The sequence below is a fragment of the Clostridium sp. AF32-12BH genome, from assembly GCF_003477935.1.
Classification (GTDB): Bacteria; Bacillota; Clostridia; order Lachnospirales; family Lachnospiraceae; genus Brotaphodocola.
On the sequence record NZ_QUEH01000004.1, the window covers coordinates 57,672 to 115,342 of the forward strand.

Consider the following 57,671-nt stretch of genomic DNA (forward strand, 5'->3'; position numbering starts at 1 on the left):
TGGAATATTGAGAAAGACAAAATGAGGACAACAATTATGAGAAAACATGTGAGACTGACTCTTTGCTGCGCAGCAGCAGTACTTCTGGCAGCAGGATGCGGCAAGAAGTCCGATACCGCCGAGACAACCACTGCTGCAAGTGAGACCCAGGCAGAAATCACCGATAAGGGTGAAGTGACCAACCTTGGCCAGTATAAAGGGGTTGAGGTAACCAAAGAAGATACCACGGTGAGCGATGCAGAACTTGACCAGCGGATCGCAAACATTCTGCAGGCAAACCCGGAAGTAACGGAGATCACAGATCGCCCGGCCCAGGAAGGCGACACCGTCAATATCGATTACGTTGGCATGAAAGATGGCGTGGCTTTTGACGGAGGAACCGCAGAAGGCTATGAACTGGAACTGGGTTCCGGAGTGTTCATCCCTGGATTTGAGGATGGACTGATCGGCGCATCTACCGGAGAAGAGCGCAGTCTGAACCTGACTTTTCCGGAAAATTATGGCAATGCAGACCTTGCAGGACAGGCCGTTGTGTTTGATGTAACCGTAAACAAGATCGAAGAGAAGAAAAATGCGATTCTGGACGATGCATTCGTACAGCGTGTTTCTGATTTCTCTACGGTAGATGAATTCCGTGCAGACACCATGGCAACGCTGCAGGATGAAAAAGAGCAGGATGCAGAGCAGCAGATCAAAAACGATGCGTTCCAGGCAGCTGTGGATAATTCGGAGTACAGCCTGAATGAAGCAGCCGTTGAGCAGGAGTATAACAGCCAGGTCGACAGCTATGAGACTTCCTTTGCAAACTATGGAATGACCATTGCAAGTTATGCAGAAATGCTCGGACAGACAGAAGATGAGTTCAAGGAAACCTTAAGAAAAGCAGCAGAGACCGGCATCAAACAGCAGCTTCTGATCCAGGCAATTGCAGAAAAAGAGGGCCTCACGATCGAGGATGCTGACCGCGAAAATCTGGCAGAACAGTTTGGAACCGATGTAGAAACATTAAAGAATGCATACGGGGATGAGCTGGTTGATGAACTTGCCATGACATACAAGGTTGTAGATTTCATTGCTGATAACGCAGTAGTAAAATAAAGAAAATAAAAATACCAGAATATATAAGGGGGATATCCAGATGCAGCTCTTAAAAGACAGAATTCGCAAGGATGGGAAGATCAAAGCAGGAAACGTATTAAAGGTAGACAGTTTTTTGAATCATCAGATGGACACCGATCTTTTCGTGGAGATCGGTAAGGAGTTCAAGCGCAGATTCGCGGATTGTGAGATCAACAAGATCCTTACGATCGAGGCATCCGGAATCGGCATCGCCTGCGTGGTTGCACAGCAGTTTCATGTGCCGGTGGTATTCGCAAAGAAAACAAAGACCAAGAATATCGCTGGAGATGTTTACACCAGCAAGGTAGAATCCTATACCCATGGACGTGTTTACGATATCATTGTTTCCAAAGAATTTCTTGGAAAAGGCGATAAGGTTCTCCTGATCGATGATTTCCTTGCAAACGGAAAGGCCCTGGAGGGACTGGCTGCCCTGGTTGAGGCATCCGGCGCAGAGTTAGTAGGAGCGGGCATTGTCATTGAGAAAGGCTTTCAGGTAGGCGGAGATATCATCCGCTCCAAGGGCATTCGTCTGGAGTCCCTTGCGATCGTTGACAGTATGGATGAAAAAACGGGCACGATCGTGTTCCGTGGAGATGAAGCGTGAGTAAGAGAAAAGCGTTATTTTTTGACATTGATGGAACGTTACTCAGTGAAGTAACAAAAACGGTTCCAGAGAGTGCCAAGAAAGCCATTTCCATTGCCCGCTCACTGGGACATCTGGTTTTTATCAACACCGGGCGTTCCTACGGGGAAACGGAACAGATCCACAATATTGCCGAGGCAGATGGCTGGCTTTGCGGCTGCGGAACCTATGTGGAATCCGAAGGCAACATTCTCTTAAACCGGCTGATGCCAGCTGCCCAGGTCCGGCGCATTGCCAGACTTGCGGTAGATTCTGACGCGGATATCTTCCTGGAGGGACCGGGAACCTGTTATTACTGCAGCGCTTCCGGCCGTATGCCGTTTGGGCAGCAGCTCCGCAGTAATTTCGGAAAGCTGGTGGAGTGGATTGCGCCGGAAGCGGTAGATGAGGAAGTAAATAAGTTCTGTGTGCTGACCGACGGGCAGAGTGACCGGACCGGCTTTTTCCGGAACCTGGATCTGGATATTTCTGTGATCGACCGGGGAGACGGCTTTTATGAGTGTGTTCCGGAGGGCTTCAGCAAGGCAACTGCCATTGACGTGGTATTAAAGCATTACGGACTGACGCTTGAGGATGCTTATGTATTCGGCGACAGCACCAACGACATGGCCATGTTTGAGCATGTGCCGAATGCAGTGCTTATGGGAAAACATAGCCCGGAACTGGAGCCGTATGCCAGTTTTCTGACGAAAACCGTGGAGCAGGACGGCATCTGGTATGCCATGGAGAAGCTTGGATTACTACAGGAATAAAAGCCATGACTGTGCGGGAAATCCGCTGTTGTCTGCGCTGTGCGTGAGTGGCAACACAAAAAGTGAATGAGAAATCAGAGGAATTGTAAATGAATAACAACACATTGCGGATCGGAACAAGAAAGAGCCGGTTGGCAATGGTCCAGACGGAAATTGTGCGGGAAGTGATTCTGGCACATTTTCCATTTTTAGAGATCGAAATTGTGCCGATGAGCACGAAGGGAGATAAGATCCTGGACCGTTCGCTGACCAGTTTTGGAGGAAAAGGAGTATTTACCAAAGAGCTGGAGGAAGCCCTTCTGGAAGGAACGATTGACATGGCAGTTCACAGCGCCAAGGATATGCCGATGGAATTCCCGAAAGGTCTGGCTCTGGGGGCAGTCCTTTCACGGGAAGACGCTTCGGATGTGCTTGTGACCACAACAGGCACTCCGGCATGCAAACTGGCGCCTGGCAGTGTGATCGGAACCAGTTCCCTGCGCAGACAGATCCAGATCCGGCAGATGAATCCGCAGGTGCAGGTGAAACTGCTGCGCGGAAATGTCCAGACCCGGCTGGAAAAGTTAAAGGGCGGGCAGTATGACGGGATTTTGCTGGCGGCGGCCGGGTTAAGGCGGTTGGAAATTGATGGGAAAAAACTTTGCGAAGATAAAAAACAGCCGGACTCTACTGGCAATCTGTATTTCGAGTATCTGGACCGGGAGAAGTTCGTACCGGCAGTAGGTCAGGGAATCCTGGCGGTAGAAATCCGGGAGGGAGAGTTGTCTGAAATTATGCAGGCCATTCACTCTGCGGAGACGGAAGCGGAGCTGACGGCAGAGCGGGAATTTCTGACGATTCTTGGCGGCGGCTGCAATGCGCCATGCGGCGCGCATTGCCGGCTGGATGAGGAGACAAGGAAGCTTTCTATGGATGTGATGTACGCAAGAGACGGCGTGCACCCGGAGTACCGGAGCAGTGAGGTCCTGGTGCAGGAAGATCTTTTGAAAAGCGCGAAAAAACTGGCACATGATCTGGCAGTTCTGGTCCGCTGCAAACCGGTTTATCTGGTGGGTGCCGGTCCGGGAGATGCCGGACTTTTTACGGAGAAAGGACTGGACTGCGTGCGGAAAGCAGAGGTGATCGTGTACGACAACCTGATTTCCGGTTCCATCTTAAATGAAGCCCGTCTGGATGCAGAGTTGATCTACGCAGGCAAGCGCTCCGGCAGTCATCATATGAAACAGGAAGAAATTTCAAAACTTCTGGTGAAAAAGGCATTGGAAGGGAAGTTGGTTGTCCGGTTAAAAGGCGGGGATCCCTTTATTTTCGGGCGCGGCGGAGAGGAAGCGCTGGAATTATCCAAAATGGATATTCCGTTTGAAATTGTGCCGGGTGTTTCTTCCTCCTACAGTGTTCCGGCCTATGCCGGAATTCCGGTGACACACCGTGGTCTGGCTTCCTCTTTTCATGTCATCACCGGACATGAGGATATCAGCAAAGAAGAGTCCTCACTGGATTACCGGACTCTTGCAAAGGAAGAGGGAACCCTGGTGTTTTTGATGGGACTGAAAAATCTGGATCAGATCGCTGCAAATCTGATTGCGAATGGAAAAGACCCACACACACCGGTGGCAGTGCTGGAACGGGGAACCACAGCAGCGCAGAGAAGCGTCAAGGCAGATCTGGAACATATTGCAAAAGTGGTTGCGGAAGCCGGTTTGAAAACACCGGCCATTTCTGTGATCGGTGCCGTAGCGGAGTTAAAGGATACCTTGTCCTGGTTTGGACGGGGCGTACTGTCCGGAAAACGGATTCTGGCAACGGGAACCAGGACTTTTGTCCGGGAAATGGAAGAAGCAATCCGCCCGCTTGGTGCAGAACTGATCGCTTTGAGCCTGATTGAAACAAGACCGTTGTGGAACGAACAGATCGAGCTGGCACTTAGCCAGATTGGCACATATCATTGGATCGTGTTCACCAGTGGAAATGGAGTGGATATATTCTTTGAACGGTTAAGAAAACAGGGGGTAGATCTGCGCCGCCTTATGAACGTGAAGTTTGCAGTCATTGGGCGGAAAACTGCAGCTGCACTTTTGCGTCATGGTTTCCAGAGTGATTTTGTACCAGAGATTTTTTCTGGTGCGGACCTGGCTTCCGAGTGGATCCCAACGTTAAAACCGGATGAGAAGGTTGCCTTATTCCGGGCGGAACATGGTTCCGGGGTACTGCCGCAGGCATTGGCAGAGGCAGGAATTGTGTATGATGATATCGGCTGTTATGAGACCTGGACTGACCTGCGCCGTGCAGAAGAATTAAACCGTGTGATCCAGGAAGTGGATTATGTGACGGTAGCGAGCAGTTCGGCAGCACAGGCACTGGCAGCGATGCTGGAGCCGGAGGTAAAAGCAGAACTGACTGCAAAGCTCATTTCCATCGGTCCATCCGCGACAAAAACCATGAAAGAGCTGGGACTTTTGGTATATGCAGATGCGGTGGAGTACACGGCGGAAGGCATCGCTGCAGTGATTCAGGCAGACGTGGAGGGAATGCTGTAGACTGGTTGAAACAAAAACAGTGGCTGCGCGGCATGCATTTGCGCAACGTGGAAACAGTAACATGGAGAGAAGTATGGAACATGATACAGGATATTTCCCAATATTTGTAGATTTGCAGGGAAAGAACATATTAATTGTGGGAGCCGGGAAGATTGCAGCCCGGCGCGCCACGGTTTTGGTGGAATTTGGTGCGGATGTGACGGTGGTGGCGCCGGATTTTGCACTGGTACGTGATACAGAAACTACAGATGGCTGGACGGAACGCAATGAGCTGCCGGATAGATCGAATGAGCGTGAAAAAAATCACTGGGAGTGCAAAAGCGTTTCGGTTCCAACACTTGCGGAGAGAGGACTTCTGGTTTGGAAGCATCGCGTTTTTGAGACACAGGATCTGGACCAGGCATTTCTGGTTATCGCAGCTACCAATGATCCGGTCGTAAACGATGAAATTGTACGTCTTTGCCGGGAACGTGGCATCCCTGTGAATCATGCGGGGGATCAGAACCAGTGTGATTTCCAGTTTCCTGCCATTGTGCGAAAAAATCCGGTTGTGATTGGAGTCAATGCAGGTGGGAAGAATCATGGTCTGGTGAAGCGGGTGGCTGCCGGATTGCGGGAGTGGATGGAGAGGATACACTTCGAATCATTGTAAAAAGAAAGACCTTACATTTTCACAGTTGAATGTGTAAGGTCTTTTTTCTATCATACATATAGCTAAAAGCAATTGTCAGTGATGGTGCTGTCTGATTAGGATGCCTGCAAATAGGTTTCAGCAACTTTCTGAAAACGTAAAAACAGCGGATAGTACATATCGATAATATCTCTGAATTTCTCGGCAGCAAAGCTTCCGTCATAGTCATGTGCAAGCTGATTTCGAGTTTTCAGCATCTGCATCCAGGTGTCATCATCAATCAAATGATTTGTGAAAGCCTGTTGCAGAGTCTCTCTGGGAGAATCGGTGGCAAAATCCAGAATTCCCATATTTTTCACCAGAATGTCTTTCATGACTTTCCAGGCAATGTCAAAGGTAAGGCTAAAATTCAAAACCGTACCTTCTAATACAAAATCAGCAGATGGATCCGCATACTTGCTCTTCTCCAGATTTTTCAAGCTTTTGCAGAACGTGTTGTAGCGGTTAATAGATTTGTTTTCCATATTTTCTGATATCCTCCAATGAATATGCGTTTATCACATCACACCAACGATTCGCAGTGAACACCACACCAACAGCAATGCCATAACAGCGTTCATCAGTCTATAATATCGGGTGTAAAACCGCTTCAGCACATTACCGGCAAATGCCCAGATCAGGTTTCCGAGTGCGCCAAGGATCATCAGATAAACGGCAAAGAAAAAGAGTATGCAAATTCTGGACTCGTAAGGCAGGATGTAAGCGGAAAACATGGTAAGACCGTAGATGATGATCTTCACATTTACTAACTGCAGGACAAAGCCCATCAGCCAGGTCGGTTTTTTTTCCTGCACCTGGTCGGACGGTGGGCGCCGTTTCCAGGTCTGCCACGCCAGATAGAGGATATAGGCTGCGCCCAGATATTTCATAACGGGCTGGATGCCCGGAATCACCGTGCCGAGCGTGCTGCAGAACAGTCCGGAAAGGCACATCAGCGTGAGGGAACCGCTCCAGATGCCAGTCATAAAGCGCAGGTTGCCGGATACCCCGTATTTGCTTGCTGTGGAAAGCAGCAGGATATTGTTGGGACCGGGTGACCACACGGTAAGGATGGCGGAGATGGTCATCTCGATCAGGACGGACAGCGGCATGAGTGATTCCTCCTTTTTCTTGTGTTCGTATAATTTGCAATCTGTTCCATTGCTTTGTGTACTTGCTGCGTCGGCTGCAAAAATACAGATTGCTTATATTTTCTTAATTATTTAGAATATTTCTTTTCTTCATACTCTTTCAGCAATTTCAGCGCTTCCTTTGACATCGGATAGAGCACCGCAATATTAAACAGCGTCATCAGTCCGATCCCGACATCGCCCAGATCCCAGACAACCGTGTACTGCTCAAGGCCACCGATAAACAGCATGATGAGAGCCAGCACCTTGTAGGCAGTCTGATAACACCAGCGGTTTCCAAAGAGGTATGCCACGTTGGAACGGGCGTAGAAGAGAATGCCGATGAAGGTGGAGAAGCTGAACAAAGCCAGGGTCACTGCAATAAAAATGACACCGGCATATCCCAGGTGGTACTGCATGGCGGTCTGCAGGAGATCCATGCCGGTAAGGCCGCCTGTCAGCTCTTCCGGAACCAGCAGCATGATCATGGCAGTGCAGCTGCAGATTACAAGGGTGTCAATCAGAACGCCAAGCGACTGGGTCAGACCGGTACGGACCGGATCTTTGCTCTGGGCGGCGGCAGCCGCGCAGGGAGCGGAGCCGGAACCAGCTTCATTGGAAAACAGACCGCGCTTGACCCCGTTCATAAGAACAGCTCCGAAACCGCCGGATACCGCCTGACGCATGCCGAAGGCCTCTGAAAAGATACGGCTGAATACGGACGGAAGCTTTGGCAGATTGACCAGGATGATGAACAATGTAAGCAGGAAAAAACCAACCGCCATGATCGGAACCATAATATCCAGAACTTTTATGGTTGCGTTTTTCCGAAGCACAATGACTGCAGCCAGTAATACCAGAAGGATCGTGGTGACGATGGGCGGAATCCGGAATGCGTTGGCAAAAGCAGAGCTTACGGAATTGCTGATTACCTGGCTGATGCCGCACCAGCAGATCAGGCCGGAGATGGCAAACAGGGAGGCAGTCAGGGAATGTCTGAGGGTTTTTCCGGTTTTTGCTTCGACAAAATGGTGAATGTAGTAAGCCGGTCCTCCGTGATAGCCGCCGTAAAGAGGGTCCGGTTCTTTGTATTTTTGTGCCAGAGCAGCTTCTACAAAGGCAGTAGAAGCACCGAGAAGGGCAGTCACCCACATCCAGAATACGGCACCGGCACCACCCAGGGAAACTGCAGCTACGACGCCTACCAGATTTCCCATGCCAACACGGGTGGCAGTGGAGATGATGAGCGTCTGAAATGAGGACAGGCTGTCCGGCGTTTCTTTTTTCTCTTTCAGGGCTTTCATCATGTCAGAGAACAGGCGAACCGGAAGCAGCCGGGTACGGATGGTAAAGTAGACTCCGGCCGGGATGAGCAGCAGAAGCATCAGGGAGATGCCCACAGAGCTTCCCATGACCGGAAGGGTAAACAGATCACCCCACAAAAAGGCATAAACGGTTTCAATGAGCTTTGTAATCAATGGTAAAAATCCTTTCTGAATCATGTTTTGGCAGCTGCGCAGGGAGGCACAGCTGCTGCAATGGTTCTATTATATAATTTGTAGCGCAGTTTGTAAATCCGGAAGTCATTCTTGTTTTTTGCACAGCGGGTTGCTACAATATGGATAAAAGGAAACTGTTCAGCAGACCTGTGCCTTTGCTGCACGGATATGCGGATGAACCGTTACGATAAAAGCAGGATGTCAGGGGGGAGAAGATGGCAACGATCATCGATGTTGCAAAGCTTGCAGGAGTGTCACAGGGAACAGCGTCGAATGTTTTAAACGGTAAGGGAAATGTCAGCAGCGAAAAAATCCGTGCGGTGGAAGAAGCAGCGCGCAGGCTGGGCTATACGATAAATGAAAGGGCCAGGATTCTTCGCAAGGGAAGCGGAAATATCATCTGTGTGATCGTCCCTTCCATGGAAAACCGGAATTATCGGGATTTTTATTATTGCCTGAAAAATTATGCAGAGGTCCGGGGGTTTATTGTAGAGTTATTGGTTACAAATAATAATCGCAAATGCGAATATGATATGCTCCAGAGAGCTAAGGCAGTGATGGCATTTGGAGTTGCAGCAGTCACCTGCATGAATCAGGAAGAGTGCAGGGAAGCCTATGCCGGATTTGAAAACCTGTGTTTTGTCGAACGGCACGGGGCAGAACATTATCCGTATTTTGGATTTGATTATGAACTGGCAGGAAAACGGATTGCTGAAAAAGTGATCTCAGAGGATTTTCATCGCATTGCAGTCATCACAGATTCCATGCGCTTTTCCAATGAGCATGATTTCAGCAGAGGACTGTGCAGCCGGTTCCGTGGTGGAAAAGTAAAATATACACATATTACAACAGATAACCGCCGTGTTTCTCATTCCATGATCGATCTTTTGATGAAGGAAGAGGATTATGATGCTGTGGTGACAAGCAATATACGGTTTGCAGAAAAAATCCGGCATGTGGTGGAGAATTTTTCTCTTGAGCAGCCAATTCCGATTTTTACGCTATCTTCCGTGACGTCACTTCCGGAGCAGGATTACCGGAAATATGAACTGAATTACGGCCTGCTGGGGCGGGCTGTTGCAGAAACACTCATTGGAGAAAGCGGTGAGAAGCAGGCACAGCCGGAACAGCTTTTTGAAAATGATGGATTTCGCCTGTGGAATCAGATGGAGTGTGGCAGCAGGCCGGTAAAGCAGCTGCGCATCCTTACGATTGACAGCCCGGAGACTATGATCTTAAAGGGACTCGCAAGGCTTTATACAAAAGAAACCGGTACACAGATCCTGTTTGATGTCTATGCTTATGACGATATTTATGAACAGTTTCTAAAAGCAGAGAAAAAGGATGTCTATGATATTTTCCGCCTGGATGTTACCTGGCTGTCGTGGCTGGCGGAGCGCATTCTGGTGCCGCTGGACGAAATTGACGCAGACATTGGCTCCTGCTACCAGGAATATATTCCGTCTCTGATCAAAAAGTATTCTGTGGTGCACGGCAGAGCCTATGCGCTTCCGGTTACACCGAGCACGCAGCTTCTGTTTTACAGAAAGGATCTCTTTGAAAACACTGCCGTGCGGAGACTTTACAGCGAAACGTATCATTCAGAACTGAAGGTGCCGAAAAGCTTTACAGAGTACAATCAGATTGCAGAATTTTTTGCGGAAAATGAACATCTGGAGCAGAATTACTATTCAAATCTGACATTGGGAAATCTGGGTGTTACGGCAACGGAATTTCTGACAAGGCTGTTCAGCCATAAAAAGCATCTTTATGAAAAGGACGGAAGAGTGGTGATCAATGACCAGGCTGGAATTCAGGCCCTCGAGGAGCTGGTGACGGCAAAACGGTATTCTGACAAGAAGGTTGTCAGATGGTGGACGACCTCAGCAAAGGATTTTGCGGAGGGGAAGCTGGCCATGATGATCAATTTCAGTAACTATGCATCAGAAATTCTGGGATCAGGCTCCAGGGTTGTCGGTAATATCGGAGTGGCCATGGTGCCGGGACGCAATCCAATCTACGGCGGAGGCACGATTGGCATTTCGAAAAACAGCAGCTGCAAGCAGGATGCGCTTGCTTTTATAAAGTGGCTGACCAGCGACCCGGTGGCTTCTGGCATGGCAGCTCTGGGAAGTGTTTCTCCCAGCATCAAAACATACAGTAAATACCATTATCGATTATATGCCGATCTTTATGGAGGAAGACCATGCTTCAGAGAAAATCGAAAAAATGAAGATTCATTATGCCGGAGCAGAACTTGTGTTTAAGACAGAGCAGTCACCGATCGTGCAGGAAGCCTACCTGGAAGAACAGAAGAAGAAAGGTCGTGTTTTATGGGGCAACGCGATTTTGTATTCCAGCCGTGTGCCGCTGGCGGGAGGGCATTCCGATGATATTTCACTGTTGGAAAATCCGGCTCAGGGATGGGGATGGCTTGCTCAGAAGGGCTTTGATATTATCCAGACAGACTGGACCATGCATTGTGTCAATTATCTCAGGGAAAATAATTATCGGAAGTGATAAGGTATGAAGTTAAATTTTTTGGGCTGTGGTTCCTCGTTTAATCCGTTGGATGGAAACACCAGTGCATACTTTACGATCGGAAGAAAGCTGTACATTGTGGATGTTGGAGAAAGTGTTTTTCTGAAGCTGTATCAGAAAGATCTTCTGAGACAGTATGATGAAATCCTGATTTTGATCACGCATCTGCATGCAGATCATGTGGGAAGTCTGCCGTCGCTTATTTCATATGCATATTATGTGCTGGGAAAAACGGTGATGGTCATGCATCCTGATCCCGGGCTGTGGCAGCTTCTGGATCTGATGGGGATTGACCGCGCGGCCTATCACCGGCTGGAGTGCCATGCTCTGGAAGACGGTAAGTTAAACATCAATGCGGTTCCGGTCAGACATGCAGATGACATGCGCTGTTATGGCTATGTGATCGAGTGCGACGGGGAGAGCATATATTACAGTGGGGATTCTTATGAAATTCCGGAATCCATTCTTCAAAAATTCCGAAATAGAGAGATCATCCGGATTTATCAGGATACTGCGGAATTTTCTTCCGGCCATCGCTCGCATTGTCCATTAGAAGAACTGGAGCGCGATATTCCGGAAGATCTGAGGAAATATGTGTACTGTATGCATTTTACAACAGATTTCACGGAAAAATTAAAGACAATGGGATTTTGCCAGGTCATGCAGCCGGTGAAAATCTGAACAGGAAAATCCTCCGGACGTTCAAGTTCGGAGGATTTTCTTGTTTTTTTTCAGGATGACCCTTATAATGATTCTGAAATGTTGGAACAAACAGGAAAGAGAGATTTACGATATGAACAGCATGCAGATTCCTGCCCATGTGGAGCAGATCATTCATACGTTAAACAGCCACGGCTACGAGGCCTTTGCGGTAGGCGGCTGTGTGCGTGACACCCTGCTTGGACGCAAACCCGGTGACTGGGATATTACTACTTCTGCAAGGCCGGAGCAGGTAAAGGCATTGTTTCGCCGAACCATCGACACCGGCATTCAGCACGGCACAGTAACGATCATGATGGACCGCACCGGTTATGAGGTGACGACATATCGCATTGACGGTGAGTATGAGGATGGACGTCATCCAAAGCAGGTGGAATTTACTTCAGATCTTCTGGAAGACCTGCGCCGCAGGGATTTTACCATCAATGCCATGGCCTACAGTCATGCGACCGGGATCGTGGATGCCTTTGACGGTGTGGCAGATTTAAAAGCCCGCCGTATCCGCTGTGTGGGCAATGCCATGGAGCGCTTTACGGAGGATGCGCTGCGCATTTTACGTGCTATCCGTTTTTCCGCGCAGCTTGATTTTGAGATTGAGAAAGAAACCTTTGAAGCAATTTCCGTGATCGCACCGAATCTGGCAAAGGTGAGCAAGGAGCGCATCCAGATGGAGCTTACCAAGCTTCTCTGCTCTGAGCATCCGGAAAAGATCCGCGAAGTCTATGAGACCGGCATCAGTACTTATGTGTCACCGGCCTTTGCCGCGCTGGACTGGCAGAATGCCCGGGTATCTGCAGCGCTGCCGAAAGAAAAATATGTGCGCTGGGCAGCTTTTCTTCGCTGTGGAAACAGTCCGGAAAACGCAGTGCGGGTACTTCGGGATTTAAAGCTGGACAATGAAACGGTGTCCAGGGTAAAGACCCTGGTGACTTGGGCAGATGTAACCCCTGCGGCCGATGAAGCCGAGGTACGCCGTATGATGAGCTGCATGGAGCCGGAGGTCTGGGACAGCCTGATGGAGTTAAATGGCTATGGAATGGAAATTCGTGCTCTGGTTGCCCTGATCCGCGGACGGGGCGACTGCTTAAGCTTAAAAGAGCTTGCCGTAAAGGGCCAGGATCTCATTGCCGCCGGGGTGAAGCCGGGCAAAGAGATGGGGACCATGCTGCATGAGCTGTTGGAGCATGTGCTTGAGGTGCCGCAGGATAATGAGAAGGAGACGCTTCTGAAGCTTCTTGCAGATATGCACAGATAGGAAATTTATGGCAGAAATGTATAATCCCTGAAATCTTTTCATAGGTTGGAGAGTATCTTCCTGTTTGCTGGTGCATGAAGTGGAGGGGTGAGCGTGATCGACAGTTATCTGGAGGTTTTGAAGCAGTACGAAGGAGAAGTATTGAACGTCCGGCGCGGACGCGGAGCCTGGATCTGTGAGTATCCGGACGGTCTCCGGCTCTTAAAAGAGTACCGGGGGTCTCAAACGCGTCTGGAGTTTGAGGATGCAGTGCAGGAAGAACTTTCGCAGATGGAAATCTGCCGGATGGACCGTTATGTAAGAAATCTGGAAGGAAACCTGATGACGGCAGGTCCGGATGGAGTCCGGTATGTTTTAAAACACTGGTTTACCGAGCGGGAATGCAGCCTGCGGGAGCGGCGGGAAATCCTTTTTTGCGTCCGCCAGATTGCCCGGCTTCATAAAGGACTTCAGAAAATCCCCTGGCAGGAGGCATGGAGCCTGGGCTCTACGGTGCCGCCTGATCTTTCTGAGGAGATGGCGCGTCACAACCGGGAAATGAAACGGGTGCGGAATTTTATTCGGGGAAAACGAAAGAAAACAGAATTTGAATTACGTGTCATGCAAAGTTTCGATGAGTATTATCATCAGGCACTGCAGGCAGAACAAGGGCTGGAGCCGCTGGATCACGATCAGGCGGAAAACCGGCTCTTTTTGTGTCATGGTGATTTAGACCAGCACCACATTCTGCCGATGCAGGAAAACAGAATGGCGGCATTCATTGAATTCAGCCAGATGCATCTTGGGCAGCAGATGAGCGATCTGTACCGGTTTATGCGGAAAGTGATGGAGAAGCATGGATGGAATGCGTTTCTGGGAAATGCCATGCTTGAGGCTTATCATGAGGTACTGCCCATGACGGAAGAAGACCGGAACTATCTGTATTATCTGTTTTTATATCCAGAAAAATACTGGAAACAGCTGAATTACTATTACAATGCCAACAAAGCCTGGATTCCGGATAAAAATGTAGAAAAACTGAAAAATCTGGAGATGCAGCAGCATGCGAGAAAACACTTTCTGGAGAGTCTGTTTTGAAAATAAATAGAAAAATTATCAGAAATCTGTCGTCTTTTGTCGTTCATAAATTGACAATGAAGACAGGTTCAGCTTTCCTTTTTTTCTTTACTGAGGTATAATAAAAACAGTGGTAACTGTGAGGAGATTTGGCAGTTACAGCATGAAATTAAGAGGGAGCACAGGAGGAAAGTTTTTTATGAAGGATTACATGAAGATTTACCAGGAATGGCTGTCTAACCCGTATTTCGATGAGGATACCAAGGCAGAATTAAAGGCAATCGAGCATGATGAAAACGAGATCAAAGAGCGCTTCTATATGGATCTGGAGTTCGGCACTGCCGGTCTGCGCGGCATTATCGGCGCAGGAATCAACCGCATGAATATCTATGTGGTGCGCCGCGCGACCCAGGGCCTGGCAAACTATATCATCAAACAGGGCGGCAGCAAGAAAGGCGTTGCCATTGCCTACGATTCCAGACATATGTCCCCGGAATTTGCAGATGAAGCAGCACGTACCCTGGCAGCCAACGGCATCAAGGCTTATAAGTTTGAGTCTCTTCGTCCGACTCCGGAGCTGTCCTTTGCAGTGCGCGAGTTAGGCTGCATCGCTGGCATTAACGTAACGGCAAGCCACAACCCGCCGGAATACAATGGTTACAAAGTATACTGGGAAGATGGCGCACAGTTTACTCCGCCGCACGACAAAGGGGTAACCGAAGAGGTTCTTGCCATCGAGGATCTGTCCACCGTAAAGACCATGAGCGCAGAGGATGCCATGGCAGCAGGTCTCTATCAGGTGATCGGCAAGGAAATCGACGACAAATACATCGCACATGTCAAAGCACAGGTTGTAAACCAGGATGCGATCGACAAGATGCAGAAGGATATCACCATCGTTTACACCCCGCTTCACGGAACCGGCAACATCCCGGTGCGCAGAGTCTTAAAAGAGATTGGTTTCGAGAATGTTTATGTAGTACCGGAGCAGGAACTTCCGAACGGCGATTTCCCAACCGTAAGCTATCCGAACCCGGAGGCAGCAGAGGCATTTGCCCTGGGCTTAAAGCTGGCTGAGGAGAAGAACGCAGACCTCGTTCTTGCAACGGACCCGGATGCAGACCGTCTTGGCGTATATGTAAAAGACACCAAATCCGGTAAATATATTTCCCTTACCGGTAATATGTCCGGTTCCCTGCTGTGCGAGTACGTGCTGAGCCAGAAGGCTGCAAAGAACGCGATTCCGGCAGACGGCGAAGTCGTAAAATCCATCGTAAGCACGAACCTCATCGACGCAGTGGCTGCTTCCTACGGCTGCAAGCTGGTAGAGTGCCTGACCGGATTTAAGTGGATCGGCCAGCAGATCTTAAAAGAGGAGCGCACCGGCGTTGGCCATTATATGTTCGGTATGGAAGAGAGCTACGGCTGCCTGATTGGCACCTATGCCCGTGATAAAGACGCTGTATCCGCAACCGTTGCCCTTTGCGAGGCAGCTGCCTACTACAAGACCAAAAACATGACTCTGTGGGATGCCATGGTAGAAATGTATGAGAAATACGGCTACTACAAAGACGCCGTGAAATCCATTGGTTTATCCGGCATCGAAGGTCTGGCAAAGATCCAGTCCATTATGGAACACTTCCGTAACAACACGCCGGAAGGCTTTGGTGACTACAAGGTACTCTCTGCAAGAGATTACAAGAACGACACCATCCGCAACATGGCAACCGAAGAAGTAACACCGACCGGTCTGCCGTCCTCCAACGTGCTCTACTACGACATGAACGACAATGCATGGCTGTGCATCCGTCCGTCCGGCACCGAGCCGAAGATCAAGTTCTACTACGGAATCAAGGGAACTTCCTTAGAGGATGCAGATGCGAAGTCCGAGGCACTTGGAAAAGCGTTGATGGGGGAAGTGGACAAGCTGCTGTAATATAAACAATATCGCACAGTAAATCAAAGGGGCGAAAGTTTCCACAGCCGCCATACATGGCGGCTGTGGAAACTTTCGCCCCTCGTTCGTTACTGCACAATATTGTTTATATTGATATGCTTTTTCTGTAAATCTCACTGATTTTTGCAACATTGTAATTTGGACCATATTCTTTTGCGATGTTATATATTTTTTCAACCGTAGCGAGATCAATTTCCAGTATTTCAGATATTTGTTTCGGCATAATTCCTTGTTCAATTTTTTTAACGATCAAATCCGTCAGTATTGAAGCCTCTCCTTGAGCCTTACCGATTGCCTGCCCGCGTTCTAATCTTATCGATAAAATACTCATTCACAGCCTCCTGTAGATTTATTAAATTTTGTTATAAGTTAAGACGAGGTACTAAAGAAGTTTTCCAAATGTTCGGAATAGTATGCTTGAAGCATATCATTGATTAAATTTTTTTCCAAGTTGGATGATCGATGATTATTTAAGCGAATCAGCTGCAGATATCGATAGTAGTTCTTGGGTGGCAGGCACCAGCAAAGATCTTGACAAGTGGAGCAGGAAAGATATGAAGCAATTGGCATAAGTGTGATACCGAGCTGATTTTTAACCATTTCCATAATGGAATTTGTATTGTTAATGTTACAGAATACATGGAAGCCAGGACAGTAGTCATTGAGGATATCTATAGCAACTGCGCCATCGGAGGTTTCTGCCGGGGAAAGAATAAATGGTTCTGCGCGAAAATGAGAAATATCTGTTTGGGGCGGAAACTTTCCAACGGGGACAGCAAATTCTGGGTGTGCTTTTAAAATGGGATGATCTGGAGCTAAAAATAAAGCAAAAGGTTCTTTGCGGATTAGTTCTACATTACAGTCTGGCAGTGACAAAAGAGAATCTCTGGCTAAAATAATAAAATCCAGTTCCAAATGCTGCAGTAGATGCAACAGTGAAAAAGCACGACCTTCCGATACAGAGATATCTGTATTGGCATAGAGTTCTTTATGAGATGCGAGTACTTTAGAAAAAATATGAAATCCATAATTGCTGGCTAATCCAATACGGATTCGTTGTTGAAATTTTAAAGTTTGTAATTGTGCGTATAGTCGGTTACGTACGTTGAGCATTTCACCTGCAGTTTGTACATAAATTTGCCCTTCAGAAGTAATTTTTAGACGGTTCTTTTCGCGAGTAAAGAGACGGATGCCGAGTTCTTGCTCTAGATTACTGAGAAAAAGGCTTAAGGCTGGTTCGGAAATAGATAAAATTTTTGACGCTTCCGAAAGATTTTCATGTTTGGCAACTTCACAAATATATTCTAATTCTTTTAAAATCATAGGACATTGTGCACTTTTTATAATAAAAGTGAGAAAAAAACTTAATTTTATAACTATTAAAAATATTCTATAGTAAACTATAAGGAAAATCAATAGTAGTTATAAAATATATGTGTTCGACAAAAATGGAAAATATGTCTATAATTGAGAAAAACAAAGATATGATATTTCTATAAAACAAAAATATTCAAAACTAATGAGAATATTCTGAAAACAATGCAGAGCGAAAAGTTACAATATAGAATATCATATACATTTAAAAGGAGGAACTACTATGAAAAAAAGAAGACTATTGGCAGCGTTGATGACAGCAGCGATGACAATCAGCTTAGCAGCGTGCGGCGGTTCATCGACAACTTCAACAACAGCGGCTAATTCAACGGCAGAAACAACAGCAGCGGCTGCATCGGAGGAGACAAAGGCAGAAGCAGCCGGTGCAGTTGACTGGTCAGCAGTTGATGTTTGGGATTTGATTGATCAGCAGGAATTGAACTTTAAAATTGGCATCATGAGTAGTTCTGTTAGCCAGGGTGAAGAAAATTACCGTAGTGCGATTCGTCTGCAGGAGAAGTACGGAGAGGATAAGGTTCTGGTAGATACTTTCCCGGCTAATGCAGTTGCAGAGCAGGAAACTACAATTTCCAAGGTTATGGCGATGGCATCAGATCCAGATGTCAAAGCAATTGTATTTAATCAGGCACAGGATGGTACGATTGCAGCAATTAAAAAATTAAAAGAAGTGCGAGATGATGTTTTGACAGTTGCCTGCAATCCGAATGAAGATTATGATGAGATGGCAACAGTAGCAGACGTTGTCTTATGTAAAGATCAGCTTGGTTTTGCAGATCAGGTTGCAAACTTGGCTGTATCTATGGGCGCAAAGAATTTCGTGCACTATTCTTTCCCAAGACATATGTCTAATCAGAATATCGCAAAGAGATGTGAACGGATGAAAGAAATCTGTGAAGAGAATGGCATTAACTTCCTTGAAGTAACTGCTCCAGATCCACAGGGAGATTCTGGTACTGCAGGTACGCAGCAGTTTATCTTGGAAGATGTTCCGCGTCAGATTAAATCTCTTGGTGAAGATACTGTGTTCTTCTCTACCAATACTGCAATGCATGAGCCAATCATTAAATGCGTATTTGAGGGTCATGCGATGTACTGTGGACAGTCTGATCCAACTCCGTTTGATGGATTCCCGGCAGCTTTGAATATTGAGGTACCGGAAGACAAGAAAGGTGATAGTGATTATATGCTGTCAGCAATTCAGGAAAAGGTAAATGAAGCCAATGAAAACGGTCGTGTTTCCACTTGGCCGGTATCTCTGAATATGACTTATGTACAGGCTGGTACCATGTATGCAATGCTCTACTGCAGTGGTGTTGTTACTGAGACAAAGGGTGATGCTGCTCTTGAGGCACTTCAGGCATGTTACAGAACTTTATCTGGCGAAGGTGCAGAGGTAAATTATTGGGCAAATAACGATGGTAAAGAATACGATTATGTATTCCGTGTCCTTGGCGGACAGCATGTTTTTGAATAAAAACAAGAAAACAGATACAGGCGGCGGTCTTTAGGCGCCGCCTGTTTTTTCATACGAAAAACAATCGGAGGTGGAATACGTGGACAAAAATTATATTCTGAAGATGGATCACATTGAGAAAGAATATTATGGAAATAAAGTCCTAAAGGGTATCAGTTTTGATATAAAACCCGGAGAAATTATGGCACTGGTTGGGGAAAATGGCGCTGGAAAGTCAACATTAATGAATGTACTTTTTGGTATGGAACAGATCCATCGAACTGGTGGGTTTAAAGGTCAGGTGTTTTTTGATGGACGGGAAGTACATATTGCGTCGCCGAAGGAAGCCATGGAATTGGGAATTGGTATGGTTCATCAGGAATTTATGCTTCTTCCGGGATTTACAATAACAGAAAATATTAAATTGAACAGAGAAATTTTAAAACAGGGTTTACTTTCTAAAGTATTTGGAAAACGTTTGAGTAATTTAGATCGACCAGCTATGAAACAGGATGCAAGAAAGTCCTTGGATAAAATAGGGTTAGAAGTTTCGGAAGAACAGACAGTTTCTGGTCTACCTGTAGGTTACATGCAATTTGTAGAGATTGCGCGTGAAATCGATAAGACGAATATGAAGTTGATCGTTTTTGATGAACCTACAGCGGTACTTACAGAAATAGAGTCACAGAGATTGCTGGATACCATGAAAAAAATTGCATCTGAGGGAGTTGCAGTTATTTTTATCAGTCATAAGTTGGATGAAATTATTCAGGTTTCGGACAGAATTATGGTTATGCGTGATGGTGAACAGGTATGTACAGTTGAGAAGAAAGATACAGATGCGATTAAGTTAGCTGAGTTAATGGTTGGTCGTGGAATTGATGCTGGTTCTATTGCGGAAAAAAGAAATCTTAATAACCGGGAAATTATTATGTCGATTCGTAATCTGGAAGTAGATATGCCTGGAGAAACGGTGAAAGGCTTTGACCTGGATATTAGAAAAGGAGAAATTATCGGACTGGGCGGATTGGCTGGTCAGGGTAAAATTGGAATTTCAAACGGTATTTTGGGTTTATATCCATCGGATGGAAACATTACTTATGAAGGAAAAGCACTTCCATTAAATAATCCATTAGGGGTGTTAAAGAGAAAGATTGCATTTGTTTCAGAAGACAGAAGAAATGTGGGATTGATTTTGAGTGAATCAATTGAAGAGAATATTGCGATTGGTGCTCTTCGGGTGAATGGAAGATTCTTGAAAAAGTTTGGACCAATTACGCAGATTGATAAAAAAGCAGTAAAAGAAAATTCTGATCAAATGATTCAGGATTTTAAAATTAAATGTGTGAGTGGGAAGCAGCATGTGTCTGATTTGAGTGGTGGAAATCAGCAGAAAGTCTGTATGGCAAGAGCGTTGACTATGGAACCTGATCTTTTGTTTGTTTCAGAGCCGACCCGAGGAATTGATATTGGAGCAAAACAGCTGCTTTTGGATCATTTGGTAAAATTAAATCGAGAAAAGGGTGTTACCATTGTTATGACATCCAGTGAATTAAAAGAATTGCGTTCTGTATGTGACAGGATTGCAATTGTGACCGGTGGAAAGTTGGAAGGAATTCTTTATCCAGATTCTTCGGATGCAGAGTTTGGACTGATGATGTCAGGTACAAAAGTAGATACTTCTTCGGAGAAGGAGGAAAAGGAATGAATGCACGTATAAAGAAAGTTATAAATACATTGGGAATTCCCAGACTGATTATTATTGGTTTGTTGGTGGTTATTCTCATTGCAATGCCAATACTTGGTCTTCAGATTGAGATGCTTTATACCCAGGCATTTGGACGTATTGGAATGTATATGATATTGGTGCTTGCCATGGTTCCTGCGATTGAATCTGGTATAAAAATGAATATGGCTTTGCCGCTTGGAATTTTATGTGGTTTGGTTGGAAGCGTAATCAGTCTGGATGCAGGAGCAACTGGTTGGACTGGATTATTTTCTGCAATGATTATTTCGATTCCAATTGCAGCTGTGGTTGGTATTCTTTATGGCATGATCCTCAATAAGATTAAGGGATCTGAGATGATGATAGCAACGTATTCTGGCTATACGGCGGTGGCTGTTATGTGTATTGCCTGGATGGCATTCCCAATCAAGAATGCGGAAATACGGTGGCCACAGGGAAACGGTGTCCGTTCTATCGTTTCCTTAACCGGAAAATATGAAAAGATATTAGATCATTTTTTAGAAATACGGATTACAGATGAACTCGTATTTCCCACAGGCTTGTTTTTGTTTGTTGGTTTGATGTGTCTTCTTGTGTGGATTTTTATGCGGTCCAAACTTGGAATCATAATGAAAACGGCAGGGGCAAATCCTGCGTTTGCAAGTGCAACTGGAATTAATGTTGATAAAATGCGCATTCTTGGAATGATGCTTTCTACAATTTTAGGTGCTATTGGCATTATTGTGTATGCCCAAAGTTATGGATTTTTCCAGTATTATATGGCCCCACTGAATATGGCATTTATTGCGGTCGCTGCAATTTTGATTGGAGGAGCAACCGTGAATCGAGCAGGTATTTTTAACGTCATTCTTGGAACAATCCTTTATCAGTCTATTATGACGTTTACATTACCGATTGCCAATGTCATTATGCCAGAGGGATCTTTATCGGAGATTGTGAGAATTATTATTCAGAATGGCATCATTCTGTATGCACTTACGAAAGCAGGTGAATCTCGATGAAAGAACAGATGAAAAGAATTGTAAAAGAAAATATAGTAACGCTTGTATTCCTCGTACTTTGTGTGTGTGGTTTTATTGCCTCAGGTCAAACATTTAGCTATGTCCTTTCTGAGGTTGCAACAAGATTATTTCGAAATTTTGGTTTGGTTTTCTCTTTGATTATTCCGGTTATTGCAGGTATTGGACTGAATTTTGGTATTGTTCTTGGTGCAATGGCAGCGCAGGCAGGATACATATTTGTGACGCATTGGAGAATACAAGGACTGTTGGCAATTATTGTGGCAGTGCTAATCTGTACACCACTTTCCATTATTTTCGGATGGCTCCTTGGAAAGCTGTTTAACAAAACAAAAGGCCAGGAAATGATTACTGGTATGATTACAGGTTTTTTCGCAAATGGTCTTTATCAGATGTTTTTTTTAGTATTAATCGGAACTTTAATTCCTATGACGGATGATCGTATTATGATTTATACCGGTATTGGTATTAAAGATACGCTGAAATTGGAAGATTCTGTAGTGAATGCTTTGGATAATGTATTGAAACTGCGTTTAGATCAACTTTTCATTCCTATTGTGATAATAGCAATTGCTGTATTGGCATTTTGCATTATAAAGACTTACAGAGAAAAGCTTCCAAATTATAAGCAAAAGCTGTGGGAGTATGGTGTTTATGCATTGGCAGTATTGGCTCTTTGGATTGTTGGAACATGTAATAAACAGGTTGCTTTTGCTATGAAGTTTACTAGTGTTCCAGTAGTTCCTTTGATTTTAATGGTTCTGTTTGGATTGATAGTCAATGCCATTTTGAAAACAAAACTGGGACAGGATTTCCGTGCAATTGGAATGAATATGAAAGTAGCAGCAGCGTCGGGTATTGATGTAGATAAAACGAGAATTATTGCTATTATTCTATCAACTATCATGGCATCATGGGGGCAGATTATATTTCTTCAGAATATCGGTAACTTTACGACTTATTCCAGTCATGAGAAGGTTGGCTTGTTCGCAGTTGCTGCAATTCTGGTTGGTGGAGCATCCACAAAAAAAGCAACTGTGAAGCAGGGGATTATTGGAATTATCTTGTTCCATACATTATTCGTAATTGCGCCGCTTGCAGGAAAAGCATTGTTGAATGATGCTGCTTATGGAGAGTATTTCCGTGAGGCGATTTCCTATGGTGTTATTACGCTGTCTCTGGTACTTCATATTTCGGGAAGAGGAAAAAGAAAAACAGCAAAGGCATAGCATCAACATTGAAAGAAAAGATGTTTTCGGAAAGGAGCGCAGTATGTTTGATATTAAAAAAGAAGTAGATGAAATGTATGAACAGATGCGGGAATGGAGAGAAGATTTTCATCGTCATCCAGAATTGGGATACAATCTGGAACGAACAGCAGGAATTGTTGCATCTCATTTAAAAAATCTTGGACTAGAAGTAACAGAACATGTAGGAAAAATGGGCGTGGTTGCCTTACTGAAGGGCGGAAAACCGGGGAAAGTGCTTGCCATAAGAGCAGATATGGATGCTTTGCCCATCCAGGAGGCAACTGGTCTTTCTTATTCATCAGAAACACCGGGGATTATGCATGCATGTGGACATGATGGGCACACGGCAATGTTAATGGCGGCTGCATCTGTTTTAACAAAGCATAAAGATGAAATACATGGTACGATTAAATTTATTTTCCAACCGGCAGAAGAAGGCGGAAGAGGAGCCTATGCTATGGTAAGGGATGGAGTGTTAGAAAATCCGAGACCAGATGCTATTATGGCTGCACATATGATGTTTTGGGAAGCTGGTACCATTACAATTCGAAAAGGTTCTGCGTATCTGGCATCAGACAGCTTCCGGATTAAGGTACATGGACATGGAGGGCATGGTTGTAAGCCACATGAATGCACAGATACGATTTTGGCAGCTTGTAAGATTGTTACAGATATTCAGATGATTGTGGCGAGAAAAGTAAATCCGCAAGACGTTGCAACTGTAACTGTTGGCGCGATTCATGGTGGAAGTAAAGAGAACATTATTCCAGAATATGCAGAGCTGATCGGTACGGTAAGAACTCTGAAGCCAGAAGTGAGACAGCGAGTGATAGATGGACTTCACGAAGTATGTAAGGGGGTCTGTGATGCCGTTGGAACTACTTACGAAATGGAATATGAGGAAGTTTGTGAAACTGTAGATAATAATCCAGCGTTAATGGAACTATTTGAAGAGGCTATTAAAAAAGTGCTTGGCGCGGATAAAGTCCTGGAAGCAGATCAGTGCAGACCAGGATCAGAAGATTTTAGTGCATATTTGACAACAGGTATTCCAGGAGGCTATCTATGGGTAGGCGGAGCATATCCGGGAGAAAAGACGCCATCAAAAAATCATCAGCCAACCTATAACTGGGATGAAAATGCCATGAAGGCCGGAGCGGCAGCAGAGGTAGCTTCTGCATTGGCATTTCTTAACAGCATGGAGTAAGGAGTGCAACGTGAAAAAGAAAAATTATGTGATTCAGGATAGAAAACCTACTGTGTTGTATCATTATTTTGAAGATATTTCAAATATCCCCAGAGTCTCCTATCATGAAGCTGCGGCAGCTGCTTATGTAGTTCGTGTTGCAAAGGAACATGGTTTGTGGTATTACGAGGATGATATTCACAATGTACTGGTGAGACGCCCGGGAAGTAAGGGCTATGAGCATTTACCGTCTGTGCTTTTGGAAGGTCATTTGGATATTGTTGGAGAGAAAACGGAAGATTCCAAACATAACTTTGATACGGATCCGATTGAATTGATTGAAGAGGGAAATATTCTTCATGCAAACCATACGACCCTTGGGGCAGATAATGGTTGTGCTGTCGCGTTAATGCTGACATTGCTCACAGATGAAAAACTGATAGCGCCTCCACTGGAATGTTTGTTTACTGTACAGGAAGAAGTGGGATTACTTGGTGCAAAGCATTTTGATGCATCTCTTATTCAATCGCGGAAAGTAATTGGCTTGGATGCTGGCTCTGAAGGTGTCTTTCGCATGGGAACTTCAACAAAATTTGAAATGACTTCTTTTTATCCAACTCATCGTGAAGCTGTTCATGGCATAGCATATCACCTGGTAGTAGACGGTCTCAAGGGCGGAGATCAGGGAGCAGGGATTCCGCAGGAGCGAATCTGTGCTATTAAAATGACAGCACGTTTACTACATTATCTGAATAAAGTGATGGATGTACGTGTGGTATCTATGGATAAAGTTGGAAAAAGTATACCAGAAAGTTGTGACAGCCATATTGTGTTGGCAAATGGAGAAGAGTCCCTGATGTTTCGTATTATAGAAGAGCAGCAGAAACTTATCCGAATAGAACACGAAGATGCAGATCCAGATATCCGGGTCCGAATAGAACGAGAAGAACCGGTTGGAGATATGTTGAAGAAAGAAGAAAGTGATCGTCTGATTGAGGCAATCTATTTGATGCCTTATGGTGCAAGAAATAGAAAGCTTTGTCGCGTGGACGAAGTAAGCTGTTCTGTTATTATGAAGAAAATTTACACGGAATCGGATGGAATTCGCGTTTTTTCTGTTATTTCCACGGAGGAAATGGAAAACGGAGAAGCCCTGAATGAAGAAATGCAGACTTTTATGAAGCATTGGGGATTTGTTATAGAATACGTGAATCTGGACCGGGGGTGGCAATGGTCTAAAAAATCTGAGATTCGCGATGTGATGATTGAAACTTACAAAAAGCTTTTTGGAAAAGAACCCAAGGTAAACATCAGCCATGGAGGAAATGATTGTGTTGTATTAAAAGAAAAAATTCCGGAATTGGATATGGTGACGACGGCAGCTACTTATGTGGATTATCATACACCGAAAGAAAGATTGTATATGGATACATTCGAAAAGGTATATATGTTAATTCGAGAAACCTTGACAAATCTTACAAAAGCATAAATAAACGATAATAAATGCAGGCACAGAAACTTGTAGTTTACAGAAGTTTTTGTGCCTGTATTTGTTGCATAAAATTTCTTCAGAAAATTCGGATTAGTCATAATAGTGTATATAATTATTATAAACCATCTGCAGCAGTTGCTCTTCTTCGGAAGAGGCTGTGTGACCTTTTCGCTTCATGCAAAGCACATACCGATAATAGGCGTGAGGAGGCTGACAAACCAGAAGTCCTTTATCCCGTGGAATACAATAAGATGGGATTGCGGAAAGACAGATGCCATCCAGAACCATGTTGCATAGGGTTTGTGTGTTGTTCATTTCCCAGGTTATAGAGGCATTCATATTGTAATCTTTAAAAATTTTGTCAGCAATTTGATAATCACAGGTGTTTCGAGGAGTAAGGGCAAAAGTTTCATTGGCAAAAAGAGACATGTCAGCGACAGGAGGATCATCATAATTGGTGGAAGATGCAACATCGGCATGAGGATGTTTTGGTGGAATTAGGAGAAACACTTTTTCGCGTTTCCATACCTCTGTATGACAGCGCTCATCTTTCACAATTTCTGGTCTTCCAATGATAATTACATCTAGCTTGTCCTGATATAGTAGCTCCATGAGAGCAACAGCACGCCCTTCTGTGACATTTACAGTAAAGTTTGGAAACTGCCTGGTGAATTCAGAAATGGTCTGTGAAAAAACAGACATTACCATAAGAGAAGAAATGCCAATATTTAAAGTCTGTGATTTTTTATTGAGATTTAGTTTCTCATACAGTTTTTCTTCCATGTGAAGAAGTTCACGGGCAGTCTCGGCATATAATCTTCCGGCTGGCGTGATAGTTAGTTTGTTTTTGGAACGTTCAAAAAGAGAAAGACCCAATTCTTCTTCTAATTTCCGTAAAAACAAACTCAGTGTGGATTGGGAAACAAAGAGGCGTTTTGAGGCTTTCGTCAAGTTTTGTTCTTCTGCAATAGTGATAATATAGCGCAGTGATTTTAAATTCATATAAGAAACCCACTTTCTCAATAATAAGTTATCTTTGATAGATACGATGGAGTTGTTTGACCATCCACTCATAAAAAGCGCGGATCGTATACACCACCGTCTGGTCGATGAGGAACCCATATGCAAAGGAAGCAAGGATGACGAAAATGACGGTTCCTGCGAAAACCAGAGGCTGCTTCCAGGTGATGTCCAGGTTCAGGGTGTAGATGACGATATGGTAGAGTACCCACCAGTGCAGCAACAGGATCGTGAAACTGTGTTTTCCGAACATCATGACCAGGGAATCCCAGAAATGTTTTCGTTCCGGCTTTTTGTGCAGGGCGAGGGCGAAGATGCCGCAGGCCATGAAAATGGAAAGCGGAGCCATGTGGACATAGTAGTTGACATAAGTTTGCCAGTACACATAAGGGTTCACGGACAGGACCACTTTCAAAAAGGACAGCAGGGCAGCAAGCCAGATCCACCGGTCGTAGGTTCTTGTCTCCGGGCGGGATACCCAGTAGCCGATCATGGCGATGCCGATCCACTGGGCGAAAAAGGGCAGCAGGTCCGCGGTCATGGTGGTGTAGGTCCGAAGAAAGGAACACAGCAGGATGAGACCGGATAAAGCAGTAAGGGTGCGGTAGGTCATGGATTCAAACATGTAGCGGAGAAAGGGTACTGCTATATAGATGGAGATGGTCATGTAGACCAGCCACAAAAACGGGCAGTCTTCCTGGATGGAACCGGTCAGGATCCGGTAAAAGGCATCTTTGACGGTGGCTGCGCACACCGGATGCAGTCTTCCGTTCTGCCATATATAAAAGAAAAAGTAAATGACAGATGTGAGCACGACTTTGGAGAAGCGCCTTTGGTAGAAGGCTCCGATCCCTTCTTTGGTTCCGCGGCCAAACAGCAGGGCACCGGTCAGCATGAGAAAGCAGGTGTTGCCCAGATAGAAGCAGGTACGAAGGACGGCTGCAGTCTTCAAAAGAAGCGGTGGAACTTCCTGGATCAAGGCGGTAGTTTCTTCATTGACCTCCATGGAAAGCACCGGCAGGGCAATGTCGATGCAGTGGATCATGAGAACGGAGAAAACCGCAAACAGGCGGATATAGTCGAAACGGATGTCGTAGGCCGGGGTGGCGGCGGTAAAGCCGATGGCTGTGCTGACGGATGTTTTTCTGTCTCTCAGATGAAGAAACAGGGAAGAAAGCGCAAGAACCCAAAACGGGAGAACGTGGTTTGGACGGAGAATGCCGTAGGCTTTTTTGTCGCACCAGATCAGAAATACCAGGGCACAGACGGAGAGGATGCCCCAGAAGAGGCATCGGGTGAATTTGGTCTGGAGGCGGAATGTTTTTTGGTCAGTCATAGAAACTCCTTATCAGGCAGATGGGGTACGGAATCGTGTTACTATGCGATACAGCAAAGCCCGGGACAGCCGCGAAGCGGCCGTTCCGGGCTTTTTTAATGCTTATGAATGAATTACGAATGTGCAGCAGTCCAATTACTGATTTTGGAACTTTGCGAGGATGCGAGCAGTTTCTGCATTGATCATATCCTGGGTGACATTCGGATCGGACGGATCCCAAGTCTGCTCGAATGGAATCTCGTATGCGATCGTCGGGCGCTCAAACGGTCCAACAACGGAAGAGTTGTAAACCTGAACGGTGGTTCCCAGTGCACAGTGATCGTAAACCCACTTTGCATCGCCGCTGATCAGGCGGATACAGCCTGCGGAACGGGCGATTCCCATGTTGTTGTAGGTGCTTGCCCATACGGTCATCGGGTTTGCAGCATCGTAGATGATGGAGTGGATCAGGATCGGGAGTCCGGCACCAAGACGGGTTGCATACTGGGTGTAGACATCGTGGATCATGAGTCTCCAGCGGTATTTTTCCGGAGTTTTAAAAGTTCCAACCGGAGTATCGTCACCTACGGAGGTCAGGAAAGATTTTACCGGGATGATATAACCATTTCCGCCATCCTGTGCGTAGATGGTCATGCAGTTTAATTCTTTGTTGATCTTGATCAGGTACGGACCGTTGCTGCCAAGGAGGGATTCGACATCACTCCACATCTTGCCATCTTCCCCGAAGTAATACTTCAGACCGTCGATGTACTGCCAGCCGGTTACCGGAACGGAGTCCTTGAAGTAGTAGCGGTCATTACCAAGCCAGCCCCAGCCGGTGTAATTGTCGCCGTTGCCATGGATGTAGCGAATCTGGCCGTCTACATACTGGATGCCGTCTGCGTGGGCGGATACCAGGTGATTGGAGGTATTTAAGCCACTGTCGGTGTTCTTTGCGAAGTAAGCCAGACGGAAGCCGGTTAAATGGAGTCCGGTGTTCATGGTACCAACGGTTTCTCCGTTTTTGCCCCAGCCGGTCTCAGTGCCGTCGCTCAAGGTTGCGCAGTAATAAATGTCGTACTGGTCGTTGACCGGACCTGCGAAGCGGTACTGGATCGCTTCAACCGGATACCAGGCATTGCCGTCAAAGGAGGTCTGCTGACCGCCGACTGCCCATCCGGTCCATCCGGTGGTGGAGTTGTAGGTGCGGTAGCGGACATCGCCGAAAATGTTCTCCAGATAAGTACAGATGGCGGTGAAACCTGCGCTCTCGGTGGAAATCTGCTGGTCATTTAAGAAAGCGCCGGACCAGTTTTTGCTGTCGTTGTATAAGATTGCGGTGGTCAGACGCGGCTGGCGCAGCGGAACAGACAGCGGACTGGTATGATTTGCAGCTGCTTCTGCTTCTGCAGCAGCCTGCTCGGATTCCAGCTGGTTTGCCTGATCCTGGGTCAGGGCGTTGGTCTGGCCGCTTGTGGCATCCTGGGAATTGTCGGCAGCTGCACTGGTTTCCGGTGCGGAGGTCTGCGCTCCGGTCTGGGAAGCTGCCTGTGAGGTGCCGGATGTCTGAGTCTGTGAAGCGGATTCAGAACTGCCGGATCCCGGAGCTTCGGTGGAAAAAGTATGACCGCCGGATGTGTTTTCCGGGGAAGCTGCGGTGCTCCCCGGACCGGACACCTCGGTCTTTTTGGTAGTGTCAATCACGCCGCTTGTCGCTGCTGTGGCATCTGTTTCCGCAAAAGCGCTGGTAACAGATCCGGCCATCATCATGCCGGCCACAAGCAGGGCAAGTCCTGCTTTTGTATGTTTACGCATGGAAAAAAACCTCCTGAAAATAATAAATATTACCATTCATTGTTAATCTATCATAAAAGAGGTAAAAAGACCATATCTGATTTACAATTTATCGGCGATCATGTAAAATAAAAGAGATTGGCAATAAAATCGTAACAAAATTGTCATAGAAATGGAAAAACGTGGAAGTCCAGAGAGAAAAATTGGAAAAACAAGAGGAAAGAAAAGCAATGGAACAGAGAGCAGAAATGAGCAGCAGGGATATCATGCAGGAGCAGGATCCTGAAAAGACAGAGGAACGGGATGCTGGAAAGATGGAAAGAGGTCACGATATCATGGTCAGCATCTGCTGCATCACATACAATCAGGCCGCTTATATCCGTGACGCGCTGGAGGGCTTTGTAAACCAGGAAGCCAATTTCTCTTATGAAGTCCTGATCCACGACGATGCCTCGACCGATGGCACTGCCCAGATCATCCGGGAGTATGCGGACCGGTATCCCAATTTGATCTTTCCTATTTTACAGACGGAAAATCAGTATTCCCAAGGACTGACCAATGTCAGCGGCACTTTTAATTTCCCGCGGGCCAGGGGCAGATACATTGCCATGTGCGAGGGCGATGATTACTGGACCGACACAAAAAAACTGCAGAAACAGGTGGCTTATCTGGAGGCAAATCCGGGCTGTTCGCTCTGCTTTCACAGTGCAAAGGTAGAAGTACAGGGAAAGGCATTGACAGAGCATGCCATGCGGCCTTACAAAGGCAGCCGCATGATCTCGCCGGAGGAGATCATCGACAAGACATCCGGCTATCCGACCGCTTCGTTGATGTTTTACCGGGAGATGATCGACGCACTGCCGGACTTTTACAATCATGCGCCGATTGCGGATATCCCGCTGCAGCTTCTTGCGGCAAACCGTGGCTGGGCGTGGTATATGGATGAGCCCATGTGCGTTTACCGGCTGGGCGGTGCCGCTTCCTGGACCACGCTCATGAAGCAGGGCAACTACGAGAAAAAGCAGCAGGATTACGCAGCTGCCATGACAGAGATGTACCGTGGCTTTGATGCATTCAGCGGCGGTCGTTTTCACAATACGGTGGAGCATGCCATAAAACGGCTCATTTTCCTGACGCAGGTAAATACAAAACATTTTGATGCTATATTAAATAAGGAAAACCGGGAGTTTTACCGGGAATTAAATGCAAGGACACGGTTCTTTATCCGGTTTGAAACTTCGGCACCAAAGCTGTATGCGTGGCTGCAGAGGCAGTTCCACAGAAAGAGATAGTTATGAACGAAACAGGAATGAAGAATAAGGTGGCAAGCGGACTGTTCTGGAAGCTTCTGGAAAATGGAGGTGCCCAGGGCATTCAGTTTGTGATCGCGATCCTTTTAGCGCGGCTTCTGACTCCGGCGGAGTACGGAGTTGTGGGGATCATCATGATCTTTATCACCATTGCAAATGTATTTGTCCAGAGCGGCTTTTCTACGGCTCTGGTGCAGAAAAAGCAGGCTGATGAGGTGGATTTCTCATCGGTCTGCTATTTTGAACTTGCGGCATCCGTACTTTTTTATCTGTTGCTGTATCTGGCGGCACCGGTGATTGCGCAGTTTTATGGCATTTCGGTATTAAAGCCTATTGTGCGGGTGCTTGGCATCGTGCTGTTTCCGGGTGCAGTCATCTCGGTGCAGACGGCGTATGTGTCCCGGAACATGGAGTTTCGCGGCTTATTCTTTTCGACACTGGCGGCTTCGGCCATCTCTGGTGTGATCAGTATCGTGATGGCGCTTCGCGGACTTGGCGTGTGGGCTATGGTGGGACAGCAGATCAGCTATTACATCAGCCTGATGATCGTGCTGTTTCTGACGGTTTCCTGGAAGCCGGGGCTCTTTTTTGCCTTCGACCGGATCCGGACGATGTTTGCGTTTGGCTGGAAGCTTCTCTGTGCTTCCCTTTTGGACACGGTATTTAATAATCTGTATGGACTTTTAATCGGAAAGATATATAATGAAGAGTTGTTGGGCAGCTACAACCGGGGAGAGCAGTTTCCAAAGCTGATCGCCACCAATCTGGGTGCGGCGATCCAGGCGGTACTGCTTCCGGCGTTTTCTGCCAGTCAGGACGATACCGATAAGGTGCGGGAGATGGTGCGCCGGGCGATCCGCTTAAGTTCCTTTGCGGTCATCCCGATGCTGATGGGGCTTTTCGCCGTGGCGGACACGCTGGTTTTAGCACTTCTTGGAGAAAAATGGCTGATCTGCGTGCCATTTCTTCGCATTATGTGTGTCTCCTACTGTTTCTGGCCGATCCATATCACGAATCTGCAGGCCATCAATGCAGTGGGGCGCAGCGATATCTTTTTAAAGCTGGAGCTGGTGAAGAAGGCACTCAGCCTTCTGGCACTGGTGATCGGCATGCAGTTCAATGTGTTTATCATGGTGTGCATCAAAGCCTTTCAGGATTTTGTGTGTACCTTTGTCAATGCGGCACCGAATAAGAAGCTGCTTGGGTACGACATCGCCCATCAGTGGATGGATGTAGCTCCGCCGGCGGCGCTGTCGGTTGTGATGTGCGCGGCAGTTATGGCATTTGGCGCATGGCTTCCGGACATGTCAGTATGGCTGAAGCTGGGACTGCAGATCATTTGCGGTGCGGTTGTTTATATTGTGCTGGCTGCTGCCTTCCGTCTGGAGAGTTTTTGCTTTTTGATGGGAATGGTAAAAGAGAAGCTGCGCAATGTGTAAAGAACGAGAAGGAAAAGCTGCCAGGTACGCACAGCGGGTAAACCGCAGCAGGAAAACGCCGGGCAGTCCGGCACTCGAGGAGAAATAAAGTTATGAAAAAAACAGTGATCATTACGGCAATCGGTTCCTTTTCCGCGCAGGCGGCTATTTCGGCCTGCCATGCGGCGGGAATGCGCGTTGTTGGATGCGATATTTACCCGGCTAAGTGGGTGGTCAATTCGCAGGATGTGGATGTGTTTTATAAAGCGCCTTACGCGACAGACCGCGGAAACTACCGGAATTTTTTAAAGGAGCTTTGTAAAAAGGAGCAGGCAGATGTGCTGATCCCGCTCACGGATGTAGAAATTGATGTGCTCCAGGAGTGGAGAACAGAATTCCCGAAAGATTTTAAAGAATTAGGCGCAGAAGTGTGGATTTCCGATGTTGACGCGATCCGTTTATGCCGGAATAAGGAAAAGATGGAAGCATTTTTACGGGAGCGGAAGCTTTGCCGGACCATTCCAGGTGTGCGTTTGTCGGAAATGGAAGCATTACTGGATCGTGGTGATCTGCCGGCAGAATTTTGGAAGACCGAACATGAGGGACAGCTTTCCGGATTTGCGGCCTTACGTTTCCCGTTGGTTGCGAAGCCGTTTGATGGTCGCAGCAGTCAGGGATTGAAAATCCTGGAATCCGGGTCGGATCTTCGCTTCCTGTTAAACCATTGCAGCGAAGAACGAAAACAGCAGTATCTGGTGCAGCCAAAGATTGGCGGAACTGTCATCACCGTGGATGTGGTGCGGAATCCGGAAACAAAGCAGACCTTCTGTCTGCCAAGACGGGAGCTTCTGCGTACCTTAAATGGCGCGGGAACTTCTGTCTGTGTATTTCGCAGTGAGCTGTTAGAGCAGCAGTGCCGGGATATTGCCGAAGCGGTTGGAATCCGTGGCTGTGTAAATATGGAATTTATTGAGGCAGACAGGGATGCAGGGGAGTATTATTTTCTGGAATGCAACCCGCGGTTTGCAGGCGGCGTGGCATTTTCCGGGGCGGCGGGCTACGATATGGTGAAAAATCATATCCGCTGCTTTACGGGAGAAAAGCTGGAAGAAATAGCTGTGACCGGGGAACAGTATATTGCGAGACGGTACGCAGAATATAGAATGGATCGTGCAGACCGGGCGGCTGGAGAAGACCAGGGAACCAGCGCATGCCAGATGAATGGAGAAAACCAGGAAACCAACGCTGACTGGGTACATGGAGAAATCCAGGAAACCAGTACAGTTCAGGGAAAGGAAGACGAAAACAGATGATAAAACGATACGAAGAGCCGGTTATGGTGACACGTTCCTCACTGCCGTCTCTGGAAGAATATGTGGAGATGTTAAAACCCATCTGGGACAGCGCTTGGCTGACCAACATGGGGGAATACCACGAAACTTTAAAGGAAAAACTGAAAACCTATCTAAAGACACCGAATCTGGAACTGTTTGTAAACGGCCATATGGCGCTGGAACTGACGCTGCAGGCTATGAAGCTGACCGGGGAAGTCATCACCACGCCGTTCAGTTTTGCCTCCACGACCCACGCCATTGTGCGCAATGGCCTGACTCCGGTCTTCTGCGATATCAATGAAGAGGACTACACCATCGATGTGAACAAACTGGAGAGCCTGATCACGGAAAAAACTTCCGCGATCGTTCCGGTCCATGTATACGGAAATCCCTGCGATGTGAAACGCATTCAGGAGATTGCGGACCGCCATGGTCTGAAGGTCATTTACGATGCGGCACATACCTTTGGCGAGACGATCGACGGAGCCGGGATCGGTCAGTTTGGCGATGCATCCATGTTCAGTTTCCATGCGACGAAGGTGTTCCACAGCATCGAGGGTGGTGCGGTCGCATTTCAGGATCCGGAATTAAAGGATCTGTTATACCAGCTGAAAAACTTCGGAATCACTGGCTATGAGCAGGTAGAATATGTGGGTGCAAACGGAAAGATGAACGAGTTCCAGGCTGCGATGGGTCTTTGCAACCTGCGCCATGTAGATGCGGATATTGAAAAGCGGAAAAGACTGACGGAGCGTTACCGCGAACGGCTTGGCGGCGTGCAGGGTATCCGCCTGTGCAAAGAAAAAGAAGGGGTGCGCTATAATTATGCTTACATGCCGGTTGTATTTGAAGGCTACGGAGCAGACCGGGACGAGATTTTTGATGCACTGAAGGAGTACAATATCTATGCACGGAAATATTTTTACCCGTGCATCAATGACTATGCCTGCTACCGGGACCAGTTTTCTTCGGATGACACACCGGTGGCAAAGCGGATCGCGTCGGAGGTTCTGACCCTGCCGTTATACCCGGATCTTTCCCTCGAAACGGTGGATGAGATCTGTGATATCATACTGAAATGTGGAGAAAAGAAACAATGAACAAGGTGCTGATCGTAATTCCCGCCTACAACGAAGAAGCGAATATTGAGATGGTTGTGCGGGAACTGGAGGAAGGCTATCCGCAGTTTGATTATCTGGTGGTCAACGATGGCTCCAGGGACCGGACTGCGGCAATCTGCCGGGAACATGGCTTTAACCTGCTGGATCTTCCGGTCAATCTGGGACTGGCGGGCTGTTTTCAGGCAGGCATGAAATATGCCTATTACAAGGGCTACGAATATGCGATCCAGTTTGACGGAGACGGACAGCACCGTCCGGAATTCATCGAATCCATGCAGAAAAAGATGGAAGAAGGATACGAGATCGTCATTGGAAGCCGGTTTGTAAACGGGAAGAAGGACTGGTCCATGCGTATGGTGGGAAGCCGTCTGATTGAGGCGGCCATCCGACTGACCACAGGCGTGACCGTGGCAGACCCGACATCCGGCATGCGGATGTTCAACCGGGAGATGATCCGGGAATTTGCGTTGAATTTAAATTACGGACCAGAGCCGGACACCGTGTCTTACCTGCTCAAGCAGGGGGCAAAGGTGGCTGAAGTGCCGGTGCATATCGCAGAGCGTGCCGGTGGTGAGAGCTACTTAAAGCCGATGGTGGCGGTGCGTTATATGGCGCGGATGCTGCTCTCGATTTTGCTGATCCAGAATTTCCGGAGCAAAAAGCCGGTAAACGGAAAAGGGAGAAAATAATCATGAAACACTGGACGCACCTTCTCATGAAAACAAGGCTGAGCCTGGAAAAAGAAAATATGATCTGGAATATGACCGGAAGCTTCTTCTATGCCTTTGCCAGCATGGTACTTTCCTTTCTGGTGCTGCGCATAGCCGGAGAAGAGCAGGGCGGGATTTTTTCCTTTGGGTTCAGCACGGTCGGGCAGCAGATGTTTCTGCTGGCATATTTTGGCATCCGGCCGTTTCACATTACGGACGGGGCGAACCAGTACCGGTTTGGGGATTATCTCCATCACCGCTATGGGACCTGTTTTCTGGCGCTGCTTCTGGGGGCCGGATATCTGGCTGTGACCGGGTATTCCTGGCAGAAGGTCCAGATCATTTTTCTTTTGATCGCCTATAAGGTGATCGATGGTTTTGCCGATGTGTACGAATCGGAATTCCAGCGGCAGGGGTGTCTGTACCTGACCGGACGTTCCAATACATTCCGTACCATTCTCTCGGTCGGAGTCTTCCTGATAACGTTATGTTCCGGGGCAGGACTTTTTGCAGCCTGCGTGGCTGCGGTGCTGGGACAGATCGCGGGCGTTGTTTTGTTTGACATTGTAGTGTTAAAAGAACTGCCCAAGGTGGATTATAACTGGAGCGGAACACAGGCAAGGGCGCTGACCGCATCGGCCATTCTTTTGTTTGTGTCGGTGTTTCTGGATTTTTATATTTTTTCTGCAGCGAAGTATGCCATCGATGCCCACCTGGGCGATGCAGCCAGCGGCTATTTCAATGTGATCTTTATGCCGACCTCGGTTATCAATCTGGCGGCAGGTTTTGTGATCCGCCCATATCTGACCTATTTAACGGACTGCTGGAATGCGCACCGTTTTTCAGATTTTTCGAAAAAGCTGCTCACGATCATGGCAGTGATCGGTGGTCTGACGGTTCTGGCGGTCGGCGGGACCGTGGTGCTTGGAAAGCCGGTGCTTGTGCTTCTGGAATGGCTGCTTGGTGCGGCATACAGCGGAAAGCTGACAGCACTCTGGCCCGCCTTTGTCATGATCGTGCTGGGCGGCGGTTTTTATGCAGTTTTAAATCTTTATTATTATGCGCTGGTCATTCTGCGGAAGCAGAAGCTGATCTTTGGCATTTATGTGGTTCTCACGGTACTGGCGGCAGTCCTGGCTCCGAAGATGACGGTGGCATTTGGAATTCTGGGCGCGGCAGCAGCCTATCTGGTGCTGATGGTCATCATGGCAGCCGGATTTGTGGGCGGCGCCTGGATCGAAATCAAGAGGGAAATGAAGGAGGAGCGTCATGACGGTTGATGTATTGATCCCGGTGTACAAGCCGGACCGGCGGTTTGCCAGACTGCTTCAGATGCTGAAAAAGCAGACGGTAGTGCCAGACCGGATCATTATCATGAATACAGAAAAAGCGTACTGGAATGCGGACGGATACCGGGATATCCCCGGAATGGAAGTCCATCATCTGACAAAAGAAGAGTTTGACCACGGCGGTACCCGCAATCTGGCGGCGTGGTACTCGGAATCGGACATCATGATCTTTATGACCGATGACGCAGTTCCGCAGGATGAATACCTGATCGAGAACCTGTTAAAGGGACTGGACCAGAAGGGACCGGCTGGCGAAGCGGTGGCAGTGGCTTACGCAAGACAGCTTCCGGCAAAGGACTGCCGCACGATCGAGCGCTATACCCGTGCATTCAACTATCCGGATACGCCGATGGTAAAGACGAAAAAAGATGTCAGTACCATGGGGATCAAGACCTACTTTGCTTCCAATGTGTGCTGTGCGTACCGCAAGGACATTTTCCGCAAGCTGGAGGGCTTTGTGAACAGCACCATCTTTAATGAGGACATGATCTACGCGGCAGCGGCTATGGATGCCGGTTACGCGGTGGCTTATGTGTCGGAGGCCAAGGTAGTCCACTCGCACAATCTGACGCCGATGCAGCAGTTCCACCGCAATTTTGATCTGGCGGTATCCCAGGCGGAGCACCCGGAGGTGTTCGCGGATCTGAAGTCAGAGGGAGAGGGAATCCGCCTCGTGAAACAGACGGCAAAGTACCTGTTGCTGCACTTTAAGGGTTTTCTGATCCCGGAGCTGGTTGTCAGCAGCGGCTGCAAATATCTCGGCTACAAGCTGGGACGAAACTATGAAAAACTTCCGAAAAAGATGATCCTCTGGTGCAGCATGAGCCCGCTATACTGGGAAAAGAAATGGAGGAGAAAAGCATGATGACCACAACCCTGCGCATTGCACTGATCCTGGTGTCTCTTGGCACCTTTTCCATGATCATGCGCAAGATCCGCCAGTCCCGGATGCAGATCGAGAGCGCGATCTTCTGGATTGTGTTAGCCCTGGTGCTGGTGGTGTACAGTGTATTTCCGAAGGTGGCCGATGCCTGCGCCAGCCTGCTTGGAATCTACGCCACAACGAATTTTCTGTTTTTGTTCGCGATCTTTGTGCTGATCTTAAAGGTCTTTTTTATGAGTATCCACATCTCACAGCTGGAGAGTAAGATCAAAGAGCTGGTCCAGGCCATGGCACTTGAGGAGAAAAAGTATGAAGAAGAAAAACGCTAGTCTGATCGCCGGCATTTTGTGCCTTGCGGCTGCAGCTGCCTGGCACAGTCTGGATGTTAAGACCGGGATTCAGGCGACCGGTGCTTCCTGGCAGATGGGACAGTATCTGCTGTTGTCGGCTCTGGTGGCAGCGCTTGCTGCCGTGTGCGGGTATTTCCTGTTGGAAAAGAACATTCCATGGTCATTTCCGAAGCTGGCGGTGCTCATGGCAGGAGGCCTTGGCGTGCTGTATCTCTTTGTGCTGCCGCCGCTTTCGGCGCCGGACGAGATCAGCCATTATGTCAGTGCTTACCGCCTATCCTCCCAGCTGATTGGACAGCCACAGCGCGACCGCTACGGTCGGGTGCTTTTACGGGCGCAGGATGCCTGGGTGGAGGATCTGGACGGGGATTTTATCTACGAACCCGATGAAGATGGAAACCTTCAGGTGACGGAGGAGAGCCACGAACAGGCGGTGAAGCTGGGCGAGACTCTGGATGAGTCCACCTATGAGTTATTTCATGCATTAGGAATCAATGGTCAGTACGCTCCGGAGCGTACTGACGAAATTCAGGCGCAGGGTGCTTACGTGAGTTCCACCTACCCGCCGGTCACGACTACGCCGCTTGCCTATGTGCCCCAGGCGATCGGCATCAGCGCGGCAAGGCTTCTGGGGCTGAATACGGTCTGCCTTTTGTACTTTGGACGGTTGTGCAACCTGCTCTTTTTTATAGGAATGCTTTATTTGGCGGTGAAGCGGATCCCGTTTGGGAAAGAAGTGCTTCTGGGCGTGGCACTTCTGCCGATGACGCTGCACCTTGCGGCTTCGTTCTCTTATGATGTCATGATCCTCGGCTGCATGTTCCTTTTAACAGCTGTCTGTCTGGACCTGGCTTTTGAAGCGGAACAGGTCCGCATCCGGGATGTGGTGCTGTTAGCAGTTCTGGCGGCGGTGGCAGGTCCGTGCAAGATGGTCTACGCGCCGATGCTTGGCCTGTGCCTGCTGGTTCCGGTCCGCAAATTTGGCGGTGCAAGAAACTGGTTTGCCAGTGCGTTTGTCGTGGCGGGTGCGTGGGCCGTGTCCATGTATCTGGTTAATAGCCAGGTCATCACCACTTACGCGACGGCGACGGAGGCTGACAGCTATGTGGCTTGGGCAGAAGAAGCCGGTTTCAGCATGAACCTTCTCATCCATAATCCGGTGCTTCTGGTGCGGATGTTTTACCAGACCCTGGTGTGGAATGCGAAAGACATGCATATCACCATGATCGGAGGATGGCTTGGAAATCTGGACCAGGTGCTGGATGTGCCGTATCTGGTTGTGTGGATCCTTACATTATGTCTGATCGGTCTGGCACTGAAGATTCCGGCCGAGCAGATCCGCATGAATCTGCGCCAGCGGTTCTGGGTGGGAGTTCTTGCAGCGGCCTGCGCGGGGCTTACCATGTTGTCCATGCTGATCGCGTGGACACCGCTCAGCTCCCGGGTGATCCTGGGCGTGCAGGGCCGGTATTTCCTGCCATTTCTGCCGGTGCTTCTGCTGGCTTTGAAAAATCCTACGGTAGTTTTGACAAAGGATAAAAACCGTAGTATATTGTATCTGATGTGCTGTCTGAACGGTTATGCGCTGGTGCGTCTGTTCAGCATTGTGTGCATCCGTTTGTAAAACCTTAGAGAAATGAAAAGTGAGGAACAAGAATAATGGGAAAGATCAAAGTAACATCCTGTGATATCGAGGGACTTTATGTGATCGAGCCGACCGTATTTAAGGATGAGCGCGGCTATTTTGTAGAAACTTACAACCAGAATGACTTCAAGGAAGCCGGACTGAACATGGTATTTGTACAGGACAACCAGTCCATGTCCGTGAAGGGTGTACTGCGCGGCCTGCATTTCCAGAAACAGTATCCGCAGGGCAAGCTGGTGCGTGCCATCCGTGGTGCCGTATTCGATGTAGCAGTAGACCTGCGTGCAAACTCCAAAACCTACGGAAAGTGGTTTGGCGTGGAGCTGACTGCTGAGAACAAAAAGCAGTTCTACATCCCGGAGGGCTTTGCACACGGCTTCTTAGTGCTGTCCGATGAGGCAGAGTTCGCCTACAAGTGCACCGATTTCTATCATCCGGGCGATGAGGGCGGTCTGGCTTACAACGATCCGGAGATTGGCATTGACTGGCCGTTCGAGGAAGGTGTGGAGCTGATCATCTCTGAGAAAGATAAAAAGTGGAGTGGTCTGAAGGACACCTTCAAATTTAATGAGGAATAAAAATTTATGAATTATGTAATTTCTCTGATGAAAGAAATCGTCAGGAAACGAAAACTCATCTGGGATCTGGCGAAGGCTGATTTCCGAAAGCGCTTTGTCGGTTCGTACTTTGGCATCGTGTGGATGCTGGTGCAGCCGATCGTCACGGTGCTCATCTATTTCTTCATCTTCCAGGTGGGATTTAAGAGTGTGCCGCCGGTTCCGGGAGTGCCGTATGTGCTCTGGCTGATCCCGGGCATTGTGCCGTGGTTTTTCTACAGCGAGGCTTTAAACTGCGTGACAGGGTGTCTGCAGGAATACAGCTATCTGGTGAAGAAGGTTGTGTTCCAGGTTGAGATCCTTCCGATCATCAAGCTGATCTCCTGTATGCTGGTGCATGCCTTTTTCGCAGGGATCATGCTGGTCGTGTTCTTATGCTACGGCAGACTGCCGATGGCAACCTGGATCCAGATCTTGTATTACAGCTTCGCGGCAGCCATGCTGGCCCTGGCATTCGGTTACCTGACCTCTGCGGTCAATGTCTTCTTCAAAGACATGGCGCAGATCGTCAGCATCTGTCTGCAGTTTGGCATGTGGCTGACCCCGATCATGTACCAGGAGACCATGTTTGCGGACAAGGCTCCGTGGTTTGTGACGATCTTAAAGCTGAATCCGTTTTACTATGTGGTTGCCGGATACCGCGACAGCATGCTCACCGGAAACTGGTTCTGGGAACGCCCGAAGCTTGGCATTTATTTCTGGGTGGTAACGCTCGTCATCGGGCTTTTGGGACTCCGGGTGTTTAAACGGTTAAGACCGCATTTTTCTGACGTATTGTAAGGCTTGAAAAGAAAATGGTTTCTTGCGTTTTAAGCTGGCAGTTCCGGTAAAAAGAAAACGTATGACAGATAAGGGGGAATCATATGACCGAGTTAGAATTTCGCAACAAAGTCACATGGTTCTCTTTTGCGCTCAGTCTCTTGGTGATCTGGGTCCATTCCTATAATGCAGAGCTGTTTCTGGGCTATCAGGCAATGACCGGAACGGTTTATGTGCTGGAGCACCGGATCGGAGACTGGTTTGGGCAGATTGCGGTGCCGGGATTTTTTATGATCTCCGGGTACCAGTTTTACCGGAATTTCAGCTGGGACAAACTGAAAGGCAAATGGCAGAGGCGCGTAAAAAGCCTGCTTGTGCCGTATATTGTCTGGAACTTTCTTTACTATATCTGCTATGTGGTTGCCAGCCGCGTTCCGGCACTGTCTGATGTGGTGGGAAAAGGCGTCGTAAAGCTGTCGCTTCAGGCGGGGGTGGAAGCCGTGGTGGCCCACACCTACAACAATGTGTTCTGGTATCTGTACCAGCTCATCTGGCTGGTGGTGTTGGCACCGGTTCTTTATATGCTGCTAAAGCGTGTATGGAGCGGCTGTCTGCTGCTTGCTGCCTGCTGGATTCTGGTGCGGTTTAGTCCATCCGGACTTTTGGTAAACCCGGATGCGCTGATCTATTACGGCACGGGTGCCATGCTTGCACTGCACTGGAAGGCAGTGGCAGAGCAGTGTGAAAGCAGGATGTGCTTTTGGACCGGAATGTTTAGTATGGCAGCAGCGGCGGCTGTCTATTATGTGGGACTCTGGCAGGCACATATCCCATCCTTTGTTTTGTGCCGTGTTCTGGCGGTGGCGGGATTCTGGCTTGTGCTTCCGGGAAAACATCTCCCGGCGGCGAAGGAGTTTATGAAACACAATTTTTTCCTGTATGCGGTTCACTTTGCCATTGTTCGGCTCATCAACAAGACGGCAGCCCGGATCGGAATCATAGGGACAGCAAACTGGTATGGACCGTTCCTTTTGTTTTTGTTCATGCCGGTTCTGGTGCTTGTGATCAGCAGTGTGACCGGGGCATGGATGCGAAGGTACCTGCCGCGTGTATGGAGGCTGCTGACGGGAGACAGATGAATGGGCAGATAAATGGTTATTTTGGGGAATCCGGGGAAGCTGTCTGCGATTGTCTGTCACCATCACAACCACTGTGAAGTGTGATGGATCTGTGATAAATAAATAGGAGGAGATGCGATGATAAAAAATATTGTATTCGACATGGGGAAAGTTCTGATTTACTACGAATCCATGCGGGCATGCCGCCATTTTATTGAAAATGAGGAAGACCAGAAAGCGGTCTGTACGGCTGTGTTCGATTCCCCGGAATGGATCCTGCTGGATATGGGAGTCATTTCTGAAGAAGAGGGACTCAAAAAAATGTGCGCGAGACTTCCAGAGCGTCTGCATGAAGCGGCGAAGCTGTGTTTTGACAACTGGGAGAAATATTGCATGTGGAAAAATAAAGATATGGAGGCACTGGTGCGGGAACTGAAAGCAAAAGGGTATGGCCTTTATGTCTGCTCCAATGCGTCTGTCCGGCTGCCGTCCTGCTACAAAGAGGTGATCCCGGCTGTCGAATGTTTCGATGGACTGCTCTTTTCTGCCGAGGTGAAATGCTTAAAACCGCAGAAAGAGATGTATGAGCATTTCTTCAACCGCTTCAGATTAAAGCCGGAGGAGTGTTATTTTATCGATGATCTGCCGATGAATATTGAGGGAGCAAAAGCCTGTGGTATGGATGGGCATTGCTTCGCAGATGGCAGCATGGAAAATCTGAGAAAGGATTTAGAGAAGGTATTATGAGTAAAGCAAATTTGAATTTTGAGAAGACCAATGAGGAACTGCTTCAGTTCCTCGACAACAGCCCAAGTGCATTCCACGCAACGGCAAATATGTGTGAAATGCTGAAAAACGCTGGATTTACCCGTCTGTATGAAGGAGAAAAATGGAACCTGGAGGCAGGAAATGGTTACTATGTGACCAGAAACGATTCTGCCCTGATCGCATTCAAGATCCCGAAACAGGATTTCGCAGGCTTCCAGATTATGGCAAGCCACAGTGACTCTCCGGTCTTTAAGATCAAAGCCAATGCCGAGATCGTCGTGGAGAACCAGTATGTGAAGCTGAACGTGGAAAAATACGGCGGCATGATCTGCTCCACCTGGCTGGACCGTCCGCTTTCCGTGGCAGGCCGCGTGATCGTGCGCACTGCTGATGGCATTGCAACCAAGTTCGTCAACGTAGATCGTGACCTGATGATCATCCCGAATCTGGCGATTCACATGAACCGTCAGGTGAACGACGGGTATGCGTTCAATGCCCAGAAAGATATGCTTCCGCTGTTCTGCGAAGCTGCCGAAAAGCAGGTAAAGGGCTGCTTTACTGAGCTGATCGCAAATGAGGCCGGTGTAACGGCAGAGGATATCCTGGATATGGATATGTTTTTATATAACCGCATGAAGGGCACCCTGCTCGGTGCAGACGGCGAGTTTATCGCAAGCCCGCATTTGGATGATCTGCAGTGTGCGTTTGCATCCTTAAAGGGCTTTCTGGCAGCAGAGCCGAAGGACAGCGTAGCCGTTCACTGCGTATACGATAATGAGGAAGTGGGAAGCGGCACCAAACAGGGCGCAGAATCTACGTTCTTAAAAGATGTGTTAAACCGCATCAACACCGGCATGGGCCGCACCCAGGAAGAGTATTTAACTGCACTGGCATCCAGCTTCATGGTATCTGCAGACAATGCGCATGCCATCCATCCGAACCAGCCGGATAAGGCAGACCCGACCAGCCGCCCGTACATGAACCAGGGGATCGTCATCAAATACAGCGCAAACCAGAAGTACTGCACCGACGCAGTTTCTGCTGCTGTATTCAAGACCATCTGCGAGAAGGCAGAGGTTCCGTACCAGGTATTCTTAAACCGTTCCGACATCCTCGGCGGTTCCACTCTGGGCAATATTTCCGGAACCCAGGTTGCATTAAATACCGTAGATATCGGCCTGCCGCAGCTTGCCATGCACTCCAGCTATGAGACTGCTGGAAGCCGCGACACCGCATACCTGATTGAGGCAGCAAAGGTTCTTTATTCCGGAAGCTTTACCGGAAAAGGTGACGGGGCTTACCGTTTAGGTTAAAAAAATTCCATGCACAGGAAATAAATTGCCATTTAGGGCAGAGCGCGTTATAATGGGCGCAAAGATTACTGTCTGCGCGGGAAGTGTAACGCGCAAAAATGGAAAATCAAAATCTTTGAGAAAAACAAAGGAGTTTCATATCATGACAAAGATCAGAACAAGATATGCACCGAGCCCGACCGGCCGCATGCATGTAGGTAACTTAAGAACCGCACTGTACGCATACCTCATCGCCAAGCATGAGGGCGGCGATTTCCTCTTACGTATCGAGGATACCGACCAGGAGCGCTTCGTTGAGGGTGCAACCGAGATCATTTACCGCACTCTGGCTGAGACCGGTCTGGTACACGACGAAGGTCCGGACAAAGACGGCGGCTGCGGTCCGTACGTGCAGAGTGAGCGCCAGAAAGCGGGCATCTACTTAGAGTATGCCAAAAAGCTGGTAGAAAAAGGCGAGGCTTATTACTGCTTCTGCACCCAGGAGCGCTTAAACTCCTTAAAGAAGACCGTAAACGGCGAGGAGATCATGACCTATGACAAGCACTGCCTGCACTTAAGCAAGGAAGAGGTAGAGGCAAACCTGGCAGCAGGCATGCCATATGTCATCCGTCAGAATAACCCGACCGAGGGCACCACAACCTTCCATGACGAGATCTACGGAGACATCACCGTAGACAACTCTGAGTTAGACGATATGGTCCTCATCAAATCCGATGGTTACCCGACCTACAACTTCGCAAACGTGGTAGACGATCATTTAATGGGAATCACCCATGTTGTGCGCGGCAACGAGTACCTGTCCTCCTCCCCGAAGTACAACCGTCTGTACGATGCGTTTGGCTGGGAGATTCCGGTTTATGTACACTGCCCGCTGATCACCGATGAGTTCCACAAAAAGCTTTCCAAGAGAAGCGGCCACTCCTCCTTCGAGGACCTGATCGAGCAGGGCTTTGTATCCGAGGCGGTTGTAAACTATGTGGCACTGCTTGGCTGGTCCCCGACCGACAACCAGGAAATCTTCTCCCTGGAGGAGCTGGTAAAGGCATTTGATTACCACAACATCAGCAAGTCCCCGGCCGTATTCGATATCACAAAATTAAAATGGATGAACGGCGAGTACTTAAAAGCAATGGACGCAGACCGTTTCTACGAGCTGGCAGAGCCGTACTTAAAGGCTGTCATCAAGAAAGATCTCGATTTAAAGAAGATCGCAGGCATGGTAAAGACCCGTATCGAGATCTTCCCGGACATCGAGGCACAGGTAGACTTCTTCCAGGAGCTGCCGGAGTACGATGTGGCAATGTACACCCATAAGAAGATGAAGACCAACTCCGAGAATTCCCTCGAGGTATTAAACGATGTGCTGTCGATTCTGGAAGCACAGGAGGACTTCACCAACGATGCACTTTACGCAGCATTATCTGCTTATGTATCCGAGAAAGGCTACAAGACCGGCTTTGTCATGTGGCCGATCCGTACCGCTGTATCCGGCAAGCAGATGACCCCGGCCGGTGCGACCGAGATCATGGAAGTGCTTGGCAAGGAAGAGTCCCTGGCACGTATCCGCAAGGGCATTGAGATGCTTTCTGCAGTGAACGCATAGGAAGCTGCACATGGAGCCTGTCTGGGATGCTTTTGTGACAGAGAGATTTCAGACGGCCAGACGAAGAAAGGAACCGCATACATGGCGTTTCATGAATCACAGCTGCAGGCCATCCATCACCGGCAGGGTCCGATGATGGTGCTTGCAGGACCGGGATCCGGCAAAACCACGGTCATTACCCACCGGGTGAAATATCTGGTGGAAGAGTGCAGCGTGGAGCCGGGAAGCATCCTGGTCATTACCTTTACAAAGGCCGCTGCACAGGAAATGCGGCAGCGATTTGAGAAGCTGACGGAGGGACGCAGACTCCCCGTCAGCTTCGGTACGTTTCACGCAGTATTTTTTGCGATCTTAAAGCGTGCGTACCGCTACGATGCCTCCAATATCGCGCGGGACGAACAGCGCACCGCCATCATCCGGGAGCTGGTAGACCGCTACCAGATGGATGTCGAGGACGAGGCAGAGTTCATTGCCCAGATTCTTTCGGAAATCAGCCTGGTAAAAGGCGAGATGATGAATCTGGACTATTATTATTCCAAAAACTGTTCAGAAGAAATGTTCAAGAAGCTGTACCAGGGCTACGAAAAAGCCATGGTCGAGAAGAGTCTTCTGGATTTTGATGATATGCTGGTGCTCTGCTATGAGCTGTTTACCCAGAGAAAAGACATTCTGGAGGCGTGGCAGAGAAAGTACCAGTATATCCTGATCGATGAGTTCCAGGACATCAACCGGGTGCAGTATGAGATTATCCGGATGCTGGCAGCACCGCAGAACAACCTGTTTATCGTGGGCGATGATGACCAGTCCATTTACCGCTTCCGCGGTGCGAAGCCGGAGATCATGCTCGGATTTGAGAAGGACTATCCCCAGGCAAAACGGGTTCTTTTGGGGATAAACTACCGCTCCACTTCCAATATTGTGGATTACGCCGGCTGTCTGATCCGCCACAATAAAACCCGTTTCGAGAAAGAAATCCGCGCCGCAAGGGGAGCCGGAAGACCGGTCACGACGGTCGGATTCGCGGACGCCCCGACCGAGACCAGGACGATCATAAAAGAAATCCAGGATTATGTGCAGATGGGCTACCGCCTGTCGGATATTGCCGTGCTCTACCGCACCAGCATGGAGCCGAGACTCCTCATGGAACGGTTGATGGAATACAACATTCCGTTCCAGATGCGGGATGCACTGCCAAATATCTATGAGCACTGGATCACCCAGGACCTTTTGACCTACATTCGCATCGCGGCAGACCCGCTGGCGGAAAAACACCAGGCAAAGCGTGCCGATGCCCTGCGCATCATCAACCGGCCGAAACGCTACATCAGCCGGGAAGCGCTGGATGGGCAGATCGTTTCCTGGGACCAGGTCAAATCCTGGTACCGGTCGAAGGACTGGATGGTGGAGCGCATCGAAGATCTGGAATATGATCTAAAGATACTCAAAAAGCTGGCACCGGTGGCGGCGGTGAATTATATCCGCAAAGCCATCGGCTACGACGAATACTTAAAAGATTATGCAGAGTACCGCCGCATGAAGCCGGAGGAACTCCTGGAACTGGCAGACCAGATCCAGGAAAGCGCATCCGGGTATAAGACCATTGATGCCTGGCTTCTTCATATGGAAGAATACGGCGAACAGCTCAAGCAGCAGGCGCAGAACTGGGAAGTACGGGACCAGGACTGTGTGGCCCTTATGACCATGCACAGCGCCAAAGGACTGGAGTTCCCAATCGTTTATATCATGGACGCAAACGAGCGGGTAACCCCGCACCACAAAGCTGTCCTGGACGCGGATCTCGAAGAAGAACGGCGCATGTTTTACGTAGCCATGACCCGCGCCAAAGACCGGCTCCATGTGTATTACACAAAAGAGCGGTATGGAAAGCCGCAGGAGCGGTCGCGGTTTATTGATGAATATTTATATCCGGATAGCGCGCCGCCAGGAGAATTCCGGCCAGGACCGGAAGTGAAAACGAAAGGAATGTTAGAATCCTGTAGGGCAACCAGTCAACAGAAAACGGCTGCAAAAACAGAACGACCGGCCATGCAGCAGAGTGCCGGAACAAAGCCAGTGCGGAATGGAAAGGTGGTCAGGTGATGCAGGACAAAAAGATGGAACAGCAGAAAATGAGTTCACAAAAACAGGAGCAGAAAGAAATGCGGCAGGGTCTTGTGCACATATACTGCGGTGACGGCAAAGGCAAGACCTCTGCAGCCGTGGGTCTGGCTGTTCGTGCGGCAGGCCGCGGCATGAAGGTTCTGGTAGTGCGTTTCTTAAAAACAGAAAACTCCGGGGAAGTGGAAGTGCTTCGGAGCATTCCAGGCATCACCGTCACCCCCTGTGACCGTACCTTTGGCTTTGTGTTCCGCATGAACGAGGAACAGAAGGCAGAAGCCGCAGAGTATTACCAGAAACGGTTTGAGACAGCGGAAAAAGAAGCAGAAAGCGGAAACTATGACCTGCTGATTCTGGATGAGATTCTGGCATCCTGCAATTATGGCATGGTGCAGGAACAGTCCGTACTGGAATTTCTGCATACAAAACCAGCGGGGCTTGAGGTTGTCCTGACCGGACGGGACCCGTCGGAGAAAATGGTGGAGCAGGCGGATTATGTATCGGAGATTCACATGGTAAAGCATCCTTATGAAAAAGGGATTCCGGCGCGGAAGGGTATTGAATTTTAAAACTGCCAGCCGAAAAAATATAACCGGAATCTGCAAAACATATTGCCTAAAACATTCCGGTCAGCTATAATGAACTGGCAACGTATTGGCAAGAAAAATCAGCGAGGTACATTTTTATGGCAAAGAACCAGAACGAAGAGATGGATTTAGAGCAGGAGGAGATGACTGTAACCCTCACCTTAGACGATGGCAGTGAAGTAGAGTGTGTTGTGCTCACCATCTTTGAGGCAGGCGACCGTGACTATATCGCACTGCTCCCGACCGAGGGCGCAGAGGCAGAAGAGGGCGAGGTATACTTATACCGTTATGAGGAAGATGAAGACGGTAATCCGAGCCTGGATAACATCGAGGATGACGACGAGTATGAAGTTGTAGCAGATGCTTTCGATGAGCTGCTCGACGATCAGGAGTTCGACGAGATCGTAGGCGAGGATGAGCTCGACTAAACATAATAATATCGTGAACGTGACAGGGTCATGGAAGCTGCCGCAAGGCAACTTCCATGACCCTGTTATCTTTTGAAAATGCGTATGCACATGTAAAAATTTTCATAAAATGTAAAAAATGTCAGAAGACGGCAAGACGAGTCAGGATGCTGTCTGCATATTTACTTCCTTTCTCCGATTCATTATAATTTGTTTATCATTAAAATGATTTTGCGCGCAAATATAATGAAATGGAGGGTAAAATGAAAACATTTATACAAAAGCTGGGAAAATCTTTGATGGGGCCTTTGTCCATTATTGTAGCAGCTGGTTTATTATTGGGACTCGCTTCCACACTACAGAATCCGAATGTATTCGGAAATGTACTTCAGGATGTGGCATTTGTAAATAACTTTGTCAGCCTTGTAAATGCACTGGCAGGTGCACTGTTTGGTCTTCTTCCAATCCTGTTCTGCATGTCCGTGGCTCAGGGTATGTCAAGAGAAGACCGCGAAGTGGCAACGTTTGCATCGATCATAGGATTTGCGCTGTTCCATACCACGATCCGGTTTTTCTTAAGCCTGAAAGGAATCACGGCCGATACAGTTAGTATTGATTATCTGATGAGACAGGGGTATTCTTTACTTGAAGCGACGCAGCAGAATGCGGCTTATGATACTGTTATGGGTATCTTCACCTATCGCATGAGTATTTTTGGCGGTATCATTGTTGGTCTTTGGACGGCAATGATCCACAACCGTTTCCATGAGACACAGCTTCCGGTAGCATTCAGTTTCTTCAGCGGCAAGCGTTTCGTTCCGATCATGATGGTTGTGACGATCCCGTTCCTGGGACTGCTTATGTTCTTCGTATGGCCGGTATTTAATGTGATCATCAATGGATTTGGCAGTCTTCTTGCTTCTGCGGGAGCATTTGGTACGTTCATTTACGGATTCCTGGAACGTCTTCTGATCCCGACTGGCCTGCATCATATCCTGAATCAGCTGATCCGCTTTACTCCAATTGGAGGAACCGCTGAGATCGATGGCCAGCAGGTATCTGGTGCGCTGAATATCTTTAATACTCTGCTGATGCAGCAGAATCCGGATATGGATGTTATGCGTCAGGCAACACGCTTCCTGACACAGGGAACGCATCCGTTCATGGTATTTGGTCTTCCGGCAGCATGTTATGCCATGTATAAAACTGCATATCCGCAGAATCGTGAGAAAGCAAAAGGTATTTTACTGGCAGCTGGATTGACGAGCTTCTTTACCGGTATTACAGAGCCGATTGAGTTTTCCTTTATTTTCATCTCCCCGCTTTTATGGGTGTTCCATGCGTTTATGGCAGGTATGTCTTTCCTGATCAACACCTTCCTGAGTGTCTGCATCGGAAATGCAGGCGGCGGCTTGGTTGATCTTATGTTATTTGGCGTGCTGCGCGGACCTCAGACCAAATGGATCTTAAATGTAGGAGTAGGTCTGGTTTATGCTGTGATCTATTACAATGTATTTAAGTGGGCTATCGTGAAGTTCAATATTAAGACTCCGGGCCGTGAGGACGAGTCAGATGCGGTTGATTATAATGAAGAAATCACCGAGCTGGGATCAGCAATCATGGAAGCTCTGGGAGGCAAAGAAAATATTGTTGAAATTGATAACTGTATTTCCCGTCTCAGACTGGTGCTGAAAGATTCTGCAAAGGTCAATGAAAAAGCGTTAAAGGCAACCGGATCCCTCGGACTGATTCGTATTAATGAAGAAAATGTTCAGGTCGTATATGGAGCAAAGGTTGAGAAGGCAGCCGCAGAACTGAAACGTGCAGTAAAAAAGGCAGGGAGCAGTGCAGCTGGAAAGCACGCAGATTTTGAGGCTCCGGTAGCAGGAAGCCTGATTCCGATCACGGAAGTGAAGGATACTGCATTTTCCCAGAAGATGGTAGGCGATGGATTTGCCATCATTCCGGAGAGCAATACGGTATATGCACCGTGGAGCGGAACGGTTGCAGCCTGCTTTGAGACAAATCATGCAGTTGGAATCGTAACAGAAAACGGAGATGAAGTACTGATTCATATCGGCATTGATACGGTGAAGCTGAAAGGGGAAGGTTTCCGATCCTTTGTAAAGCAGGGACAGAAGGTAAAACAGGGAGAAAAACTGATCGAATTTGACCGGGAACTGATCCATTCACGAGGATTGGATCCGGTAGTGATTCTGATCTTCCCGAATAAGACTGTGAATGTAAATGCGGCGCATCAGAAGCTGAAAGAGCATCAGGAAATCAATGTAAAAATTTATTAAACGTTATACAGGGAGAAAAAATGAGAACAAATAAGGCGAGAATTCAGCATGATCTGGAGATATTGGCAACGTATACTTCTACACCGGGTCATGGTGTGACACGGTCTTCTTATTCGAAAGAAGATAAGATGGCCAAGGAATATCTCAAAGAAGAAATGCAGAAACTGGGGATTCAGATTTATGAGGACGGATTTGGCACACTGTTCGGAAGAAAAGAGGGAAAATTGAAGGATGCACCGGTTGTAATATTCGGTTCCCATTATGATTCCGTGGTAAACGGAGGTGCCTTTGATGGTGCGGCAGGCAGTGTAGCTGCGCTGGAAGTTATGCGTGTTCTCCATGAGTGCGGTTTTGAGAATGACTATCCATTGGAGCTGATCTTAATGAATGCAGAGGAAGGGGCCACATTTGGTCCCTGCACCGGAGTTTCCAATTCGCGCGCGATGGTTGGTACTATGACTATGGAAGAGTTGGAGACCGTGAAGAACCGCTTTGGACAGACAAAGCTGGAAGCAATGAAGGAGTATGGCCTGATTCCGAATCTGGAATCAGCCAGACGTGCTCCGGGCTCGATCAAAAATTTTGTGGAAATGCATGTGGAGCAGGGACCGGTTCTGGATCGCGAAAATATTGAAATTGGTCTGATCAAATATCTGGCAGGAATCGGACGTTACACGATTCGTTTCCATGGGCAGACTGCAGATTCTACTGCGCCGATGGCTGAACGAAAAGACGCATTGGTTGCCGCAGCCTGCTTTATCACGATGTTTGATGAGCAGATCAGGGCTTTGGGACCGGATGTAACCGGCATGGTAGGCAAACTGGATATTACACCAAATTCCAACCAGTTTGTACCGGAACTGGTGGAAGGAAAGATCGAGATCCGGACATTTTCCAAAGAGTGTATCGAAAAGACGGATTTCCGGAAGATGATCCAGGATATTTTAGACCATGTTGCGCAAAAATATGGGATTTCCTGTGACTTGGAGGAAATACGCCGGATCAATTATCCAAACCCGACAGGCCCTAGTGTGATGTGCTGGGAGAATGTCAGGAAAATGGAAGCCATCTGTGATGAACTTGGCTACAGCCACTGCATTATCAACAACGGAACCGGACATGATTCCATGATCATGACCGATTTTACAGATACCAATATGATCTATGTTCCAAGCCGCAATGGAGGTGTTTCACACTGTCCGGAGGAGTGGACGGAATATGAAGATGTGAAGAAGGGTGCAGATGTTCTGCTGCATCTGATTATGGAACTGAGCAGAGAGGAAGAAAAATGAGAGGATCTGGAGAAATTTTCTATGGAACGGTGATGCCTCCAAAGCCGGATTGTACCGGAGTGCCGGTCCTGCTCAGTGATGCTGTCATGGAGAAACGGTGCAGAGCTGTGCTGGAACGAATGGAACAAGAAAATCTGGATTCTCTGGTTGTTTACGGGGATCTGGAGCATGGGCAAAATTTTGCCTATCTTACGGGATTTCTGCCAAGATTTGAGGAGGCACTGCTGGTTCTGAATAAAGGCGGGCATCATGCGATGATGATGGGAAACGAAAATCTGAATAAGGTATCCTGTGCTCGGATCAAAGCCCAGGCAATCCATGTCCCATTCTTTTCCCTGCCGAATCAGCCGATGGGCGGAGAGTGCAGTCTTACGGAATGTTTTCGGGAAGCCGGGCTGAAAGAAGAAAGCCGGATTGGAATTGCAGGCTGGAAATATTTTACCAGCCGGATTCTGGATAACAGACAGCTGTTTGATGTACCGTCTTATATTGTGGAAGCGGTTCGTGATGCCGCCGGGCCGGACGGAATCGTCGTGAATGCAGCAGATATTTTTATCGGAAAGAAAGGCGTGCGCTGTATCAATACGGCCAATGAACTGGCGCATTATGAATTTGGTGCAGCGCTGGCTTCGGACTGCATATTAAAGGCTATGGACCATCTGGACATTGGTGTGAAAGAAACAGAGCTTGGAGCAGATCTGCAGGCGTTGGGGCAGAAAAACAGCGTAGTGACGATTGCGGCGGCTGGAAAACGTTTTGAAAAAGCAAACCTGTACCCAATGGATAAGGATGTGAAGCTTGGAGATCCGGTCAGTCTGACGGTCGGATATCGCGGCGGGCTTTCCTCACGCTGTGGATATGCAGTTCACAGTGAGAACGAACTTCCGGAAGCGAATCGGAATTATCTGGATCGGGTCGTAAAACCGTATTATCATGCAATTGTGTCCTGGCTGGGAGAAATTCACTGCGGAATGAGCGGTGGAGAACTATATGATCGGATCGAACAGATATTGCCAAAAGAGGAGTATCGGTGGTCTCTTTGTCCGGGACACCTGACGGCAGATGAAGAATGGATGTCTTCTCCGGTCTATGAGGCAAGTGAGGAAATCCTGAAAAGTGGAATGATGCTGCAAACCGATATTATTCCATCGGTTCCCGGCTATGCGGGAACCAGTGTGGAAAGTACCATTGCACTGGCAGATGAAACGCTGCGCATGGAAATCCAAAAGGAAGAGCCACAGCTCTGGGAACGGATTGTGAAACGCAGAAGTTATCTGGAAAAGGTGCTTGGGATCCGAATGCATCCGGATGTACTGCCTATGTGTTCCACGGTTGCGTATCTGCGACCGTTCCTGCTGGAAAAAGGAAAAGCTATGTATGTGAAGCATCGTCAGGCTGATTCAGATAATTGATATACTGGTCATACAGCAGGTGGAGAACAAGGTGCAGGGTCAGGTAGGAAGAACGGTTGATGTTCATTTCTTTGTTCACGGCTGTACCCTGATAATAAAGGTTGTAAGCTGAAATCTCGGCCAGTTCATTGTTGGACATGGTTGTAACAGAAACCAGGGGAATCTTCATGAGACTGAGATTCAGGAGCGTTTCCCGGTATTTTTCGACATTGCCAGACCAGGACGCGACAAATAAAAGATCATTCGGACGCATGTATTTCTTCACGATCTTTAACTCAGTGTGAGTTGGGATAATCACAATATTTTTATTCACATTTAAGAAACAACGGGCCAGTTCCTGGAGCATCAGGCGCTGGCCTTGTCCTGTTCCATAAGCATAAATCCGGTCAGACTGATCGATGAGCCGGCAGATGTCCAGAACCTGACTGTTCTGGAGAAAAAGTTTGGTGGTTTGTGCAATATCCTGATTCAGAATTTCAATCAGGTTCAGAACTTCTGCGTTTTCTGCAGAATCGGAACGCAGAAAATATTTGAACTCACTGTAACCACTGAAATTCAATTTCTGGGCTGTGCGGAGGATCGTTGCCGTGGAAACGTTACAAAGTTTGGCAAGATCAGCAATGTTCATTTTCTTGCAGGACTCTAGATTAGCCTGCACGAATTGCAGGATGTGCTGGTCTACCGTATTCAGTTTTTCATAGTTTTCATTGATGACACGATCGAGCTGAATTCCCATAATATCCTCCAGACTTTGTAATATGAAAGATTATAACACAGGATATCGCAAATTGAAAGAAAATCGTCAGATAATTGCCCGGCAAATTCGTTGACAAATGCCATTGGAAAAAGGTATCATAAACTATAGCAGTAAGAGTGTTCTGACGGAAAAAGGAGAATGATCGTTATGAAGAAAAATATGTTTAAGGTTATGGCGCTGAGCCTGGCTATGGCTGCATTATCCAGCACGGCAGCATTTGCAGCAGGCTGGGGCAAGGTTGGCAGTGAGTGGTATTATTACCAGGAGGACGGAACCGTTGCAAGAAATACCTGGATCAATACACTGGTCAGCAACGATGAGTCCGGAGAATTGAGCTACCAGGTTGGCAGCAAGGATTTCGTGACCGAGGAGGGCAAGAGCATTGCCGCTTCCTACTGGGTACAGGGCAATGGTGTTATGGCAACCGGATGCTGGGTAGCGGACGGCGACACCTGGTACCGGGTAGATAACAAGGGCATGATCATGAAAGACCAGGTTTACACCGAGAACAAGGATATGTATTACCTCGATGCCGATGGAAAAATGCTGACCAATGGCTGGTATCAGAACGAGGAAGGCAAGTGGTACTACATGGGTGAGGATGGCAAGGCAGTCAAGAATGGCTGGAAGACCATCGACGATGCAGAGTATTACTTCTTAAAGAGCGGTACCATGGCAACGGACGTGAACATTCCGGGCGGCGGACACGTTGGTGCGGATGGCAAGCGCGACCGCTAAGGAAAGGATGGATGCAGGACGATGACAACGTTTATGAAAAAAGCAGCAGTGCTTTGCATGGCAGCAGTGCTGGTATTGTCTTCTGCATTCTGCAGCTTTGCGGAGAACGGCTGGAAACGCAGCGGAAGTGTATGGAATTATTACTATTCCAACGGGAAGATGGCAAAAAACACCTGGATTAAGAATGGCGATGTGCTCTTCTGGATCGAGGAAGATGGCACCATGGCTACCTCCAAGTGGCATGAACAGGATCATATCTGGTACTATCTGGATGCCAGCGGTGCCGCCGTAACCGGCTGGAAAGAGATTGATGACAAGTGGTATTACTTCCGGGAAGACCATGCCATGGCAACGGATGAGACCATTGGAAGCTATTATGTTGGCAAGGACGGAGCCTGGGACAGCCGCAAATGACCGAATGAGGGACAGATGGCAATGACTGCGGGGATGCAAAATCCACAAAACATGTTTTGCCATGTTCTGCAGACGGAACTATCTGAAAAATACTGGAATCGCCGGAGGGGATATGCCTTCCGGCGATATTTTTTACCTTTTTGATAACTGTAAGTTATGAAGACAATTCCTATCTCGTATGGATTTTTCTGTATAAATTCCAGTGTATCAGTTGAAAAATGACAATAAATGCGTTAATATGGGAAGAAATACGTTCCTTTTTGTTCTATAGGATCATTGCCTGAGAAATGAAAAGCTTTGAACAGGAACGAAAATACCACCGATTAAGAAAAAGGGAATGGATCAGAAAGAGGTAAGACACCATGAATTGTAATATCGTAACGATCCCTGGAGATGGAATCGGACCGGAGATTGTACGCGAAGCGTGCAAGGTCCTTGATAAAGTTGGCGAGGTATACGGACATACTTTCCAGTACACAAAAATCCTGATGGGCGGCTGCTCCATCGACGAATACGGAGTTCCGTTAACCGATGAGGCACTGGAGACCGCAAAGAAGAGCGATGCAGTTTTACTTGGCGCTGTGGGCGGTAATGTAGGAAATTCAAAATGGTACGACGTGGCACCGAACTTAAGACCTGAGGCGGGGCTGCTTGCGATCCGCAAAGGTCTTAAGTTATTTGCGAATCTGCGTCCGGCTTACCTTTACAATGAGCTGGCAGATGCATGCCCGTTAAAGAAAGAGAACATCGGCGACGGTTTTGACATGATCATCGTCCGTGAACTGACTGGTGGTCTGTATTTCGGTGAGCGTCATACTGAGAAAGTAAACGGTGTGATGCAGGCAACCGATACCCTGACCTACAACGAAAACGAGATCCGCCGGATTGCCATCAAGGCATTTGACATCGCCATGAAGAGAAGAAAACACGTCATCAGCGTGGATAAGGCAAACGTGCTGGATTCTTCCAGACTCTGGAGAAAGGTAGTCGAGGAAGTTGCCAAGGATTACCCGGAAGTAAAGCTGGAGCATATGCTGGTCGATAACTGTGCTATGCAGCTTGTTATGAACCCGGCTCAGTTCGATGTGGTCCTGACGGAGAATATGTTTGGTGACATCCTTTCGGATGAGGCCAGCATGATCACAGGTTCCATCGGTATGCTGTCTTCTGCAAGCTTAAATGAGACCAAGTTCGGTATGTATGAGCCGAGCCACGGTTCCGCACCGGATATCGCAGGCAAAGACCTGGCAAACCCGATCGCAACCATTCTTTCCGCAGCGATGATGCTTCGTTATTCTTTCGATATGGATAAAGAAGCCGATGCGATCGAGGCAGCTGTGCAGCAGGTACTGACCGACGGTTACCGCACCGGCGACATTTACAGCGAGGGCTGCAAAAAAGTCGGAACCATCGAGATGGGCGACCTGATCGCGGCACGCATCCACTAAGCAGTCCGAGAAACGTTACGGTTCACGCATGTTTGTCCGGCATCCGGACAGGTAAACAGAATTTTGTATAGAATTGCTACAATAGAAAACTGAAATGAATAGAAATCACATACCGGTATCTGCGCCTGCAGATGCCGGCACGCACATGAGGAGGAGTCAGAATATGAGAAGTGATAATGCAAAAGCAGGAATGCAGCAGGCCCCGGCACGCTCCCTGTTCCGCGCACTGGGATTAACCGATGAAGAGATGGAGCGCCCGTTAATCGGTATTGTAAGCTCTTACAATGAGATCGTGCCGGGTCATATGCACCTGGACAAGATCGTGGAAGCCGTAAAACAGGGTG

Annotated in this window: 51 protein-coding genes (1 of these 51 only partly in view); 42 read left to right on the forward strand and 9 right to left on the reverse strand. The window is 47.9% G+C overall.

Features of this window, described 5'->3' with window-relative positions; translation table 11 throughout:
• Positions 1-36: 36 nt before the first annotated feature.
• From tig to DWZ40_RS04955, 5 genes are all read left to right on the forward strand, one after another.
• On the forward strand, positions 37-1,098 hold the full coding sequence (gene tig / locus DWZ40_RS04935; RefSeq protein ID WP_182430607.1) for a trigger factor: 1,062 nt from the start codon (positions 37-39) through the stop codon (positions 1,096-1,098).
• Between the two features lie 40 nt (positions 1,099-1,138).
• Positions 1,139-1,726, forward strand: a complete 588-nt coding sequence (locus tag DWZ40_RS04940) for a xanthine phosphoribosyltransferase (RefSeq protein ID WP_118541331.1) — start codon at positions 1,139-1,141, stop codon at positions 1,724-1,726.
• Positions 1,723-2,517 (forward strand): HAD family hydrolase, encoded by a 795-nt coding sequence (locus DWZ40_RS04945; protein WP_118541333.1) that lies wholly within the window; start codon positions 1,723-1,725, stop codon positions 2,515-2,517. Before DWZ40_RS04940 ends, DWZ40_RS04945 begins: the two co-directional genes overlap by 4 nt.
• 89 nt (positions 2,518-2,606) lie before the next feature.
• Positions 2,607-5,054: a hydroxymethylbilane synthase gene (gene hemC / locus DWZ40_RS04950; RefSeq protein ID WP_118541335.1), complete on the forward strand. Its 2,448-nt coding sequence runs from the start codon at positions 2,607-2,609 to the stop codon at positions 5,052-5,054.
• Between the two features lie 73 nt (positions 5,055-5,127).
• The gene (locus DWZ40_RS04955; protein WP_182431620.1) at positions 5,128-5,706 is read left to right on the forward strand and encodes a bifunctional precorrin-2 dehydrogenase/sirohydrochlorin ferrochelatase; all 579 of its coding nucleotides are present in this window, start codon (positions 5,128-5,130) and stop codon (positions 5,704-5,706) included.
• A gap of 95 nt (positions 5,707-5,801) precedes the next feature.
• Here DWZ40_RS04955 and DWZ40_RS04960 read toward each other — a convergent pair whose 3' ends face one another.
• The 3 genes from DWZ40_RS04960 to DWZ40_RS04970 form a co-directional block, all read right to left on the reverse strand.
• Positions 5,802-6,209: an HI0074 family nucleotidyltransferase substrate-binding subunit gene (locus DWZ40_RS04960; protein WP_118541339.1), complete on the reverse strand. Its 408-nt coding sequence runs from the start codon at positions 6,207-6,209 to the stop codon at positions 5,802-5,804.
• A 33-nt stretch (positions 6,210-6,242) separates the two neighbouring features.
• Positions 6,243-6,836, reverse strand: a complete 594-nt coding sequence (locus tag DWZ40_RS04965) for a LysE family transporter (RefSeq protein ID WP_118541341.1) — start codon at positions 6,834-6,836, stop codon at positions 6,243-6,245.
• A gap of 107 nt (positions 6,837-6,943) precedes the next feature.
• Positions 6,944-8,356, reverse strand: coding sequence for an alanine/glycine:cation symporter family protein (locus tag DWZ40_RS04970; RefSeq protein ID WP_347560046.1), 1,413 nt, complete (start codon positions 8,354-8,356; stop codon positions 6,944-6,946).
• Positions 8,357-8,568: 212 nt separating this feature from the next.
• Between DWZ40_RS04970 and DWZ40_RS04975 the strand changes: the two genes are divergently transcribed.
• From DWZ40_RS04975 to DWZ40_RS05000, 6 genes are all read left to right on the forward strand, one after another.
• Entirely contained in the window at positions 8,569-10,620 is a 2,052-nt protein-coding gene (locus tag DWZ40_RS04975; RefSeq protein WP_118541343.1) for an extracellular solute-binding protein, read from the forward strand.
• A complete protein-coding gene (locus DWZ40_RS04980; protein ID WP_243035205.1) occupies positions 10,583-10,873 on the forward strand; it encodes a DUF4996 domain-containing protein in 291 nt (96 codons plus the stop codon). The genes DWZ40_RS04975 and DWZ40_RS04980 overlap by 38 nt, the downstream gene beginning before the upstream one ends.
• Before the next feature lie 6 nt (positions 10,874-10,879).
• Positions 10,880-11,575, forward strand: a complete 696-nt coding sequence (locus DWZ40_RS04985) for an MBL fold metallo-hydrolase (RefSeq protein WP_118541347.1) — start codon at positions 10,880-10,882, stop codon at positions 11,573-11,575.
• A gap of 67 nt (positions 11,576-11,642) precedes the next feature.
• A complete protein-coding gene (locus DWZ40_RS04990; protein ID WP_347560047.1) occupies positions 11,643-12,869 on the forward strand; it encodes a CCA tRNA nucleotidyltransferase in 1,227 nt (408 codons plus the stop codon).
• Between the two features lie 93 nt (positions 12,870-12,962).
• Complete coding sequence (locus DWZ40_RS04995) at positions 12,963-13,946, forward strand: spore coat protein CotS (protein ID WP_118541349.1); 984 nt, start codon at positions 12,963-12,965, stop codon at positions 13,944-13,946.
• 178 nt (positions 13,947-14,124) lie between these two features.
• The gene (locus DWZ40_RS05000; protein WP_118541351.1) at positions 14,125-15,861 is read left to right on the forward strand and encodes a phospho-sugar mutase; all 1,737 of its coding nucleotides are present in this window, start codon (positions 14,125-14,127) and stop codon (positions 15,859-15,861) included.
• A 106-nt stretch (positions 15,862-15,967) separates the two neighbouring features.
• Here the strand turns inward: DWZ40_RS05000 and DWZ40_RS05005 are convergent, their stop codons facing one another.
• Together DWZ40_RS05005 and DWZ40_RS05010 are read right to left on the reverse strand one after the other, a co-directional pair.
• Entirely contained in the window at positions 15,968-16,213 is a 246-nt protein-coding gene (locus tag DWZ40_RS05005) for a hypothetical protein (RefSeq protein WP_118541353.1), read from the reverse strand.
• A gap of 38 nt (positions 16,214-16,251) precedes the next feature.
• Positions 16,252-17,205, reverse strand: a complete 954-nt coding sequence (locus DWZ40_RS05010; RefSeq protein WP_118541355.1) for a LysR family transcriptional regulator — start codon at positions 17,203-17,205, stop codon at positions 16,252-16,254.
• A gap of 274 nt (positions 17,206-17,479) precedes the next feature.
• Between DWZ40_RS05010 and DWZ40_RS05015 the strand changes: the two genes are divergently transcribed.
• From DWZ40_RS05015 to pepD, 6 genes are all read left to right on the forward strand, one after another.
• Positions 17,480-18,751 (forward strand): DUF3798 domain-containing protein, encoded by a 1,272-nt coding sequence (locus DWZ40_RS05015; protein ID WP_118541357.1) that lies wholly within the window; start codon positions 17,480-17,482, stop codon positions 18,749-18,751.
• Positions 18,752-18,830: 79 nt separating this feature from the next.
• The gene (locus DWZ40_RS05020) at positions 18,831-20,438 is read left to right on the forward strand and encodes a sugar ABC transporter ATP-binding protein (RefSeq protein ID WP_207664488.1); all 1,608 of its coding nucleotides are present in this window, start codon (positions 18,831-18,833) and stop codon (positions 20,436-20,438) included.
• Positions 20,435-21,478 carry an ABC transporter permease gene (locus DWZ40_RS05025; protein ID WP_118541359.1) on the forward strand — a complete coding sequence of 348 codons (1,044 nt, stop codon included), beginning with the start codon at positions 20,435-20,437 and terminating at the stop codon, positions 21,476-21,478. Before DWZ40_RS05020 ends, DWZ40_RS05025 begins: the two co-directional genes overlap by 4 nt.
• Entirely contained in the window at positions 21,475-22,725 is a 1,251-nt protein-coding gene (locus DWZ40_RS05030; protein WP_118541361.1) for an ABC transporter permease, read from the forward strand. The genes DWZ40_RS05025 and DWZ40_RS05030 overlap by 4 nt, the downstream gene beginning before the upstream one ends.
• A complete protein-coding gene (locus DWZ40_RS05035) occupies positions 22,655-23,953 on the forward strand; it encodes an amidohydrolase (RefSeq protein ID WP_182431621.1) in 1,299 nt (432 codons plus the stop codon). Before DWZ40_RS05030 ends, DWZ40_RS05035 begins: the two co-directional genes overlap by 71 nt.
• Before the next feature lie 10 nt (positions 23,954-23,963).
• Entirely contained in the window at positions 23,964-25,421 is a 1,458-nt protein-coding gene (gene pepD, locus DWZ40_RS05040) for a beta-Ala-His dipeptidase (RefSeq protein ID WP_182431622.1), read from the forward strand.
• 93 nt (positions 25,422-25,514) lie between these two features.
• On the opposite strand, the gene DWZ40_RS05045 is transcribed toward pepD, so the two are convergent.
• From DWZ40_RS05045 to DWZ40_RS05055, 3 genes are all read right to left on the reverse strand, one after another.
• Positions 25,515-26,498: a LysR family transcriptional regulator gene (locus DWZ40_RS05045; RefSeq protein WP_243035207.1), complete on the reverse strand. Its 984-nt coding sequence runs from the start codon at positions 26,496-26,498 to the stop codon at positions 25,515-25,517.
• Positions 26,455-27,780: an acyltransferase gene (locus tag DWZ40_RS05050; RefSeq protein ID WP_118541369.1), complete on the reverse strand. Its 1,326-nt coding sequence runs from the start codon at positions 27,778-27,780 to the stop codon at positions 26,455-26,457. Before DWZ40_RS05050 ends, DWZ40_RS05045 begins: the two co-directional genes overlap by 44 nt.
• 135 nt (positions 27,781-27,915) lie before the next feature.
• Positions 27,916-29,574 (reverse strand): L,D-transpeptidase, encoded by a 1,659-nt coding sequence (locus DWZ40_RS05055; protein ID WP_118541371.1) that lies wholly within the window; start codon positions 29,572-29,574, stop codon positions 27,916-27,918.
• A 209-nt stretch (positions 29,575-29,783) separates the two neighbouring features.
• On the opposite strand from DWZ40_RS05055, the gene DWZ40_RS05060 reads away from it, so the two are divergent.
• The 21 genes from DWZ40_RS05060 (at position 29,784) to DWZ40_RS05160 (ending at position 53,970) form a co-directional block, all read left to right on the forward strand.
• On the forward strand, positions 29,784-30,845 hold the full coding sequence (locus DWZ40_RS05060; protein WP_347560048.1) for a glycosyltransferase: 1,062 nt from the start codon (positions 29,784-29,786) through the stop codon (positions 30,843-30,845).
• Between the two features lie 2 nt (positions 30,846-30,847).
• Positions 30,848-32,302, forward strand: a complete 1,455-nt coding sequence (locus DWZ40_RS05065; protein ID WP_118541373.1) for a lipopolysaccharide biosynthesis protein — start codon at positions 30,848-30,850, stop codon at positions 32,300-32,302.
• 92 nt (positions 32,303-32,394) lie between these two features.
• A complete protein-coding gene (locus tag DWZ40_RS05070; RefSeq protein ID WP_118541375.1) occupies positions 32,395-33,594 on the forward strand; it encodes an ATP-grasp domain-containing protein in 1,200 nt (399 codons plus the stop codon).
• Complete coding sequence (locus DWZ40_RS05075; protein ID WP_118541377.1) at positions 33,591-34,715, forward strand: DegT/DnrJ/EryC1/StrS family aminotransferase; 1,125 nt, start codon at positions 33,591-33,593, stop codon at positions 34,713-34,715. The genes DWZ40_RS05070 and DWZ40_RS05075 overlap by 4 nt, the downstream gene beginning before the upstream one ends.
• Complete coding sequence (locus DWZ40_RS05080) at positions 34,712-35,425, forward strand: glycosyltransferase family 2 protein (RefSeq protein ID WP_118541379.1); 714 nt, start codon at positions 34,712-34,714, stop codon at positions 35,423-35,425. Before DWZ40_RS05075 ends, DWZ40_RS05080 begins: the two co-directional genes overlap by 4 nt.
• A gap of 2 nt (positions 35,426-35,427) precedes the next feature.
• On the forward strand, positions 35,428-36,726 hold the full coding sequence (locus tag DWZ40_RS05085; RefSeq protein WP_118541381.1) for a lipopolysaccharide biosynthesis protein: 1,299 nt from the start codon (positions 35,428-35,430) through the stop codon (positions 36,724-36,726).
• Complete coding sequence (locus DWZ40_RS05090) at positions 36,716-37,660, forward strand: glycosyltransferase family 2 protein (RefSeq protein WP_118541383.1); 945 nt, start codon at positions 36,716-36,718, stop codon at positions 37,658-37,660. Before DWZ40_RS05085 ends, DWZ40_RS05090 begins: the two co-directional genes overlap by 11 nt.
• On the forward strand, positions 37,657-38,007 hold the full coding sequence (locus tag DWZ40_RS05095; RefSeq protein WP_118541385.1) for a DUF2304 domain-containing protein: 351 nt from the start codon (positions 37,657-37,659) through the stop codon (positions 38,005-38,007). The genes DWZ40_RS05090 and DWZ40_RS05095 overlap by 4 nt, the downstream gene beginning before the upstream one ends.
• Positions 37,988-39,652 (forward strand): DUF2142 domain-containing protein, encoded by a 1,665-nt coding sequence (locus DWZ40_RS05100; RefSeq protein ID WP_243035208.1) that lies wholly within the window; start codon positions 37,988-37,990, stop codon positions 39,650-39,652. The genes DWZ40_RS05095 and DWZ40_RS05100 overlap by 20 nt, the downstream gene beginning before the upstream one ends.
• 35 nt (positions 39,653-39,687) lie before the next feature.
• Positions 39,688-40,251 (forward strand): dTDP-4-dehydrorhamnose 3,5-epimerase, encoded by a 564-nt coding sequence (gene rfbC / locus DWZ40_RS05105; protein ID WP_118541387.1) that lies wholly within the window; start codon positions 39,688-39,690, stop codon positions 40,249-40,251.
• Between the two features lie 6 nt (positions 40,252-40,257).
• Positions 40,258-41,070 (forward strand): ABC transporter permease, encoded by an 813-nt coding sequence (locus DWZ40_RS05110; RefSeq protein ID WP_118541389.1) that lies wholly within the window; start codon positions 40,258-40,260, stop codon positions 41,068-41,070.
• Between the two features lie 83 nt (positions 41,071-41,153).
• The gene (locus DWZ40_RS05115; RefSeq protein ID WP_118541391.1) at positions 41,154-42,188 is read left to right on the forward strand and encodes an acyltransferase; all 1,035 of its coding nucleotides are present in this window, start codon (positions 41,154-41,156) and stop codon (positions 42,186-42,188) included.
• A 117-nt stretch (positions 42,189-42,305) separates the two neighbouring features.
• Positions 42,306-42,914 carry an HAD family phosphatase gene (locus DWZ40_RS05120; RefSeq protein ID WP_118541393.1) on the forward strand — a complete coding sequence of 203 codons (609 nt, stop codon included), beginning with the start codon at positions 42,306-42,308 and terminating at the stop codon, positions 42,912-42,914.
• The gene (locus DWZ40_RS05125) at positions 42,911-44,248 is read left to right on the forward strand and encodes a M18 family aminopeptidase (RefSeq protein ID WP_118541395.1); all 1,338 of its coding nucleotides are present in this window, start codon (positions 42,911-42,913) and stop codon (positions 44,246-44,248) included. Before DWZ40_RS05120 ends, DWZ40_RS05125 begins: the two co-directional genes overlap by 4 nt.
• 142 nt (positions 44,249-44,390) lie before the next feature.
• On the forward strand, positions 44,391-45,851 hold the full coding sequence (gene gltX, locus DWZ40_RS05130) for a glutamate--tRNA ligase (protein WP_118541709.1): 1,461 nt from the start codon (positions 44,391-44,393) through the stop codon (positions 45,849-45,851).
• An 81-nt stretch (positions 45,852-45,932) separates the two neighbouring features.
• Positions 45,933-47,951: an ATP-dependent helicase gene (locus tag DWZ40_RS05135; RefSeq protein WP_118541397.1), complete on the forward strand. Its 2,019-nt coding sequence runs from the start codon at positions 45,933-45,935 to the stop codon at positions 47,949-47,951.
• 14 nt (positions 47,952-47,965) lie between these two features.
• Positions 47,966-48,538 (forward strand): cob(I)yrinic acid a,c-diamide adenosyltransferase, encoded by a 573-nt coding sequence (locus DWZ40_RS05140; RefSeq protein WP_347560049.1) that lies wholly within the window; start codon positions 47,966-47,968, stop codon positions 48,536-48,538.
• A gap of 116 nt (positions 48,539-48,654) precedes the next feature.
• On the forward strand, positions 48,655-48,984 hold the full coding sequence (locus DWZ40_RS05145; protein ID WP_118541399.1) for a DUF1292 domain-containing protein: 330 nt from the start codon (positions 48,655-48,657) through the stop codon (positions 48,982-48,984).
• Positions 48,985-49,226: 242 nt separating this feature from the next.
• Positions 49,227-51,266, forward strand: a complete 2,040-nt coding sequence (locus DWZ40_RS05150) for a glucose PTS transporter subunit IIA (RefSeq protein ID WP_118708338.1) — start codon at positions 49,227-49,229, stop codon at positions 51,264-51,266.
• 20 nt (positions 51,267-51,286) lie between these two features.
• Positions 51,287-52,558, forward strand: coding sequence for a M20 family metallo-hydrolase (locus tag DWZ40_RS05155; protein ID WP_118541401.1), 1,272 nt, complete (start codon positions 51,287-51,289; stop codon positions 52,556-52,558).
• A complete protein-coding gene (locus DWZ40_RS05160) occupies positions 52,555-53,970 on the forward strand; it encodes a M24 family metallopeptidase (RefSeq protein WP_118541403.1) in 1,416 nt (471 codons plus the stop codon). The genes DWZ40_RS05155 and DWZ40_RS05160 overlap by 4 nt, the downstream gene beginning before the upstream one ends.
• Here DWZ40_RS05160 and DWZ40_RS05165 read toward each other — a convergent pair.
• Entirely contained in the window at positions 53,930-54,706 is a 777-nt protein-coding gene (locus DWZ40_RS05165; RefSeq protein ID WP_118541405.1) for a MurR/RpiR family transcriptional regulator, read from the reverse strand. The genes DWZ40_RS05160 and DWZ40_RS05165 overlap by 41 nt on opposite strands.
• Positions 54,707-54,874: 168 nt before the next feature.
• Between DWZ40_RS05165 and DWZ40_RS05170 the strand changes: the two genes are divergently transcribed.
• From DWZ40_RS05170 to ilvD, 4 genes are all read left to right on the forward strand, one after another.
• Entirely contained in the window at positions 54,875-55,465 is a 591-nt protein-coding gene (locus DWZ40_RS05170) for a hypothetical protein (RefSeq protein WP_182430580.1), read from the forward strand.
• A 33-nt stretch (positions 55,466-55,498) separates the two neighbouring features.
• On the forward strand, positions 55,499-55,879 hold the full coding sequence (locus tag DWZ40_RS05175) for a hypothetical protein (protein ID WP_182431624.1): 381 nt from the start codon (positions 55,499-55,501) through the stop codon (positions 55,877-55,879).
• A 362-nt stretch (positions 55,880-56,241) separates the two neighbouring features.
• Complete coding sequence (gene leuB / locus DWZ40_RS05180; RefSeq protein ID WP_118541411.1) at positions 56,242-57,327, forward strand: 3-isopropylmalate dehydrogenase; 1,086 nt, start codon at positions 56,242-56,244, stop codon at positions 57,325-57,327.
• A 163-nt stretch (positions 57,328-57,490) separates the two neighbouring features.
• Positions 57,491-57,671 carry the beginning of a dihydroxy-acid dehydratase gene (gene ilvD / locus DWZ40_RS05185; protein WP_118541413.1) on the forward strand. 1,481 nt of this gene lie beyond the right edge of the window, so the window shows 181 of its 1,662 coding nt (coding positions 1-181); the start codon lies at positions 57,491-57,493; the stop codon falls past the right edge of the window.

Coding starts and splice junctions, on each gene's coding strand:
- tig (WP_182430607.1), top strand. CDS start 37: ATGAGAAAACATGTGAGACTGACTCTTTGCTGCGCAGCAGCAGTACTT.
- DWZ40_RS04940 (WP_118541331.1), top strand. CDS start 1,139: ATGCAGCTCTTAAAAGACAGAATTCGCAAGGATGGGAAGATCAAAGCA.
- hemC (WP_118541335.1), top strand. CDS start 2,607: ATGAATAACAACACATTGCGGATCGGAACAAGAAAGAGCCGGTTGGCA.
- DWZ40_RS04955 (WP_182431620.1), top strand. CDS start 5,128: ATGGAACATGATACAGGATATTTCCCAATATTTGTAGATTTGCAGGGA.
- DWZ40_RS04960 (WP_118541339.1), bottom strand. CDS start 6,209: ATGGAAAACAAATCTATTAACCGCTACAACACGTTCTGCAAAAGCTTG.
- DWZ40_RS04965 (WP_118541341.1), bottom strand. CDS start 6,836: ATGCCGCTGTCCGTCCTGATCGAGATGACCATCTCCGCCATCCTTACC.
- DWZ40_RS04970 (WP_347560046.1), bottom strand. CDS start 8,356: ATGATTCAGAAAGGATTTTTACCATTGATTACAAAGCTCATTGAAACC.
- DWZ40_RS04975 (WP_118541343.1), top strand. CDS start 8,569: ATGGCAACGATCATCGATGTTGCAAAGCTTGCAGGAGTGTCACAGGGA.
- DWZ40_RS04980 (WP_243035205.1), top strand. CDS start 10,583: ATGAAGATTCATTATGCCGGAGCAGAACTTGTGTTTAAGACAGAGCAG.
- DWZ40_RS04985 (WP_118541347.1), top strand. CDS start 10,880: ATGAAGTTAAATTTTTTGGGCTGTGGTTCCTCGTTTAATCCGTTGGAT.
- DWZ40_RS04990 (WP_347560047.1), top strand. CDS start 11,643: ATGATTCTGAAATGTTGGAACAAACAGGAAAGAGAGATTTACGATATG.
- DWZ40_RS05000 (WP_118541351.1), top strand. CDS start 14,125: ATGAAGGATTACATGAAGATTTACCAGGAATGGCTGTCTAACCCGTAT.
- DWZ40_RS05005 (WP_118541353.1), bottom strand. CDS start 16,213: ATGAGTATTTTATCGATAAGATTAGAACGCGGGCAGGCAATCGGTAAG.
- DWZ40_RS05010 (WP_118541355.1), bottom strand. CDS start 17,205: ATGATTTTAAAAGAATTAGAATATATTTGTGAAGTTGCCAAACATGAA.
- DWZ40_RS05015 (WP_118541357.1), top strand. CDS start 17,480: ATGAAAAAAAGAAGACTATTGGCAGCGTTGATGACAGCAGCGATGACA.
- DWZ40_RS05025 (WP_118541359.1), top strand. CDS start 20,435: ATGAATGCACGTATAAAGAAAGTTATAAATACATTGGGAATTCCCAGA.
- DWZ40_RS05030 (WP_118541361.1), top strand. CDS start 21,475: ATGAAAGAACAGATGAAAAGAATTGTAAAAGAAAATATAGTAACGCTT.
- DWZ40_RS05035 (WP_182431621.1), top strand. CDS start 22,655: ATGGTGTTATTACGCTGTCTCTGGTACTTCATATTTCGGGAAGAGGAA.
- DWZ40_RS05045 (WP_243035207.1), bottom strand. CDS start 26,498: ATGAGTGGATGGTCAAACAACTCCATCGTATCTATCAAAGATAACTTA.
- DWZ40_RS05050 (WP_118541369.1), bottom strand. CDS start 27,780: ATGACTGACCAAAAAACATTCCGCCTCCAGACCAAATTCACCCGATGC.
- DWZ40_RS05055 (WP_118541371.1), bottom strand. CDS start 29,574: ATGCGTAAACATACAAAAGCAGGACTTGCCCTGCTTGTGGCCGGCATG.
- DWZ40_RS05060 (WP_347560048.1), top strand. CDS start 29,784: ATGGAACAGAGAGCAGAAATGAGCAGCAGGGATATCATGCAGGAGCAG.
- DWZ40_RS05065 (WP_118541373.1), top strand. CDS start 30,848: ATGAACGAAACAGGAATGAAGAATAAGGTGGCAAGCGGACTGTTCTGG.
- DWZ40_RS05070 (WP_118541375.1), top strand. CDS start 32,395: ATGAAAAAAACAGTGATCATTACGGCAATCGGTTCCTTTTCCGCGCAG.
- DWZ40_RS05075 (WP_118541377.1), top strand. CDS start 33,591: ATGATAAAACGATACGAAGAGCCGGTTATGGTGACACGTTCCTCACTG.
- DWZ40_RS05080 (WP_118541379.1), top strand. CDS start 34,712: ATGAACAAGGTGCTGATCGTAATTCCCGCCTACAACGAAGAAGCGAAT.
- DWZ40_RS05085 (WP_118541381.1), top strand. CDS start 35,428: ATGAAACACTGGACGCACCTTCTCATGAAAACAAGGCTGAGCCTGGAA.
- DWZ40_RS05090 (WP_118541383.1), top strand. CDS start 36,716: ATGACGGTTGATGTATTGATCCCGGTGTACAAGCCGGACCGGCGGTTT.
- DWZ40_RS05095 (WP_118541385.1), top strand. CDS start 37,657: ATGATGACCACAACCCTGCGCATTGCACTGATCCTGGTGTCTCTTGGC.
- DWZ40_RS05100 (WP_243035208.1), top strand. CDS start 37,988: ATGAAGAAGAAAAACGCTAGTCTGATCGCCGGCATTTTGTGCCTTGCG.
- rfbC (WP_118541387.1), top strand. CDS start 39,688: ATGGGAAAGATCAAAGTAACATCCTGTGATATCGAGGGACTTTATGTG.
- DWZ40_RS05110 (WP_118541389.1), top strand. CDS start 40,258: ATGAATTATGTAATTTCTCTGATGAAAGAAATCGTCAGGAAACGAAAA.
- DWZ40_RS05115 (WP_118541391.1), top strand. CDS start 41,154: ATGACCGAGTTAGAATTTCGCAACAAAGTCACATGGTTCTCTTTTGCG.
- DWZ40_RS05120 (WP_118541393.1), top strand. CDS start 42,306: ATGATAAAAAATATTGTATTCGACATGGGGAAAGTTCTGATTTACTAC.
- DWZ40_RS05125 (WP_118541395.1), top strand. CDS start 42,911: ATGAGTAAAGCAAATTTGAATTTTGAGAAGACCAATGAGGAACTGCTT.
- gltX (WP_118541709.1), top strand. CDS start 44,391: ATGACAAAGATCAGAACAAGATATGCACCGAGCCCGACCGGCCGCATG.
- DWZ40_RS05135 (WP_118541397.1), top strand. CDS start 45,933: ATGGCGTTTCATGAATCACAGCTGCAGGCCATCCATCACCGGCAGGGT.
- DWZ40_RS05140 (WP_347560049.1), top strand. CDS start 47,966: ATGGAACAGCAGAAAATGAGTTCACAAAAACAGGAGCAGAAAGAAATG.
- DWZ40_RS05145 (WP_118541399.1), top strand. CDS start 48,655: ATGGCAAAGAACCAGAACGAAGAGATGGATTTAGAGCAGGAGGAGATG.
- DWZ40_RS05150 (WP_118708338.1), top strand. CDS start 49,227: ATGAAAACATTTATACAAAAGCTGGGAAAATCTTTGATGGGGCCTTTG.
- DWZ40_RS05155 (WP_118541401.1), top strand. CDS start 51,287: ATGAGAACAAATAAGGCGAGAATTCAGCATGATCTGGAGATATTGGCA.
- DWZ40_RS05160 (WP_118541403.1), top strand. CDS start 52,555: ATGAGAGGATCTGGAGAAATTTTCTATGGAACGGTGATGCCTCCAAAG.
- DWZ40_RS05165 (WP_118541405.1), bottom strand. CDS start 54,706: ATGGGAATTCAGCTCGATCGTGTCATCAATGAAAACTATGAAAAACTG.
- DWZ40_RS05170 (WP_182430580.1), top strand. CDS start 54,875: ATGAAGAAAAATATGTTTAAGGTTATGGCGCTGAGCCTGGCTATGGCT.
- DWZ40_RS05175 (WP_182431624.1), top strand. CDS start 55,499: ATGAAAAAAGCAGCAGTGCTTTGCATGGCAGCAGTGCTGGTATTGTCT.
- leuB (WP_118541411.1), top strand. CDS start 56,242: ATGAATTGTAATATCGTAACGATCCCTGGAGATGGAATCGGACCGGAG.